Source organism: Mesorhizobium sp. M0292, from assembly GCF_040321695.1.
GTDB lineage: Bacteria > Pseudomonadota > Alphaproteobacteria > Rhizobiales > Rhizobiaceae > Mesorhizobium.
In genome coordinates this window covers 115344-158229 of record NZ_JAMYSB010000014.1, presented here as the reverse complement: position 1 = coordinate 158229, position 42886 = coordinate 115344, and the positions used below count along the sequence as shown (strand labels likewise).

The window sequence follows — 42886 nt, the reverse complement described above, 5'->3', positions numbered from 1 at the left end:
AGCACTTCGTGCAATCCATCCGGGTTCGAAAGCAAAATGTCTTTGACGGCAGCGCTGGCGGTCTTAACTTCAGTCTTGGTCATGGCGGCGTTCCTTCGCGGGAATCAGGTGACGTGAATAATCACCAGCCTGCCATGACCGCCCCCTCTCAGCGCAGAACTCTCAGCACACTACCGGGGCAATGTGCATCGGTGCCTAATTTGCATAACACCAAGCAAACACAAGGGATTGAGGCTGACTTACCTTCTCCGTTGCTTGCAGGAATACTCCTTCATTGCAATGGATTTGCACCATCTGCTCCTGCCGGTCTCCCGCCGCACCTGGTGTTCCGGCCCTTTCAGGGGCTCGGCTCGATCGGCGTGACCACCCTGATCAAGCATCGACATAGCCGTCGAATACCGCTTTACTCTCGGCTGTCCGTTCGGGGCATGGCGGGGTGCCTCCCCGATCACGAAGCAGCACCCGAACAACCCCGTGACCAGCGCGTCCCCGCTTCCGAGACTTTCTCACTCAGTAAGGCTATGCGCCCGCCGCCACCTGCGGGCTACGCCAGCATCAACCGGCGGGCAGATGGGCCGAGGGCAATAAGCGGGCCTGGCGCAACGCCGCCAGATCAGCCGAGCCGGTGCAGAAGCAGGCGACGGCCAACTGGCGGATGACGATCTCGAAATGCGCGACAACGGCCTCGGTGGATACCGTAGCCGCGCGCAGCACGCCGGCTGCCTGCCCGGCGATGTCCGCGCCGAGGCGGATAGCCTTGGCCACGTCGACGCCGTCGCTGACCCCGCCCGACGCGATCAGCTTCACCGCTGGCAGCGCCCGACGTACCGCCTGCACGCTGGCCGGGGTCGGGATCCCCCAATCGGCGAACGCCATCGCAACTGTACGGTCGGCGGCATCGGGGGCCCGCTCGCCCTCCACTGCGGCCCAACTGGTGCCGCCGGCGCCGGCGACATCGATCACCGCCACGCCCGCCTGAACGAGCGCACAAGCCACCGAGGCAGAGAGGCCCGACCCCACTTCCTTGGCCACGATCGGCACGCCGACGCTACGTGCGGCGCGAGCGATCTGGGCCAGGACGCCGCGCCAGTCGCGGTCGCCCTCCGGCTGTACCGCTTCCTGCAGCGGATTGAGATGGACAATGAGTCCATCGGCCTCTAGTGCATCCACCGCCCGGCGCGCGAGGTCCAGGCCGTCGGCCTCGCGCAGTTGCGCGGCGCCGATATTGGCCAGCAAGGGAACGTCCGGGGCCAGGCGGCGCAGCGCGCGCGTCAGCCCCTGGGAGTTGCGGGATTGCAGGCTCACGCGCTGCGAACCGACGCACATGGCGATCCCCAAGGCTTGCGCTGCCTCGCTCAGATGGCGGTTAATGGCCTCGGCGCGTGGCATGCCGCCGGTCATGGAGCTGATCAGCAGAGGCGCGCGCATGGTCTTGCCCAGCAGCGAGGCGCTGAGGTCGATCTGGGTCAGGTCCAACTCGGGCAATGCGCAGTGTTCGAAACGAATGTACTCCCAGCCAGCGGCCTTGGCCCGTGCCGTTGGCCGATCCAGCACTATGTCCAGATGGTCGTCCTTGCGCCGGCTCAACTTGGTGTCGCTGATGCTCGCTCCATCCGCGTCATCGGGCGACGGCGTTGCGTCGGGTCGGACCGACGGCAGCGCGCGCACGCCGCCGTTTTCCGCTCGTTCAGGCCGGCGCACGCTGGGCTGCCCCCGCAAGGTCGCTGCGGTAGCGACTGTTTGAGGTCTGGTAGTACTGCACGCCGATGGCCGCCATGGCTTCGATCAGCGGTCCCCACGGCCGGGGAAAGCGTTCTTGCGCCATCACCCGGTGCAGCATGCGTGTGTGGCCGGCCAGCTCGTCCTTGAGGAACTCCACGACAGGCATGGCCGGATAGCGCTGCAGCAGCAGGATCGCCGCGTTGTTGGCCTCGCCGGCCGACCTATCCTTTTCTTGTCCATGCAGATCGTTCTGCAAGCGCCCTATCGCGGAGATGAGCCGCAGGACCTGGCGAAACGCCGGATGCGCGCGCAAGGTCGCCATGTCCAGCCCCCACAGCAACGACAGGCAACAGAACACGTTCGTGTAGGCGATCGAATCCACGCCGTTCTGCAAGTACTCGGCGTAGGACCAGCGCTCTGCCCCTGCCGCCTGCGCGTGTCCGGCGCGCAGCGCCGCGCAGTAGCACCGGGTATCCTCGAGAAGCTGTGCATAGTCGCGACGATCGTAGGCGAGCCCGGCGAGCGAAGCGCGCAGCACAGCACAGCCCTCGAATCCTGGTAGCGCGCACGGCACGCCCTGCCCCAGCGCCTGCTCCACCGCGGCGAGCTGCTCCTGCGCGATCAGGTCAAGGTCGTTGCAATCGTCCAGCCAGAACAGCAGCGCCAGTTCGCGATAGAAGGCCACGATCAGCGTTTCGTCCAGCGGATCGCGGCCGGTGCGGGCGCTGGTGTCGCGCAGGCTCGGATGGATGCGCTGTAGGATATACTGGCCGCCCCTGACTGCTTCCAGGCCATGCTCGTCGGCGAACCCGGTCAGGGAACGCCCCCATTCCAGCACCTGCTGCAGCGCGCGATCGGTCGGGATCATGGCCCGGCTCCTGTTCCCTCGGCCAAAACATGCCGCCCCCAACGAAGCGCCAGCCACAACCCGGCGAGTTCGGCCACGCGCACCACCCGGGTCGGGCAATACAGTTCCTTGCCGATCCACAGCGGCGTCTGGGGCAGTGAATGCGCCACGTGGCAGGCGAGCATCCACTTCAGCGCCCGCGCCACCGCCTGCGCGATGCCCCGGCGCCGGGTCGGCTCTTCGCTCCCGTCCATCACGTGCAACGCGAACAGCGCATAGGCGGTTTCCTCGAATGTGGACGCGCGACCAGCGCCCCAGCCGCCGTCGTCGCGCTGCGCCTTCAGCAGCCCCGCCAGCGCGCGCTCGTCGCGCCACTGGGGGTTGCCTTGCGCCAGCGCAGCGACCGCATGCGCGGTTGGATACAGCCACGAAACGTGCCATTTTTCGTTGTCCCATAGACCGTGCGGGTTGCGATTGGCCTCGACGTAGGCGCTGGTGCCGGCGGCGGGTTTTCCCAACATTCGCAACGCATGCAGGGCATGGATGTTGGTCGACACCGAGGCATTGCGCTCGCCGGGGAAGGTGACGAACAGCTCGCCGGTTTCGAAATGGCGCAACGCGTCGACCGCCGGGTCGCGGCCTGCAAGGCGAAGGACGCACAACGCAACGGCGGTGTCGTCCGCATCGGCCGCGAAGTGCAAGGCCGGGCCCAGACCGCGCGCTCCGAGGCGGGCGTCGAGTTGCGCGATGATCACTTGCACCGCCTCGGCGAGCGCGGGATGCGCGAACAGACCGGCCAGATGCAGGGTGTACAGCGACCAGCATGGCTCGAACACATTGATTGGCCAGACGTTGGGAACGACACCTTCGATGCCGGTGCGCGTCGCCCGCGATGCCGCCTGCAGATACCCGTCGGTGCGCCCGACCTGCGGCGTTCTTCCCTGTGTCACGGCGTGCGCACGCCACGCGGCGGTGGCCGCCGGACTGATGCCGATGCTGCCGTCGTCGTCCGGGCATGCGGTGGCCGGCGACGCCCCCCAGGCTTCCCAGGAGTGCAGCAACGGATGGCCGCTCGGCAAGGTCGCCACAGCCCCCAGCTTGACCAGGCGTGCTTGCCGCAACGGCAACAGCGCCGGGTGGCGCGGAAACGCCAAGGCGCCCAGCAAGGATGCGGCCTCGTCGCACAACTGCGGCAGGATCAGCTCCGCGCCGATGGGCGCGTCTTCCGGCACCGCATGCGCGTAGGGATCGGGCTGGCGCTCGAGGAACCGGATTGCAGCCTGGACTGCGTCGGCGGCGCCGGGAAGAGGATCGGCACGCTGCAATGCCAGCAGCGCCGCCCAGGTGGGCGCATGGCGAAACAGCGGGAAGTCCGCACCTCCCCATCCGCCATCGGCCTGTTGCTGCGCGATGAGCCACGCATATGCCTCGTGCCGACCGGTGACTTTGCCGTCGAACTGCAGAGCTCGCGCCGTGTCGTATACGGACGGACCGACGCTGCCGCCGTCGCTCATCTCGCTCAGCAGGTGGCGCAATTCGGAAAGGATCTGTTCGGACAGCGCGTTCACGCGGGATTTTCCTTCTGCAGAGGGCTATGAGAACAGAAACGGGCAGACGCCGCGCACGTCGCCGCCGACACGGATACAGTGCAGCATGCAGCGCCCGCCGGCCGATCGCAGCAGCACAGCGGCAAGTCCTTATGGATGGGCGCGCTCATGCGTATGGCGCGGACAGATAGACGTTGGCCCGCTGCAGCATCTGCGCCAACCCTTCCGCACGGGCCCCCAGAGGGGCGATGGCCTCCCCGGCGTCGTGCAACAAAAACAGCGCGAACTGGCGCGCTGCCTGCAACCCCATGATCGACGCGCAGGTCGGCTTCTGCGCGGCCGCGTCCTTGCCGGGGGTCTTGCCAAGAGTCGCGGTATTCGCCGTCGCGTCGAGAATGTCGTCGGCCACCTGCAACGCCAGGCCATAACAGGCGGTGTAGCGATCGAGTGCACTGTACAGCGTAGTGTGCGCGGCATCCTCCGCGATGGAGTATAGCGCGCCCATGCGAACCGACGCGCGCACTAGCGCTCCGGTTTTCATCCGGTGCATCGCCAGGATCCTGTCCAGCCCGGCGTGCTTTCCGACCAGCGACAAATCCATGGCCTGCCCGCCTGCGGCACCCTCGGCGGACACCGCCTGCGCCAGTTCACGCACGAGCGCGATACGATTGTCGCCCGGCGCATCCAGGCTCGCCAGGGTCAGGAAGGCGTGGGCCTGCAGCGCATCGCCGACCAGGATCGCAGTGGCTTCGCCGAACTTTACGTGCACGGTCGGAAGGCCGCGGCGAAGCACGTCGTCGTCCATCGCGGGCAGGTCGTCGTGGACCAGGGTACAGGCGTGCATCATCTCGATGGCGGCAACGACGTCGTCGAGCATGTGCGCCGGCGTGCCCGCCAGTGCGCCGGCAGCCAGACAGAGCAAGGCTCTGGTGCGCTTCCCGCCATGCAAGGTGGCGTAGCGCATGGCTGCCATCAGCTCTGTCTTACCGTCGTCTTCGGCGCAGAGCAGACGCGCCAGCGCCTGTTCGACCCGCTTTGCGCCGTCCTGCATCCAGATCTCCGGGAGCAGCCCGCCAGATGCGCCGCGCGCCTGCGCGCCCAACCCGCCGAGTGCGGAAACGCCAGTTCGGTCGTCGTGTATTGTGGAACCGGTTTGCATGTTGTTCATGTCCTTGTAGCTGAGACGGCCACGGCGAGCGCAAGTCGTCACACGAGTGCGTGCGCTGAGTGCAGCAATGCCGCGCCCCGCCGGCGCCGCTGCCTTGCCACACAGGGCGTGCGACGCCAGCTCATGAGAAGCCTATGCGGATTGCCATGGACGGATGTGCGGTCGGGTAATAGCGCCGGCCTTTTTCGACGTCGCTCAGCAACTGCGGCCGCACCCCGGCCTTGTGCATGGTCAGCGCCAAGGCGATGCAGAACTGCACCATTTCCAGCCATACCAGGTGGTAGCCGATGCAGACGTGTGGGCCGGTACCGAACTGCAGCATGTCCACGGGCCGGACCGGTTCTGTGCGTAGCAGCCACCGCGCCAGGCGGAACTGATCAGGCGCCTCGTGCAGCAGCGCCGAGGTCGAGAAATGCAGCAGCGGGATGCATAGGTGGGTGCCCGCGGGAATACGCCGTTGGCCGAGTTGCAATTCCTGCAGCGCGCGACGCGGCAGGAGCGTGGTCGCCGGATGCAGGCGCAGTGTCTCGCGGAACAGGGCCTCGGCGACCGGACACTGCGCCAGGTCCGCGTGCCGGGTCGGCACCGCGCCCACGCGTTGCGCCTCCTCGACCAGGGCGTCCCACAGCACAGGCTGCCTCGCCAGCTCGATCACGATCCAGGCCATCGTCGAGGCAGTGGTGTCGTGACCGGCAAGCAGCAGCAAGCGAATGTTCGCGACCAGGACGTCATCGGAGAGCGGACCGTCGCTGCTGTCAAAAGCGCTCACCATGTCGTTGATGAACCCGGTGCGCGCGGCATGCGCGCGCGCATCGCGGACGAACCGGCGCAACTGCGCGTCCATCCAGTCGCGGGCGGAGCGGCCGCGCCGCAAAGGCAATCCGGGCAGGTCGACCGGTGGCGCGATGATCAACTGCAGCAATTGCCGGTACTTGCGATGCCATCCCGGCAGGTCCTGCGCGGGGATTCCCATGAGGCTGAAGATGAGCTTCAGCATCAGGTCGCCGGTCTCGCGCAGGATAGTTACCTCGCCGCGGGCGCGCCACGCCTGCACCCGCGCCTGGATGACCGGCGCGAACAGGTCGCCGATCCCGGCCTGGGTCAGCCCCTTGGGCAAGAACGCTGCCTTGATGGCATCGCGCGCCTGCCGGTGCGCGCCGCCGTCCAGGGCAACCAACGTTCCGCCAAGCAATTCGGGCGCGATCTCTTCGATCAGCGCCGAGGACACGTCCTTGTGCTTGAGCAGAGAGAATGCGTCCGGATCCACACAGGTCATCAGATGTCCGGCAGGGCCGAAATCCAGCCAGAAGTGGCTGCCCAGCGTCCGTTCTGCGCGTTGCAGCAGGCGCGGCAGGTCGCAGACAATGGCGGGAAGATGCCCGACCAGGGGGAAAGCGCCGGGCATGACCGGGATGTCGGATCGCAGCCGGTGCCGACGGTTGAGTGGGTTGAGCAGTATGTCCATCAGCAGCGCGCCGCCGTCGCCGATTCGGTGTCGCCGGCAGGGCGCGCGGCGCAGCTGTTGCCACCGTCGGCGTATGTCGGCACATGCGCCAGCATGCCGCCATCGATGCACACGACCTGGCCGGTGATGAACGCAGCATCGGCGGAGAGCAGGAACGCCACGAGCGCGGCCACGTCCTCGGGGCGGCCGACGCGCTGCAGGAGCTGGTGCCGGCGCAGATGCCGTTGCATGCACTCGTCCAGCTTGGCGAGGAGACGCTCGGTCATGATAAGACCCGGCGCAACCGCGTTGCAGCGAATCTGCGCATGACCGTACTGGGTGGCGAGCGAAGCCGAGAGCATGTTCATCGCCGCCTTCGACGCGCCGTAGGACGTCTGCCCCTTGTCACCGCTGAGCCCTTGGCACGACGACATGTTGACGATCGCGCCACCGCCGCGGTCGATCATCCGTGGGATGGCCTGCCGGCAGCAGAGCAGCGTGCCGCGCAGATTGGTCGCCATGGTCTGGTCCCAGACTGCCAGGTCCAGGTCGAGGATCGCGCAGTCGCGCGGGGTCAGATGCATGGCGCTCGCATTGTTCACCAGCAGGTCGACCCCCCCGAAGTGCCGCTCCGCCGTCTCGAACAGCGCTGCCACCGCCTGCTCATCGGCGATATCCATGGCTATGGGCAGCGCGTGGCCTGCTTCGGCCGCGATCTGCGCGGTGCAGGCGATGGCCGCCGAGCCATCAATGTCGGCCACCACCACTCTGCCGCCCCCGCGCGCGATGGCGAGAGCGCATGCCTTGCCGATGCCGGCGCCGGCGCCGGTCACCACGGCCACCTTGCCTTCAAACCTTGCCATCGTGTCTCCTGAATTGCATTGGTCTTTCGCAGCATGCCGCTCGGCCTGCGCCGGAGAAGGCGCAGGGTCCGCGCTGGCGCGCTCGTCATGGCCAGCATCGCTTTCGATGACCCGAATGGCGGCGACCGGGCACTGGTTGGCCGCAAGCCGCACGGCGGCGTGCAGCGCCTGCGGGACCGTCGCCACGCACACTTCGGCCACCCCGTCCGGTTCGCGCTGGCGAAAGGCGCCCGGCAGCGTCAGCACGCACTGCCCGGTAGTTCCGCACAGATCCTGATCGACCACGACGCGCATCTCAGCCCTCCTGCCGATGCAGCCGCACCGGCAGCGCGCGGAACGTCCTAAGGAACGCGGAGGGCTCCCGGGTCGGCTGCTCGGCCAATGCCAGCGTGGGGAAGCGCGCCTGGATCCGCGGCAGGCTCTCGGCCAACTGCACCCGGGCCAGTTGCGCACCAAGGCAGAAGTGGATGCCGTGGCCGAAGGCCAGCATGATCTTCCCGTCGATCGATATGCCAGGACTGGTGCCGTAGAACCGCACGGGATCGAAGCGGTCCGGATCGGCGAAGGCGTCCGGGTCACGATTGCCGGCCGCGATCAGAACGCGCACGTCCGCGTTCTTCGGGATCACCACGCCGCCCAGTTCGATGTCGCGCTGGGCGATACGCGGAATGGAGCTGAACATGGCGGGCGCGTCGTAGCGCAGGGCTTCTTCGACGAATGCCTTTACCCCCATGGCATCTCCTTTCAGCCAGTGCCGCTGTTCGGGATACGCCAGCATCGCCAGGACAGCATGGCCGATGGCCGCGGCAGTGGTGGCGAAGCCGCCCAGCAACATGCCCCAGAGCATGCTGATCAATTCCGTATCCGACAGCATCTCGGCATCGCCGTCGTGTGCGCCGACCAGCATTGACACGATGTCGTGGCTGGAATCGGAGCGCTTGCGCTGTATGAGGTCGCCGAAGTAGGCCTGAACCTTGGCGCTGGCCGAGTCCGCCGCGGCGAGCTGGGGATCGCTGGCGTGCGGGCTCAGGCCTTCCAGAATGGCGCTGATGCCGGTGACGAGCCCGAGAATGTCGTCCGGGGGCATGCCGAACAGTTCGCCGAAAACCAGCATGGGCAAGGCCAGCGCGAATTCCTGATGCAGGTCCACTGCCTCCCCGCGCTCCAGTGCGGGCGCCATGCCGTCCAGGCGCGCTGCGACAATGCGAGCGATGGCCGGCCTCAGCTTGTCGATCTGGCCGATGGTGAAATCGCGCGAGATCAGCCGGCGCAGACGCGTATGCGTTGGAGGTTCCTTCATCGCCAAAGTGGACGCCAGCAGACTTAGCGACAGGCTGGTCGCCGCACGCGGGAAATAGCGCGCCAGTTCGCCTGGTGCCGGCCCCCGAAAAGCATCGCCAGTGGCTTTAAGCGCCCAGTAGATGTCGGCGTGGCGGCTCAACAGAAAGAGGCCCGACGCCGCGCGATGTACCGGATCGTGCTCGCGCAACCACCGCATGAATGGGTACGGGTCCTGAATGCACGCTGGCGACGCGAGTTCGGCGAAGGCGTCCCGGCATGCTGCCGTGGTTTCTTGCACGTCCATCTTGGTCACCTGTTGGTTGGCTGATCTGATCGGCGCGCGGCAGGGGCGCCAGCAATTCGAGGACATCGCGATTCCTCGTGGCGTCCGCGCATCACCAGAGCACCGGGAACTCCACGAACCCGCCAGTGATGATCTCCTTGCGCAACTCCAGTTCTTCGGGCGCCACCGCCAGGCGCAGCGCGGGAAAGCACTGGAAGATCGAACCGAACACCGCTTTTAGTTCCAGCCTGGCCAGCGCCAAGCCGATGCAGCTGTGCGGCCCGTAGGAGAACGCCAGGTGCGGGTTTTCGTCACGTCCGACATCGAAGATTTCCGGGTCGTCGAAATGGCGCGGATCGAAGGACGTCGCCGGCAAGCCGACCAGCACCTTGCTCTCCGCGGAAACATGCACGCCCGCGATGGTCACGTCGGTCCTGGGATAGCGCATGATGCCGTCCCAGCCCGCGCCCGGCGGGTACATGCGCAGGATTTCCTCCACCGCCTTGTCCACCAGGGATGGATCGCCCACCAGGCGTGCGCGCTGTTGCGGATGGCGGAACATGGCCAGCAGGCCGAATTCGATCTGTGCCACGGTGCTCTCGTGCCCCGCCACCAGCATGCCCGCCGCCAGGCCGATCGCCTCTTCCTCGGTCGCCTTGCCCTGGTCGACCGCCGCGAGCAGATCCGTCAGCACGTTGTCGCCCGGATCCTGGCGCTTGTCCCGCATCTTGCCGCGAATGTAGGTGCGGAGTTCTTCCCAGGCCAAGCGCGACGCGCTTCGCGGGCCGCTTTCATGCTGGTGCGTCATCACCTCGTCGGACAGCCCGGCGAAAAAGGCGTGATCCTCGTAGAGCACGCCCATCAGCGCGCCAATGACCATGGCAGGAAGCGGAAAGGAGAGGTGGCGCCGCAGATCGGCGGGCTGGGGCTGGGCCGCCAGCGTCTCGAACAACTGCGCGACGATCGCCTCCACTTGCTGAGCGAGCTGCTTCACCCTGCCGTTGCTGAAGGACGGCGCCACGATCGTGCGTAACCGCGTATGCTCGCCCCCCTCGTGCGAGACCAGCCATCCTGGCGAACCGAGAATCACCGAATCCGGGGTGAATGCCGCCGGCGGCATTCCCGCGGGCCGGAACGCCGCGTCGGTCAACACCGCCTTGGCCTCGTCATAGCCTGTCACCCACCAGCCTTCGTGCCCGGACGGGAAGCGCACGCGGTGGATCGGACCGTTGGCGCGTAGCGCCAACATCTCGGGGGATGGCTCAATGTGATCGACGCGCCACATCGGCAGCGTCGGCAAGGGTTGTTCGGACATGGTGGCACTTCACTCTATAGCGAGGGCGGAAGGTGACCGGCGGGCGCTGCGGCAGCGAAGACCTAGGGCATATAGATGACGTCGTCCGAAGGCAGACCGATTATCAAGAACGGCTGGCGCGTAACTGTCTAGGCACATCGCGCGGCGATATGCAGAACGTTATCCTGCACCTTCGAGGTCAGGATAAGGTCGGTGTGGTGGCCCTTTGAGCCGCCGCCAGCCAAGATTTCCTGCGCAAGGGTCGACAAGAGCGGCGAGCTGTTGGGTAAGGGCGGTTTCGCCGAGGACCCCATGCCCATAGACGCTATCCGACGCGGATTTGACATTTTGCTTTTCTTTCTTCGTTCCATTCGTGCCATCCACGAAATGAAAGTCGGTCGGCGGCTCCCGGCCCGCAACGAAGCGGCTTCAAAACTCGTGCCAATTTGGCCAACCGAAGAAAAAAATCTGTGATGCTTTTAGGGGCTTAGCCTGAGGCCAGAGAAGAGCTAGGCGAAATAGGCCGGTGTCGCGGGCCAACAAAGGCGACGGAACAGTGTCGGACAGAACGCCTCGGCGACCTTTAGGTCGGGCTTGCGACATTCTGGTCCAGTTTCGAACATAAGAGGCGGCGAACAGACACGATTGGGGAATTCGATCCTCACGGGGCCAAGGCGCTTGCCCAAGAGCCCCCGCTCATGGTCGCTGCGGCAGGCGCATGTTCGCGATAGCCGTGCCGGCGCACCAATGAACGCTAGCGCCACACGTTACGCAATGACTGGAGTGCCCTCCAGGCTCAGGTAATGCATCGGCTCGGCTTCCAGTTCGTCTTTGCCCAGCCGGGGCGAAGCGCCGAATATCCGCACCATACAGCATCGTTGTTGCCTGTGTGACGAGGCGGTTATAGCGCGCGCCCGATCTTCTAAGACACGGCCTCCGAGAAGGAGGGGCGGTCCAACAGCCCCTCTATTCCAAATGGCACGCCGCTTGCTGCTCCTGGTTAGAGCACCATCAAATCACGATGAAAGCGACTTGCACCATGCCCGACACGCGAAGCTCCAGACCGTGGCCTGAGGAGACGGTGCCCCTTGCAGCTGAACATCGGGGCATCGTCTCCTCCGGAAGTCCGATCTGGATGGCCGCTTTGCGCATGGCTGGTCCGATGCCGGCACGCCAACACGGGCAGCGCGCGCAAATGCGGTTTGCCGGTTCTGTTCAGCATGTGAGTGCCGAAAAGCCTTGTCAAAGGGTCACCCAAGCCAAGGCCGGCGGGTCACTGCCACATATCCACAACACGCTGAACCAGTCCAGTGACTCGGAGTCCTGTGACGCGGGTGTGTTGCATGAAGACATTTCAGGCCCCCATATGCTTGCGATATTGGCTCCTTCCGGCCGCTATCCTTTTTCGAAACGCAAGATCGCTAGTGACCGATCCCGCTTCCGGCGCCATAGCCGTGGAAAGCAACCGGCTCGACGGTGTCCAGATCGCACAGATCGATTGCGTTCGGGTGGCCAAGACACCGCCAAGACGTTCCCATTGTCGGGAGGGAAAAAGGAGGTTGCGAGCCGCGAGGCCCTCATTCCGTGCCGGGCATACGAGCCTTTGCCCGGTATTGCGCCAGCCTCTGCCAGAATTCAGCGCAGTCTTCTTTAGGAGCAACTTGATGACAGTTCAAAAGAAAGTTCCCTTCGTCACCTTTCTCACGCGTGTTCACGATAAGTCGGTCGAGGGACCAAATCCATATCGCTGGGAAGAAAAGACATCTGACGACTACTTTGCCGGCAAGCGCGTCATCCTGTTCTCGCTGCCTGGCGCCTTCACGCCGACCTGCTCGACCTACCAATTGCCCAAGTTCGAAGAGCTCTATGATGAGTTTGAGAAGGAGGGAATTGACGCGATTTACTGCCTCTCAGTCAACGACGCCTTCGTCATGAATGCGTGGGGGAAGTCCTTGGGCCTGAAGCAGGTCGAGCTCATCCCCGATGGCTCAGGCGAGTTCACACGCAAGATGGGCATGCTGGTTGCCAAGGACAATCTCGGATTCGGGATGCGCTCATGGCGTTACGCCGCCCTGATCAACAATGGCGTGGTGGAGCACTGGTTCGAGGAGGAAGGTTTCTCCGACAACTGCGAGGCCGACCCGTATGGCGTCTCATCCCCGCAAAACGTTCTCGAAACGCTGAAAGCCGCCGCATGACCTAGAAAACGTCTCACTGGGGCCATTGCAGGCCCCAAGAGGCTCCTCGACAGGATTATCGCACTCACCATGCAATCTTCAGCAAGCCTGTTTCAGCGCCAGAAGCAATCCATCGTCGCATCGCCTCAACTCATTGAGTCGATTCGCTTGCTGCAACTGGCGCATACCGAACTGCATCAGTTCGTGGAGCGGGAAATCGAGAAGAACCCGCTCTTGGAATCTGCGTCAAACGATGGCGGGCCTTTTGACGATGCTTCGATTTCGGGAGCGGATCAGCCCCTCGGCCCTGGTGCAAACGCCGTTGAAGGGCTGACCGGGGCAGGGTCGCCTGAACGGCTCGGGCAATGGAAATCACTTCGCAACACGACCAACAACCCGCCGGGCAATGGCCCTTCCCTCGACGAGTTTGCCACCCTCGCCGAAACATTGCACGACCATGTCGCTCGTCAGATCGCCCTCACTGCGTTCACACCACAGGAGCGGCTGATCGCTGGCCAGCTTGCCGCCGATCTGGAAGACACTGGCTATCTTCGGGCAAACCTTTTGGAGCTGGCCGAGAGCCTAAATGTCCATGAGGCTGTTGTGGAACGGGTTCTCGGAACCTTGCAGCAATTTGATCCACCGGGAGTTTTTGCGCGAAGTCTCAGAGAATGCCTCGAGATTCAGTTGCGCCAGCGAAACCGGCTCGACCCGGCAATGGCAGCTTTGGTTGCCCATCTTGAAATGCTTGCGCGACGCGATTTTGAGGCGCTGAAGCAGCATTGCGGCGTCGATGAAGAAGACCTTCTCGACATGATGCATGAGGTTCGTGCGCTCGATCCAAAGCCTGGGAACAGATTCGAATCCGGTGCGTCTGAATCAATCATACCCGACGTCTGGGTCACGCCCTCGCCGCAAGGCGGGTGGCAGATCGAACTTGATCCCGCCACGCTGCCGAAGCTGCTGATCAACCAAACCTACTATGCCGAAGTCACGCGTCAAACTGCCCAAAATTCCAAAGATAAAGCATTTCTCGACGAATGCTTGCAAAACGCGAACTGGCTAATCCGCAGCCTCGATCAGCGCGCCAAGACGATTGTTAAGGTTGCGGCTGAAATCGTGCGTCAGCAGGATGCCTTTTTGGAACATGGCGTCGCCCACCTGCGGCCTCTCAATCTCAGAACCGTCGCTGACGCGATCGGCGTGCACGAGTCGACGGTAAGCCGGGTGACCTCGAACAAGTACATGCTTACCCCGCGCGGCGTCTTTGAACTGAAGTATTTTTTCACCGTCGCGATCGCGTCCTGCCAAGGCGGCGATGCGCACTCCGCCGAAGCTGTCCGGCATCGGATCAAAGCGATCATTGCCGCAGAATCTCCCGGCGACGTGCTTTCCGACGAGGACATCGCTGTCCGGCTGAAGGAAACCGGCATTGATGTTGCGCGCCGCACCGTCACAAAGTATCGCGAAGCAATGAACATCCCCTCCTCCGTACAACGCCGCCGGGAAATGCGCTTGTGTTTTTAGATTTGAGTCAAGGCAGCCAACATCACGTTGCATTGCATCAAAGTGGAGACTTCGTTCATGACCCGATCCGCAGCAGGCGTTATGAACGCTGTTCTGCACGACCCAGAAAAGCCAGTCCCACCGTCTGGCCCGGCATGGGGTGCCATCATTTCGCTTTCCTTGGGCACCTTCGGGCTGGTCACGGCAGAGTTTCTGCCTGTCAGCCTGCTCACGCCCCTCGCGCATGATCTCGGTATCAGCGAGGGAGCGGCTGGACAGGCGATGACGGCGACAGCTATCGTCGGGGCGATCTCGGCGCCGACGGTGGCCATCATCACAAAGCGCCTGGACCGCAGGACCGTCATGTGGACCATGACGCTGCTGCTGATCCTGTCGGACGTTCTGGCGGCCGGCGCGTGGTCGCTGGCGGTTCTCCTGACTGCACGCGTCGTGCTCGGCATAGCGCTCGGAGGATTCTGGTCGATGTCGGCAGCACTGGCGATGCGGCTCGTTCCAAGCCACCTCCTGCCTCGCGCTATGTCGATCATCCTCACCGGCGTTTCCGTAGCTACCGTCTGCGCAGCTCCAATCGGCGCTTATGTCGGCGATATCTGGGGATGGCGAAGCGCCTTCACGCTCGCCGCAGCCGGCGGCGTCGCTACACTGCTCGTGCAGCTCATAACCATTCCGAGACTGCCTCCGATTGGAGTGACTAGCGTCCGCAGCCTGCTGGATGTGGCAAAGATTCCGATGGTCAAGGTTGCGCTTTTTGTCATCCTGCTGGTCGCTTCCGGCCACTTCGCCGGAATCACCTATATCCGCGCCTTCCTCGAAAAGATTCCCGCGCTTGACGTCGACACGATCTCGCTTGTGTTGCTTGCTTTTGGCATCGGCGGATTCTTCGGCAATTTGGCCGGCGGGCTTCTGGCCGAGTACAGTCTCAAGGCAGTCGCGGCACTTGCACCGCTGCTCATAGGGATAGCGGCTGTTTCGCTACTGACGGCGGGAGCATCGGCCTTCGCCTCGGGGATTGCGGTTGGCGCGTGGGGCTTTGCCTTCGGCGCGGTGCCAGTGGGATTGCAGACGTGGATGGTGCGGCGGGCCGTTCCCGAGCAGGCCGAAAGCGCCGGTGTGCTGATGGTCGTAGCATTCCAAGTGGCAATCGCAGCCGGCGCGATTTTCGGCGGGCTGTTGGTGGAGAATGCGGGGATCGCCAGCGCCATTGCCTACAGTGCTGTTGCCACGTTCATCGCTGCCCTCATAGTGTTCCTGCTCGGCCCGAAGCGCTAAACCTGGACCGCCTGACAGGAGAGATCTCAGCAGCGCAGCGGGACGAGAGATGCGATGCACGGCGCGGCGCGATCCTCCGCTTGCACGGACCAGCGGAAGCGCCTCGCCGGCTTCACCTCCGGGCCATGGCGACCTTCCCCGCCAGACACGTGGACCTCGCCGGCACCGGTTTCCATTTGGCGACGGTGAGCGCTGCCGGCGCGATGGAACGCTTGCTGGCGGTCATATCCGCATCCTGGGCAAGCGACAGCTACGCGCCGGCCATGCCGGTTCGTACGCTCGCCAGAATTGAAAGCTCTCAAACGCTCCCCAGGACGGCAACACTTCAGGCCATATCTTCTGCGTTGGAAGCGGCGGGGATCGAATTCATTTCACAGAATGGAGCGGGACCCGGCGCCCGCCTTGCCCGTCGACTGGACGACAACTGACACAAACAACAGCCGTTCTGCGATGGAGTTTTTCCGAAGCGACCGCTGTCGGGATGGGAACAGCCTGACTTCAGTCTGCTAAGGTCCGGTTTCCGGCCGGTCTGGCTATGGGGAACGTCCGGCGGAAAGTTGCCATTCGGAGTTGGCACTCTCAGGCGAGGTTTGCGTAGTCCACATACGACCCGATATCGGCCGCGCGGATGGCCATCGGCGCCCACGAAAGCAGCCGTCCTCAGCTGAATAGCAACTTCGGCTCGGGTTGGAGAACGGCTGTCGGTTGAGATGCAAGAAGCACACATCATGCAGCGCTGTCAGCAATAGCTGAGCATTCTCGCAGCATGAATGCGGACGACACAGTCGAGCGGTTGCGGCAATGCTTGACCGAGACCGAGCGGGACGTCGCCCGTGCTACATGCACACGCGAAGAAGTGCCGAAACGACGGTCGACAGATCGAATAGGGGCTGCGTTACCCCATTCAAGGCTCGTTTTCTGGCGGAGGCCCTTCAGCCGGAGCACCGTCGGATGTGGCGCCTTTGGAACCCGACCCTGCGGGTTCGTCATTCAGTGGGGGCGTGCGATTCAGCTGTCTAGATAAGCCGTTGGTGAAGTCGTCCTTGCCGATCTTGCCTTGCCGGAAGTCCTGAACCCGCTGCACGTAGGTCCTTGCGCCATCGGGATCGAACAAGGCTTCCATCCCGGGCAGCCCGCTGCGTGGGCGCCAAGGGTTCTCATAGATCGGGCCTAAATCATTCAGATCCATGGTGTTGAGAAGCGGATTAAATAACCGGATAGCGTCGGACTTCGCCATCGACGATAGATCGAGATGGGAGAGCAGGCCGCCGAGGAAGAAAGCTGTTTTGGTGTCGCCGGGCCAGTTGCTTACCACTCCGGAGAGAACGGGTTGCGGGAATAGGGATTCGTCTTCTGGGATTTTGTAGGTTTCCCGCACGAACAGCTTTCGCGGAACACACACCATGTTGACACCCGCATACATGTACCAGTGCTCGCGCTCCCGGATCTTGTCTGGGTCTGTGCTGCGGTAGAAGTGCCGCATCCGGTCTGCCACAGCCGCATCGCTTGCGTAGTCTGCCTCGTAGGCGAAAATGCCTTTGAACACCGGAACGGCGGTCTGGCTTGTCCTGAAAGTGTCCCAAAGGATCTCCATCGCCTCGTCCAGGGCATTCGTGTTCAGGGTGGTCTTGACCTCAATGACACCGCGCACGGCGGCTCGAGGAACAACGACAACATCACCCTCCCTGAACAACGGGACAAATTCGGCCGCATCCCAAACGAGGATGTCAAGCTGCCTTGGGCAGTACTCAATGAAGCCGGTGCTTACCTCATAGCGACGGGGGACAATCTGGCGCAAAAGCGCGCGCAACATCTCCTCGCGATAGCTTCCCACTGTGCCAGTATGCTGGATGAGAAGGTCAACGCGGCGACTTTTGATAAGCAATTCCTCGGCGAAGGTTGCGAGATAGTCGATCCGCGAGAAATGCTCGGAGACCATTGACGAGAGGCTATACAGGACAACCCCGCCCTTGTTGATCGTTGCGCCTCCGGAGCCTTCCGCGATCATCATGCGCAACGCGTCCTCGATGAGGTCGTGCGCTAAACCTGAGTTCTCCTTTAGCCTGCTGGTCAGTTCGTCCAGAGGCAGACGGCGACCGTCCGCATCGCGCAGAACATCAAGGGTTGCCGACTTGATGGCGAAGTACGGCCTCCGATCAAAAGGCAGCCGGCGTCCGCCCAAATTGCCTATCAGCGCATTGATTTTGATCTGCCCGGAATATTCGGAGACGGGTACGTCTAAGCCGGGTCCAAGGAGTTCTTCTGCAGTCCGCCCGGGCAGCCAGATGCGCAATACTCCCTGGCGATCACTTATTATCCCGCCTCGGACGTGATCCCACGGATGATCACAGTCGAACACGCAATCGCCATGTGCGAGTTCAGGCAAGACCTGCTGTCCTTGTGGCGGAGCTTCAACATCGGCCATGCGATCCCACAACCCCTTTTGATTTCAGCCGGATCGATCGCCCGACACTCTTGGCCTTATGCCACGGCCACCACGGGCGAAGAAGGCTGGCACGCCACAGCAAATAGCAAGGTCTAATCGTGTTGAAGAACGCGATCGTCCTGCACGCGCGATTGATCAGCAGCGCCTGCTGCCTTCCGACGGTATGACAGGGGCGCAAAACGGCAACTATTGGCAGCGCAGTCCATGCGGCCCACCTGGCTTTATGGCACGGTCGGCGGTGGTGCCACACGCCCTGTAAGCTTCTGCCAAGGCTTGTTGTCGATGAGTGTCGACCGATAAATCCGCAATCCGCTGCATCCCGAAATTGACTTCAATGTCTTTTTGACCGGTTCGGCCAATGCCGGCGCCAGCCAAGGGCTGAGGTTGATGCGTTTTATCGCCGAGAGTGCGATTGGGACGGGAAATGCCGGCATTTCCACGTCGGCGTCTACATATACCGCCCGGTACTCCTTCTCATCGCCATAGGGCCATCGCTTGGTGAACGGCAGGATTTCTAGATCAACCTCTTGCATCGAGTTGGCGTTCGCCACCAGCTCGTAGTTCACGTACCTATGAGTGACACCTCCGGCATTATCGAACGCTGCCAGGAGCTCATCGCGGTCGAACTCGATACAGACTCCATCCGCCCCGCGGGAGAAGACCTGCCAGTGGTGGTAGGTCTCCTCTCTGTCCGCAATGCAGATCGCGAGTACCGTTTTGACGTCCTTGATACGCTTGTACTCGGACATGAAGTAAGAGTCGTTTCGATCATCCCAGGTGTCAGGGCTGAGGAGAGTCAGACAGCGGTTGTGGAGGATGTGAAGGGCCGACGCCAGGTTCGTATAACGTCTCAAATTGCGTTCGGTCATCAGGACATCCCCCTATTTTCGTTCCAAATTTTGGCGCGCGGATTTCAGATGACCTAAACAACCGGTTTGCAGCGGAGCTGCTCGGAACAACTTTGCCACATAACATCACTTGAGATCGTGCGGCGTCTTCCGGAGCGCTTGAACTCGGGCGACGACGATCAGGTACTCGGTACTAGATCCAGCGGGCGTTTTTCGCTCCACGGTTATTCGCTCTGAAATATGCTGCTGGTGCCCTTTCCTGTCCGTGAGATCGAGGACCAGAAGAAATCCAAAGCGGACACCGGTCGTGAGATAGCCAGTCGCCTGTGCGGCGTAACGCTTGGACAAGGCTGCGTTGTCTGAAACGTTGTCGTCCTTCTTGACCTCGACAATCGTCTTCACGCCGCGGAATTGAACGTCGATGTCCGCGCGACCACCGCCGCGGTCACGTGCCTCGGCCTGAAAGGTAGGCGCTCCCCCGGTCTGCAGGAACTTCAGAAAATCCAGCTGAAGGTCATGCTCCACCGGGAGCTTGCCGCTTCTCACGAATAAATGGGAGGCAGCAGGGTCGGTGCTGACACCGATGTTCGACCGGGCATCCAGAAATTTCAGCAATAGGCCGACCAGCGATTCCACGAGCATCCGTGCGTCGAGGAAGTTCGAATAGTCGGGTTGTGCTGAAAACTGATTGACTACCTGTTGCCAAAGGTCGGCGACCAGAACGTTGGCGTCCGCATGCATGCGCAGTTCCGAAACACCCATCTGGGCCACGGCTTCGCTGAAGCCGGCATCTTCTAGTACCTCGACCAGCCGGCTAGTGGTCGTGGCGTCGAAAGGGCGGCGATAAAGCGTGCCCTCCATCGTCCCCTTGAGGGTCTCTCGCAACTCCGAGACAGCCCCGGCTTTCCCGTGGTCGGTGTTAACCTGCAACCACTCGTCCAGCGCCTGTAGGTAGTACCTGCGTTCGCGCAGCCCGCGAATGGTAGCGTCTTGCATTGACGCATCAAGGCCGGGTGTGGAGGGCAGACCAAAAACCTCGCTGCCAGGATAGAAAATCGACAGCAGCTCGTCCTCGATCACGAGTGCAACGTCTAACCAGACCTCTTTGGTCAAGGAGTTAGCCAAAGCCGCCAATTTCGTCGCCATGGACAGCCAATGAAACCGTTCCTTCGAGGACACTGCCAGCCAGGAATGGGACGCGTGGCGCGCCTGTGCGAACGCCGTATACTCGATGGCCGCAGTTTCCAGGTTGGGCAGACGCTCCTTCATTTCGGCCCGGAGCCCGTCATCCTGCACTGTTAGTAGGAAGGTCGTGCAAAGCTTGTAGAGCTTTGCATCCGGACGGTGCTCGCTATTGTCGAGGGATCTTTCGAACCAGCTTCGGGCAGACTCAAGGGCCGACCAGAGTGCGTCCCCGGTGGGCGCGGCCAGCCCTTCGCGCAGCTCAGCCAACCCGATTTCAATCGACGCCTCGTCCGCGGCCGCATCCAGCGTCGCCAATTGCTCGAGAAGCGACCTGAAATCCGCATCATGATAACGACGTAGAATTGCGCCAACCACCTTGGCGACGTGACGTAGGAATTGCGGATCGTCGTCCATAGACACGTCGAGGATGCTGGCCTGTAGCCTGCGCACAAGCACCGCGTTCTCCTGCGCGAGCAGCATCGCCCCCCTCAGAGCGTGGGAACGCCCCCATGGATGTTTGCTACGATCCTCGTAGTGGGAACGGAGACCGTCCCAAGCCCGCCTGGCGAACCCGACCGGGATCTCGATCACTTCCAGACAATCGACCATCTCGGCCAATGCAGGCGCATCGTCCGTCCACGCCAGCATCTCTACAAGTATGGACTGGACGGAGGTTTCGGATATCCATCGGCACAACCAGCAGAAGCCATCGGCCCGGTCGACACCGGGCGCCAACTCCCGGACCGCAGTGAGCAGTCGGTCCGCCGACATGGAGACCGGATCACTGGATCCGCCAGCATCCGCCTGCAACAACTCGATAAGACGTTCCATGCACCACCGGCTAGAAAACGTAGTCGTCGCCCTTAGCGTGTAGTCTATGCTCGATCGGCACAACAGCTTCCACGGAAGGACGCGCTGTCGTGCCGATGATTATCTGCACATCGCCCATCTCCGAGGCCGCCGTTGACACGCTATCGAGCATCGCCTCGAAGTCCTTGTCCACGACCTCCTCGGACGCGGGCGAGTCAATCACCATCAAACCGGGATGGCGGCCATGGCCCCGTTCCCTTGCAACCTGGACCGCCGCGAGCGCCATGGCGATCTTGATGCGCAGCCGCTCACCCATGGTCAGGTTACTGAACCATTCGGTAGCTCCACCCTGCCTGACCTTGAGGCGGCCTCCGTTGTCCAACTGCATCTCAGTTACGTTGGGCATGCCGAACTTCTGGGCCAAGACCATCACCGATTGCGAGATCTGCTTTAGGACTTCAGACTGCTTATCGGTCATCAGTTCCTTGGTGACCTCCGTGGCGGCACGAAGAATTTTGACCGTATCGTCGGTATTGCCGTCCGTGCTTGCAGCCTCGATTCCATTCACCATGAGGTCGCGAAGTTGAGCTGCCTGCGCTTCGAGTTGGACGATCTCCAGCTCCGAATCAGGGACCTTGACGGCAACGTCCAGCTGCAGCGCGGAAAACCGTTCCTTCGCCTTCCGCAGCTCAACTACGGCGTCTTTGGCGGATTTCTCTGCCGCCTTTTGTTTGGCCCTAGCCACTTTCAGTGACGTGTCGAGGGCGTCAACCTCGTCTTTCACCAGCTGGATGCGATCGTCCTCGAAATCGTCCGTGTCCTGAGGGATATCGTTCTTGCAAAGCAGACAAGTGCTGCCGTCCCCGCCTGGCTCAACGCCGGCCACGACGTCCTTGTACGACGCCTCGCAGGCCGGGCAGCACGACGGGCTGAGCTTGCGGAACGAATAGCCGGCTGACTGCTCGTCCTCTAATTGCTTCACCCTCCGCCGGGCATCATCGAAGCTGTCCGAAACCTTCTTCATCGACAGGTCGGCTGCTTCGAAAGCCAGGCGTGCGGATTCCGCCACCTCACGCAGCGTGACCACCCGGTCATCCAATTCGTCAAGTTCGACCCGCTTCCGAGCGCGATCGTCTACCTTCGTCGCGCTAGCCTTCGCGGTTTCGAGCTTGCCTCCGACCACCTCCAACCTCTTCGCAAGCTCCTTGTCCAAGGTAGACCTGTCCGGACGAGCTGAACGGGATTCCTCGACCTCCTTCTGCGCTGTGAGCGCCGCGCTATAGGTCGAGACCCATGGCAACCTGATGAACAATTGCAGTAGGCGCAGCGGGATGCCGTCTATCATGACGTCACCAAAAAGGCGCCTTGGCGTTGGTGGAACTCGACAGAAACAATGCGGACGAGATCAGCGGCCAGCCATGGGCATGACCACCCGTGTTGGAATTGTGTGCATAGATTGGCGGGAAGGTTAGTTCAGACATCATCAGTTGCTCGGTTTGGGACTTCAGCCCCTCGCCGCCGTCACCGTCGTAGAGCGCCACCCAGTTCCCGTCGCCGCCCGAACGGCTGAGGCGGGCAGTCGCTTTTACCGGGTCCTCCTCTCCTACATCCTTCCGCAATTCTGTACGGTGAAGAACGTTGTCGATCTCATATGTAACGTCGATGATTTCCAGCCATTTCCACACGTCTGCTTTGACCCTTTCCCGGAAGTCCCCCCTGATGGCGGCGTAGAGCAGGTTCAAGATCGAGGACTTGCCACGGAGATTTCGGTCGGACATCACCGCGAACAAGCCGGTGCCGAGATTATCCCAAGTCTCGTCAAACTGCCCGTCACGGTCGGATTCGGCACGCGTACCTGCCACACGGATGCTTTTGAACCGCAATGACTTGGCTCGGGGCGGCGTAGCCTGGGGCTGGATGTTGTATTTTTGGAGGACGGACTTGGCGACGCTTTCCTCGACGGCGGAACGTTCCGCGATGGCGCGGAGCCAGCTACTCTCGGTGGATTGGATGGGAGCGGACTTGCTCATTTCAGCTTCTCCGAAATCTCACGCAAGCGGTTCTCGACTTCCCCACGAATGCTCGGGATGAGATCGCCGTAAAGTGTTTGGCCGTAGGTGGGATGCTCATATTGCCAGTCCTTGAGCTCCGAACCGCTCTTGCCGGATGCCACTCGCATCACCAACGCCACCCGGTCCCGGTACCACGCCAAGGTCGGATGGTCGGTCACACAATTGTCTAGGAACGAGACGGCCTTCGACGAGATCAGGTATTCATAGCGACGTACCTTGCCGTCCTCGCCTTTGAGCTGCATCGCCTGGACGAGTCCGTAATAGCTCAGCAGGGAAAGGGCATCCTCGATGTTCTCGTAGGCACCCCGTTTCCACCGGACCATGCGTACGAGCCTGACGGACGGTTCATCAGCTTCGAAAAAGCCTTCGACCTTATCAAGAAGGTCCACATCCGCCTTGGCTTCGACCATGTCCAGCAACGCGTCAGCCAGATAGTCCGGATAGCGTACAAGGAAATCCATTGCCATTAGCCGCTTTTCGGCTCTGAAGACTTTCACGGTTTCTCCTGTAGGCTCGTCGGCATCGTCCGCGCCAGCCACCAGTATGAAGAGCAGCCGCAGGGCGTCACGGTATCTGGCACCGGCGGAAGTAGCTGCGGCGGTGGTATTCACCGACCCCGCGTGGCCTGCACTATCTTCAAGCAAGTCAATGTCCGCCAACTACGCCCCCACATAGACCGAGTGTATGTTAGTCTGGATAAATTCGCGAATATTCGCTGAGAGAACAACACTTATGGTCTTGTCACAACCACTCGCAACCGGGGTGGCCGGTTCCAGACCGTCGGCTTCTCGGCGTTGACCGTGAATAGCTGCCTACGCGGAACAACCCCAATTGGAAACAGAGTTCGTGATCTTGGCCGTTTCGGCGCTATCATGCGCGCGCCAATTATTCAGTGGTGCAATTTCTTGGCCGCGTTTCGGTCATGGTCGCGCCGAGCAACGGAAGGGGCACGGCATGGGGCGCGTCAACTGGGCAAAGATCATTCCGACCTGCGTGTTCTTCTTCGTACTGTGGCTGCTTCAGGGGGCAGCTCTCCACGCTCTACGAGACCGTCGAAGCGACCTGCGGAGACTCCGGATGCGGTGAGAAGATCGCCGTCGCCTACAAGCTGCTATCGCTGTCTACCCTGGTGTCGGCGGGAGGCATCGCATGGGCGTCGTGGCGGTTCAACACGGCCTTCCACAAGGACGGCAAGGCGTAATGAAGTTTCTACTCGAACACACGCTTCGCGACTATGTCGCGCTTGGCAACGATACCACGCGCAAGCTGCTGGGGGCGGAGACGCCGCTCGTCGCTGCCATAGAGGAGTACTACCGCTTTTTTCAGAGTGAACTCTGGACGGCGGACGACATGAAGATGTCACCCCACCAGGCCTTCCTATCGATGCATTCATTCATGACTTGGACTGCGGCCGTGAGGATCGCGCTGTCGGGCCATGCGGCAGCCACGTTTCCCTTGTTCCGAACGGCGTTGGAGGCAGCGTGCTACGCATACCTGATGAAAGATAACGATGACTTGGAGAAGACTTGGTCAGATCGCCATGCCAGCGCGGAAGCGCTGAAGAAAAGTCGCAGGGCCTTCACGTCTGCTGTAAAGGAAGCTGCCGTCCGGATCGATGCCGGGGCCCCCTCGCCTAGATACGAGAAGTGGATCATGGACGCTTACGATGGGGCCATCGACCATGGCGCCCACCCTAACCCGAAATCGATCTACCGTCATATCAACCCACCGAAGGACGCGGGTGACCGCGTGATTGTCCACCTGACGGGTATCTACGATGCCGAGGAGACCGAGACGCTGCGGACGCTGGTCGCTTGTCTCGACTTCGGACTTGTGATCGCGTGCGTGCTCGCGCACGGCCTAAAGGAGGTGCCCGATGACCTCAACGCAAACCTGGAAAGACTGAACCAGCTGAAGGAGAAGCTCTCCGGCGAGTTGCTTCAAATACCCCCGCCAGAAGACTAGGGCGGCTCACTATCGAAACGGTGACGAAACACGATTAGACCTTAACACACCGGTTTGCGCATTCGTGTCAGAATGGAAGGGCTCAATGTCGGCCGATAGCAACTGCAGCTGGGCGGTACTCAGCGCCCGCATCTCGAACAGGATGCCGCGGCTCCTGTCACGGCCGGGGCGCTTCCATTGAGGCCGTGAAGCCTATGCATCCGCGGTGCGCTGAGAGTGCCGGGGGACAAGCCAGCCTCGGCCGCCATCTTACTGCCGAGGCTGGCTTGTCGGCTCCCGAGGCTGTGGCGGAGACCGCTGCGGCAGCGGCACCGGCCGCCCATACCGAGCCACAACAGGGCAGGTCAACGAGATTGGGCGCTGAGTCCTCCAACTCGGCATCTGCCGGAGACAGGAACCTCAACGGTCGCACCTGTCCATCTCCTCGCCCCGGCCCACGCTGTGTAAACTGCTCGCCGAGCGGTCGCACATTGCATTAAGCCTCGGAAATCGCTGACAAATCACGATTCTCGCAATGTGTCATAAACATGCGCACATTGCGAAATCACCTCATAACCCATTGAAAAACAAAGACCCGACCGCGGCGCAATGTGCCCCCTTTTATCCTGCCATCCTAATCGGTTGTGCGTAACCGTCCGGTCCCTGCACATATTTGAAGTAGTGCAATCTCGCGTCATGTCGGGTTCCTTCGGTTTGTGGAGGATATTCGGATGGCGCCTCGCCGCTCCTGGGCCAAGGCCAACAGTCCCTACTGGTCGTCGCAGGTCGCGAGCTGGCTCAGCAGCGATCTCAGTGCGCAGGAATTCTGCCGCCAGCGTGATCATTCGACCAGGATATTCGAGCTGTGGACGCGCCATCTGGTGAGCGCCGAAGACCTGCGCAAGCGTGCGGAAAAGCTGCAGAATTTGCGTCGCAAGAAGGCCAGACGGCAGGGAAAGAGCCCGCAGCCGAAGCGTCCTCAGAGGCGGCCGCGCTATCGTTACGGCAAGCGCACGGACAGCGGCCCGATTGCTCTGCGGGCGTTCTGGAGCATGCATGTCGAGGCGCTGAACTGGAACGGCATGGCCATGCCGAGTACGCCGCGGCGCTCGGACTTTCGCGACATGCGTTGCGGATCTGGCGCGATCGCCTGGAAGAATCCGGGGACGAAAATGGACTGGCGATCGCTTCTTCATCCGAGTGCCCGGGCCCAATTAAGCAGCGCTGCTAATTGCGCGCGGCGCCAATACCGCTTGACACCGGAAGCGGTGGACGGTCGATCGCACCGGCGCAGCTTCACCGAAGAGCAGAAGCGGGCGATCGTTGCGGAGACCGAGAGGCCCGGCGTTGTCGTGGCGCAGGTCTGCCGCCGCCATGGCATTGCCACCAGCATGGCCTTCCGCTGGCGGGAGGGGTTCGGCCTGACCGCCCGCAAGGCGCCGGAACTGGCGCTGGTTGAGATCGCCGATGGAGCAGAAAGCGAGCCGCCGGCGCTCGTCGCGTTGTGCGATCTCGTGCGACCGCCGGACGGCATGGGCGATCGAACTGGATGATGGCCGGCGGGTGTTCGCACCGGCTGGCACCACCTCGGCTGCGGTCAAGCGGCATCTGGCCGGCAAGGAGAAGGCATCATGATCGTCGTTCCGGCGGGCGTGAAAGTGCATCTGGCGTTGGGTCACACCGACATGCGCAAAGGTCTTGATGGACTGGCCACGCTGATCCAAGAGCATCTGAAGAAGGATCCGTTCTCGGGCCATCTGTTCGTCTTTCGCGGCAAGAACGCCTCGCTCCTGAAGATCCTTTTTTGGGACGGAACGGGACTGTGTCTGTTCACCAAGCGCATGGACCACGGACAGTTCATGTGGCCGCGCCTGGCGGAGCCTGGTGGCTCGGTGGCGCTGTCGCCGGCACAACTCGCGATGCTCATCGAGGGCATCGACTGGCGCGCGCCGGAACGCTTCTGGCGACCGATGCTGGCCGGCTGAAAGCGGCACTTCTATTGTCGCGAAGAAGCCCGGAATCCTTGGGTCCCGGTGCTGTTTGTGATAGAATCGATCATGTTGGTCGATCTCGAAAACCTGCCATCCGATCCAGCTCTTCTTCAACGTCTCGTGCGCGACATGGCGGCTGCGGTCGAGAGCCGCGACGGCGAGATCGAGTGGCTTCAGTCGATCATCAAAAAGCTCCAGCGGGCGCAGTTCGGCCGCAGCTCCGAGCGCCTCGATCCCGATCAGCTTGCACTCGCGTTGGAAGAACTCGACGCTGACATCGCACGCATCCAGGAGAGCCATCAGTTCGTCGGCAAGCCGTCGACTGAGCGGCCGTCGCGTCGCAAGCCGCTGCCCGATCATCTGCCGCGCGAGGACGTTCTGGTCGATGTCGACAACATGATCTGCGCGTGCTGCGGTGGTGCGCTGCATGCCATCGGCGAGAGCGTCAGCGAGATGCTGGATTGGGTTCCAGCGCAGCTCCGCGTGATCAGGACGACGCGGCCAAAATATGCATGCCGGGTCTGCGAGACGGTGATGCAGGCGCCCGCGCCGGAGCGGCCGATCGCCGGCGGTCTGGCGACGCCGGCGTTGCTTGCTCAGGTGCTGGTCAGCAAATATTGCGATCACACGCCGCTCTATCGGCAGTCGCAGATCTTCGCCCGCAATGGCGTCGAGCTTCCGCGTTCGACACTCGCGGGCTGGGTCGGCGGCGCCTGCTGGTGGCTGGAAGCCCTGCACGAGCGGCTCGCCAAAAGCGTCTTCGCCTCGAACCATCTTTTTGCCGATGACACACCGGTCCCGGTGCTCGATCCTGGCCGCGGCCGCACCAAGACAGGAAGGCTGTGGGTATACGCCCGCGAGCAGAGGCCATGGGGCGGACCAGAGCCACCGGCCGCGGTCTATCTGTTTGCGCCGGATCGCAAAGCCGAGCGTCCCGTCTCGCATCTCGAGCACTTCAAGGGCGTTCTGCATGTCGATGGCTATGCCGGGTTCGAGCGCCTTACCGGTAAGGGAGATATCGTTCTGGCTGCCTGCTGGAGCCATACACGGCGCAAGTTCTACGACGTTGCGCAGGCCACCAGCGCGCCGATCGCGGTGGAGGCCTTGCGACGGATCGGCGAACTCTATGCCGTCGAAGCCGACGTTCGGGGTCAATCGCCGGGCCATCGGCTTGCATCCAGGCACAGCCGCTCCAAACCAATCGTCGACGCCATGCGGGTCTGGCTCGAAACGCAGCTGCCGCTGTTGCCAGCTCGCAGCACGCTTGCCGAAGCCGCCCGCTATGCGCTCTCGCGCTGGGACGGCCTGACCCGCTTCCTGCACGACGGCCGCATCGAACTCGACACCAACCCGGTCGAGCGCGCGATCAGACCTGTCGCGCTTGGCCGCAAGAACCATCTCTTCGCGGGAAGCGACGGCGGCGGCCATCGATGGGCGGTGCTGTGCTCGTTGATCGAAACCTGCAAGCTCAACGACGTCGAGCCGTATGCCTGGCTGCGCGATGTTCTCATTCGCATGGTCGACGGTCACCCGGTAAACTGGCTCGATGAACTCCTGCCCTGGGCTTGGAAAGTCGGAAACTCTGTCAAGAGTTGAGCGACGTGCAACGACCGGACGCTTACGGTTGTGTTTGGCGATGCTTTGCAACTACCGTCGTTCCTCCTTCAGGATGCGATAACATACGACTCTATTCTCTGCGCTACGATACCGCTTTCGGGCGTCGAGTTCCGATGCGCCGTGCAATCTTCCGCGCTCTGCGACGGGCTGTTTTGGCTGGCACGAGTGCAGCGCTCGAACCATCGTGGCGTACTTTTCCATCGGACTGACGGAGCATCGTCACAGGCAATCGAGCGCGGTCCTGCCGTCTGTCGATCGGCGCGACCGCAGGCAGGATAACGTGCGTTCCGTCGTTCCTGGTCTGCATCGGTCCTGATCCGCCGGGGCGGATCTCCTTGTTCAGATGGCGTCCGTCATCGTGCCGCCGCCATGCGTTTCATTTGACGTCGAACCGCTCATCGATGCGCTCCCAGCAGCTTGCGGTCCTTGACACGGGCGCGCCGCTCGGCGGCGCCCTCACCCGCAGCCGCATCGCCGACGTAGAATGTGCCGCCGCTCCAGATAATGGTATGGACCGGACGCGCTCTGTCGACGCGACGGCAACGCTGTAGAAGTGCAATCGTGAAGGAGCACGCCATGACTGACATCACTCGGCATGACGAAAGTGCCGCTACGATCGGTATGTATGGATCTCGGCAAATACAGCTTCTCCCTCATCGGAGTGGATGCGCATGGGAAAGTGATCATGCGAGAGAACTGACGCGTGAACGACTGGATCGGTATATGACCAACCCTCGCGCCGTGCCTGGTGGGCGTCGAAGCCTGTGCCGGCGCACACCACATTGGCCGTCGACTGGGAGCCTTCGGACATGACGTTCGGCTGATCCCGGGACAGTACGCCAAACCCTTCCGGAAAAGGCAGAAGAATGACTCCCGCGACGCCGAGGCCATTGCCGAGGCTGTGCAGCGGCCCACCATGCGCTTCGTACCAAAGGCCTCGTTGAATTCGGGGGGGTGCGCAGCGACCCCCTTGCCAAGGAGGTGCGGAAAAGGCGTATTACGCGCGCACACATCTTGCGAAACGCGCGAACGGAGTTCGTTTGGTTCATCTGAACCGCGTTCGGATGCTTCAATTCAGCTTCGTATTGCGAGGCCAGAGGCCGTCGACAAGCTTTTGGTCGAGGAATTTCTCCCCCATATCCTTTTCGCGTTTCTCTATCGCTCGCTTAAGTTCAGAGCGCTGTCGCTCGAACATGATCTGAGAATGATCGCTCAGCTTACATCCATCAAGCATCCGCCAGACGCGGCGGTCAGCACTGCTCTTGAGGAGTTCAAAATCCGCTGACGCGGCTATGCCATTGTCGGCCGAACTGAACTGCTCCAGCCAATAAATAATTGAGCGGCGGCGCTCCCTCCATCCTTCGGCATAGCGCCAGATATTTCCGAGCCAAGACGCCTGTACGTCCAGGCGCTCTAGGTCTTCGACGCGCGGCGACGAAAGGCCCAGATAGCCCCGAACAATCATAGCCCGCCCCCGTCTCCAGATGGAGGGTGATTGGGCTTCAGAAATAGTCCAACCGATCAATCGCTGCTGGAGGTCTGGAGCCTCTGCGTGCAGGCTGCAATCGAGTAACTCGCGGTCGTTTTCACAGAAGTCGAACGCTTCAATCTGAAGTGTCCACCCCTCGGGGCTCGTGCACGCGAAAGGCATGGTGAGAAGCCAGTCAGAGCCGAGGCTCGTTCGATAAACAGTATGATGTCTCGTAGACAGGAGGTTACGCCATATCGAGGCAAAACGAATTGGATCGCATTTGAGTCCAACGGAGACCATGGGGTATAGGAGACCAGGCTCATGGACAGCGAGTTGATTGAGATTGTCAGCAGACTGAACCGAGAGGAAATCCGCAATACCCTCAAAGGCGGTCGGCTCTGCGGTCCAGAGTGTTTCAACGCCAGCGCTCGGAATGGTCCAGTCGGGACGCCGCCTGCCGCTTGCAAGGGTCGATTGATCCGAACGCTGAACAGCCTCAATTGCTTGGTCAATGATTTCTTGGCGAGCATCGGCATCGAAGCCCAATCGAAATCGCTCGGCCGGCGTGAGAGCCGATTTCTCGAGACCGTGCTGAAGCGTGACACTTCGAGTTTCCAGTTGAGTGTCGTCGGTTGCTAAATTGGAAATGGAAGTCGCCGGCAATGGTCGCTTCTCTGCGTCCAAGACTGACCGCAGTTTGGCAATCAAAATGGCACTGATCACCGCTGGCCCATCCTTTGTATTCTCGGCGGCGCGCACAAGATGGCGAGGATGAAGACGCCGAACCACCTCATTGAGGGAAAGCGACGCCTTTGCGAGAACCAAACTTCCCCAGAAGGCTTCATCATCGTCTCGGGCATTCCCCACAGTCCAGTCCAAGGCGATCAACTCGGCTGCTGCCGCAGGCGCATCGGATTTAGCCAAAATCTCCAATTCGGGCGCTCGGCAATGCGGAGATGGTTGTCTCAGGCGCTCCAGCAATTCAGTGCGCAGGGCACTGGTCAAATCCACACCCGTGGCAGCCACCAAAAAGAGCGCACTTCGCAACCGATTTCGTTCGAGGCCGCCATGAATAGCTTTCGCCAATCCATCGAGCCCGGTGGGACTCGGAATGCTGAACGTCAGCGCCAAATCACGATAGATAACTTGCGACGGTTCCAGGTTCAGGAGCAGGCTAATCTGCTCGTCGCCGTCCTTTGCCAACAAAAATTGGGCCGCCATTCGCAGGTTCGCGCTATCCAGATCGTCCCCAGGTATCGACACAAGCGGCACAAGGTCGGCTGCATCGAGTACTGACATTTCCCTGATGATAACAAACAGGGCTCTTTCAGCCGACACTTGGCCGGCCGCGACGTGACCCGAAAGTCGGCGCGTAATGCCTGCTCTATCATCGCACGCTGCTCGGGCCAAAACGGGCATCCAATGCTCCAATGCAAGGGATTCGGAAGTGTGGCCCCTTGATTGATAGATTGCCTTAAGGTCGAGATTTCTTGCAAAATCCGTGGCCTCGCGAACAAGGCTTTCCGGTAGTCTCATCTCAGGATGGAGTAGCCAGTCCCGCGCATATGACAAGCGAACATGAGGTTTTTCGGTTTCGTCGGTGACCTTCTGAATGGCTTCCTCGACGGTTGCAGGTCTTTCCCATACTGAAATCGTTTTGATTAACTCTTGTCGTTCTTCTCTAAGCCCAGATTTGTCAAAGGCGTCTGCAACGACGGTCATGGCCTGAGGCGTCCCAATTGCCCATCCAAGTGAACCTGCGGCATACGCCATCAGAATGTCATTGCCCAAGGTGAAAGATTGCGCTTGTGACAACGCTTGATCGACTAGGGCGATCTCGGAGGGTTCGGCACCGCGCAGCAGCGCTGCGATATATTTATCGTCATGGTCTCCGTACCGAACAGACCCGGCTATGGACCAAGCCCTTATCAAAGGCATCAGGTCATCACGTCTATGAAAAGCAAGAACGCTGACGGCGTAGCCAAAGGCGTGCGATCCATCAGGCTCTTCGCCATCTGCTATGGTAAGAGTTTCATCGGCCTCTTTGAACGGTTCATCCAAAACCAAGCGATCGCCGAGGCGTTTGCGCAATCGCTCAAGTCGCTTTTCACGCAAAGCAGACCGGTCGTCTGTTTGCCCCAAGAATGGCCACTCCATTAGACCGACCAAGCCAGCCCAATGACGAGCACGCTCAATCAGTGCTACCCTCAATTCGCTCGTACCAGTGAGGGGTCTAATAATATAAGCAAGGCGTTCGGACGCCTCTGCGTCACCTGCGAACCAGACGTATTCAGCGACATCCACAAGAGCTGTGTTTATGCGCCGCGAAATCGCAAGCATGTCGTCTTCGTGTTCCTCGGAAAGGTTTGGCCTATCGAGCCAAAGGGCGAATATCGCCGCTTGGGCTGCTCTCCTACCGACCGCCAATGCGGCGGCCCAACTGGCAACTCGAAGCACTTCACAATCGAATGAGGCCCCGCCCCACGGCTCTATCCAGCTTCGAACTTCACTGACAATCTGTCCAATCGTCCAATCCGCAGGAAGTTCTAGCGCTCGGCGCCAGAGATCCCAGCCAAGTGCAAATGCCGCGAATGACAATGTCAGACGGGTATCTTCCCCGGACCGTTCGGCAAGCCCGCCGTCAACCAGTTCCGTAAGGGTTTGCAAGACGCGCTCTGGATTGTCCGCAAATGGGTTTGCGTTCCGGACCGCGTGATGTAGGTCAGCCGTCGCTATTCGCGAAGGATTCGGCGATGCCTTATCGATTGCCTTTGCAACTTGCCGAAGTGCTTCCTTGAAATCGGGTTCCGCAAGGATGTCACGGTTTCGTGCCAGGCGGTCTTTCCAGTCCTCCCAATAAAGGCGAGCTGGCGTGAACTCGCCCAGTTTTTCAAGCTCTTCACGATATCGGAGTGCTAGATCGAAAAGTCTTGGACGGCGTAGCAATTCCGTCATTTCATCGGATAAAGAGGACCGGCGAATTTTGTGGTTCTTAAGACCTCGGTCGAGTTCCGGGTCTGTGAAGAGGCCTATACGGACAACTTGCGGTTTTTGGCTTAGTCCAACAAACTCATTGAAATCGTGCTCGAACGCATAGGGACGACATGTAGCAAGAACACGAACGCGCTGGCGATAGGGTTCGTCTTGCAGTCGAGTCAATAACTCCGTCCAATCGCTCTTTCGTCGTTCGTTGAGACCGTCCAGGAAAAGTGTCACGATAGGGTCTTGGATATCGTCATACCTGAGCAACATCTCGGCTTTCTTGACCCATTCCGCAGGGGAGCGACCCAACATCATGCTGAGCGCGCAACTCATGAGTGTTATGGGGTCTTTCGAAACGGAAACCGCTTTGGTAACCGGAAGCAAGAGGGTCTCAGAGGCATTCTCCAAAAGCCAATGAAGGGCGGAGAGAGTCTTACCAACTCCTTCGTCGCCGACAAAAAAGCAGGGATTTCCCTTTGTCGCCGCGGCCTTAATGCTTGCGCTGTTAGCATCGACGACATCACGGCGAACGAACTCGGCCCACGGGTCACCTAACCGTCCAGGGGCGGGTCTAGCCCTCAGGCGAAGGACCAGTTTCTGAGGTTCCGACATCGTCTCGCGCCACCAGGCTTCGACTGCCGCACGCAACGTCGCAAGCGTGAAATCGGGTCCCGAGAGTTTTTGGCGAAGCTCAAGAGCCCTCCCAGAAAAATTTGCCTCCTGTCTAAGGCGGTCGATCGCCGCCTGGGCTTCTGCCTGAAGCCGCAGGGCAGCCGCCTTTGGCGCCATAGCAATCAGTTGGACAAGGTCTGATCCGCCCAAGGGCGGAGCGTCGAGCGTGAGAAGGCCGATTGCTTTTTCTTCCGCCTCGCGGCGGAGTGCTCGTTCAAGTTGCTCTGGAACAGGGCGGCTGGCGGCGAGCACCCAGAGATCGGGTTTCGGCTCACGATGGGTCGCTTCAACGAAGCCACCGAGGACATTGCGCTGATTTAAAGAGGTAGTGTCTCGATAAAGCTTAGCCTCGAAAACCGTTTCAAATGGACCTCGTGCACTTCCGTCACCACCGTACTGGCTTCCGCTTCGCGAACAAAAGAAGCGTCTCCCACAGATTTCTGACAGCGCTTCGCCTACAAGATTCTCGAATTCACCGTCTCCTATGCTTTGCAGATGCCGAAGCAGAATTTCTTCATCTGGCGGCCTTTTCGTTGCCCCGCGCTTCTTTCGGCTAACCATTTTCTTCATCTTTCACGCCAATATTTCGGAATAGATATCTGCATTGATTCTTACAATGCAAGGCATCCTATCCATCCGAGAAGGTGCTCCCCATCGGGGCTTTTCATCCCGGATCAGACTCCAGCAACACTTTTCCACAGATGGTGTGTAGAATTTGTGCTTTCGTAGCGCTTCCGTACGATTGCGTCTCAAAATGCGGCCGGCTAACGCCCTGTTATTCATGGCTAAAATGGCGCACCCGACAGGGCTTGAACCGGTGTCCTCTGCCCTTCGGAGGCATCGACCAACCTCTTCCTCAAAATAGAAAATTTCGACTACGCCGCGTGCCGTCTTTCAGGATGGTCAATATCATGTCGCGTTGCGTTGCAATCAGCTTCCGTTGATTTCCAACGATTTCCTGCCACTATTGGCAAGTCCATGCGATATGCGGCGCAACATGAAAGGTCAGGGAATGCGCTACGTCATACTTATCGACAGCCACCCGGATCCAGCAACCAAATACTTCCTCGACCTGTTGGAGGCCAAACGCCATGCGGAACGAACCGCGGCGAAGCACACTCATGCTGAGATCTGCATTGAAGGCTATCCCGCAAGTGGAGGCCCCATGGCAACTTGGCGGTACGACCGTGATGTCGCGTCGTGGGTTTCAACAAGTTAGCACGCCGCTTGAGGGATGGCGGGCCCGCCCCGCCGCCGTGAGACAACGGGTGAGCGTTAATCAAGCTTGCGAACCACTCGACTCACACAGCCTCCGGTGCTTTGATCCCCGTTCCTTGGGGGGAGCTCTCATGTTTCGGGTTATCGCCGCGTTAGCGGTCGCCGGCATTCTCATGCCGGCCGATCCGGCGTCCATCGTTCGGCGCCCGGAGGCACCGCTACCGTGGTCAACCATCCCGGTTGAGGGATGCTGCAAGACCTGTTCGGCCGGCAAGGCTTGCGGCGATAGCTGCATCTCGAGGGAGAAACGGTGCCATAAGGCCCCAGGGTGCGCCTGTGATGGATAGGCAATGAGGGCCGTTGCAGGTCACCCAATTGCAGTGTGCTTTCTGACGTTCATCGTCTCGAGGATTGGCCTATCGCCGTTCGTCGGTGTCGACGTCTGCAAGGACGGATGGCATTCGATGTCGATCGGCCGCCGCGGCGCCTGCTCCTGGCATGGCGGCGTTGGTGGCCTCGACCATGGCAATTGGGTCCTGCCTGCGACAATCGCGCTTGGCGTTGCTGCCGGCTTCGCTTGGAGCGCCCTTAGAGCGAAATGGAGCGAGACGGCGACTCCTGTCGAAGAGTGGGGGCCCGTCTATGTACCCCAACCGGAGGAGCCGCCATCTCGTCCAAAAATCTCAAGTGAGGTTTCGGGGCAAGAAGGAATGCAGTCCGTGCTCAAGCAGAGCGGCTGGCTGGCATGCCCAGTTTGCGCTGCCGAAATGAAGCTGCGAATGGCCCATCGAGGCAGGTATGGCGGCCGGGACTTCTGGGGCTGCAGCCGCTATCCGTCCTGCAATGAGATTATGAATATCAAACCTGCCGTTGCGAAGACAGGGCCGCTGCCAACTGCAGGATTCGGCTCGGCGACCGCCGCCCTTGAGCCAGAAGAATTGGCACGATTGCGAGAACAAACGCGACAAGCGACCAAGGAGTCAGCCGCCTACATAGCGGCCGAGCTGGCGAAGGCGAAGTTGCGTAGCGAGCGCCGCGGGAACTCGAGCCATCTCGGCAAGAGTCGATCGTATCGAAAGCGCAACAGATGACGGTATCGGCCGATCGTCGTGACAAGGTGTCGTGCATTCGTGTTGGCATTGCCACGGGCCCACTGTGGATTGCGGGGACGCCGGCCATATCCAGTAGCGAGCCGGGCAACGGAAGCGCAGGCTACAGTGCAGGCAGCGATTCGGCGGAATGGAGCAACAATGACTGAGGGTGATTTTGCGGTCGGCGACGAGGTAGCGCACCGGACTGGCGGAACGAAGATGATTTTCACCGGTAAGAGCATGACCGGAGAGGCGATTTGCGAGTGGTTTGACGGAGCGCGACGGCATCAAGAATCATTCGCATTTGTCGCGTTGGAAAAATACGAAGAGCCCACGTCGTCGAGTTTATCCGGCCGCGCTATGCGCGGGTGACCTTGGTAGTGTTCCGATGGAAATAGACAAAATCGACAAAGGCGACCTGGAGCCTGACGGCAAGAAGAAGGCAGCGCGAGCGGCGATCAATGCACTTGCCGGTTCCATCCCCTTCGTCGGTGGATTGATTTCGGCTGGCGTTGGCTACTGGTCGGAAAAGGAGCAGGAGGATGTCACCAATATCCTGAGGCAATGGCTCCAGATGCTGGAGGACGAGCTCCGAGAAAAGGGAAAGACGATCGCAGAGATCGTCGCCCGGCTCGATATGAAAGACGAGACAATCAGAGAGCGGGTGGAGTCTCCCGAATACCAGGCCCTCATGAAGAAGGCGTTCCGCAATTGGTCGTCGATTGACACCGAATACAAGCGACAGCGGATCCGGAATATCCTCGCAAACGCTGCAGCCGCCAAAACTACGTCCGACGATGTCGTCCGTCTGTTTATCGACTGGATCAATCTGTATTCCGATTTTCACTTCGAAGTTATCGGGGAAATTTATCGCAATTCGGGCATCACTCGAGGCGGAATTTGGGACAATCTGTCGAAACCCGACGTCAGAGAAGATTCAGCGGAAGCGGATTTGTTCAAGATGCTTGTTCGTGACCTGAGCACCGGCGGGGTGATCCGGCAGGTGAGACAGACCGACTACGCGGGAAATTTTCTGAGAAAGCCGCCCGTCAAAAAATCACGGCCCGGACATGCCCCCCGCACCGCAAAGTCGGCTTTTGATGAGGTTGAGCCTTACGAACTGACAGATCTTGGCCAGCAATTCGTGCACTACGCCATGACGGAAATCGTTGCAAAGATCGAATTCCAGGAGTCTGCTGATCCCGCAGAACCGACGAAAGTTGGGGACAGCTGAACTGGGCCGTTGATCTTACGTCGCACGGTGCGCGTACTGTATGGTGTTCCAACGGGAGGGGTGAATACATGGCGAAGGAAGCAAACGAGACTACCAGCAAAAAGGTCGCTTCCGCGGCATCAAAGTTGCTCCGTTCCAAGAGCTCGTCGAAGGCGGTCAAATCAGTTGCAGCATCGGCACTTACTCAGCGGGTGAAGAAGAAAAAGTAGAGATCGTAATAGTCCGCAGGAAGCGAGGTCGCCCGAGCCAAACGGGCGGCCTTTTTCAATTTGGTGGCAGCTTGTGGATTCCAACCGTACCGGGCCGCCTCGATCGCAACGGGTGCAGAATAGCGCCCTCTCGACCGAGCTGACAGCGCGCCCTTGCCATACCGCCGGATCAGCCCGGCAGGTTTCACCTCGGCTTGATGCGAACATTTGGTGCACAGGCTCGAAGCGTGTGCCATTCTCGGAGGTCGCCGAGCGCGACGTCCAGGCCGGCATGCACACTGCCATTGATCATTGTCTGCGGCGGGATTTTCACCTTGCCTGGTGTAATGATCTTTCCATGACATGGCGGCTGTTGTAGTGGATCAGCAGCATGCCGGGCCGGCGCCGAATGGCAGCGTGCCAAGCAGCCATGCTGACGGCGTTGGGCCGACAACAGACTCTCCGCTGCTAGGTTACCCAGCACGCAACCGGACACGTGAGACTTCGGCGCGAAGGTCCGGGACCAGGCCCTAACCCAACCGGACATCGGCGGGGCCGAGGTAAGCTCCGCTGCAGGCTTTGCCGGCTCGATCGCTAACCACCTGCGATAAGCCGCGAACGCCGGCTTCGAACCATCCACGCGGCTGGCCGTTGGGCGTACAGGCGGTGTAAGGAGGCTTCTTGCCTTTGAAGTTGGGCTCAGCGCTTGGGCGACGGTTCGCAGGCTATTCTGCTTCCGTCACGGTTCAAGCCGTAGCTATCTTCAGCGTGGCATTCGAAGGGGCACGAGACGTAAGCCGGGCCCCTGCCGCTAACGCCCTCACAATCCGCAGGCGATCCACTCGACATGGTTGCCCTGGTGGAACGGCATCTTGCTCCGTTTGATGACCACATCGCTCTCGCCAACAACACCGAAGACGTGCCTTGTAGTCCCTTCGCCAATCGTTCGTCCCACTTGATTTTAGGCTCTCGAATTCACGGTCGGGTCAAATTCCCACAAGAATCATGGTCTTCCCCCGGCTTGCTACACATTTTGAAGCAAGCCCACCGGACCTGTCACTTGTTCGGTTAGCGCCGAGCCATAAGGTTTACCAGGGATAATAGGGAACATCGGGAAAGCCGACGCCGGTTTATCAGCAAATTAGCAGGCTCCTTCGGGGGCCTGTTTTCGTTTATGGATAATCCGGCTCGCGTGGAGTTTCTTTTCCCTCACACTATACAGCAATTGACAAGCCCGAGCATTTGTCCCCTCCTGACTAGCCTCCAAGAATATGCTTTGCGGGAACATCGTATGGCGAAAGGTCCAACTTCCACCTCATCCAAGGTCTTCAAGTTGGTTAGCCTAACAATCGGTGCCGTTGGCGCGTTGACGCTATTCCTAGGAAATATCGAAAAGATAGTGGACTTTTCCAATTCTGTTTTTGGTATTGGACCGCTTGATTTGGCAATTTCCGATCCTGTTGCGCGGGAAGTTCTTGGCGACAACAGCGCTAGTTTCTTCACCGTTACGTTTACCGTTCAAAAAAAATGGGGCATTCTCGCGTCAAAATGTGAACTGGTCTTTGTCCTGCCCCCCGTAGTCTATTCGGCCGGAATACCCATTGATCTGGCAAGATACATCCAGCACAGTCGTAACGAGCTTACGTACCGCGTATTCACTGACCATCAAGGCAACGCTACAGACCTTGACGAAATTGACATCGACCCTGACGAATTTGCGAGAATCGACGGAGGGCTAAAACTAAAGAACGCAGCATACTTGAAATGTGGCAGTGAGGTTTCAAATACCGTTGATATACATGTCCCTTAGAGCCATCCCCACCTCTACCATTGCGCGTCTTCAGGCGTGGTACAAATGGAATTACGCCACCGGCGATGTGCGGCCTGCAGGAATGCCGGCTGATTGAGTAGTTGCTGCTCGCTGCACGAATGAGCCGATAAAGGCTCCCAGTGTCAGCTTTGTAAGGTCCATAAATCCGCTGCCTGGTTTGTACAGTTCGAGGCCTGAAAATATCAGCGTTAGAGCAACAGTCAGCAGCGGCAATCCAGTCAGTCCGAGTTTTGTGGCAAGACCTGTGCCGCCAGTTAGACTGCTCAGTCGCACATATTGATCTATTGCCTTTTCGTTCCCTTCAGAGATTAGAGGTACCAGTAAGTCTCGATCTGCTGGAGGGATAACATCTTTTCTTACTGCAACAGACCCCGCCATCATGCGAGCTCCGTAAAATATCGTCAACGCACATACAAATAATACACCGGCATTTACAGCAAACATTCTATCATCTGAAACGGAAGGACCGGACCGAATGAAAAACCAAGCCGAGATGCCTCCTGCACATGTGAGGATTGCGCCTAGATATGCTCCAAGAATTGTTTGAACTTTCATCGAGATCTGCTTCGGAATATCTTTTTTTTCAGTGTCATCGGCAAAGATCATGGTTTCCCCCTTCATATCAACAAGCACATGATTATTCCTTTCCGTGCGTGCTACAATAGGGGGAGTAATCGACTTTCCTTCCGTCTGAGCCGGTGTGAGGCGTTTATAGCGGCATCTGAGTTAGCGATGCGATTTTGCGGGGTACAATGGCGTTACCCAGCGCGTCTGTTGCCAAAACCGTTTTGTGTAACCGGAACGGGAAGCAGACAAGGGTCGGATAGCCGTTACAGGCAAAAACCGACCACAACCCCACCATCATGTCGCATCGGGAGCGGTACAAAGGCCGATTGGGACCGAGGACAAAGCCGCTCAATCCCCCTGTGCCACTCAGTCTCGCATTGGCCCAGACGGCCGGAACTTATCAAATAAAATCCATTTCCATGCTCAAAGCAGCAAGCTTCGCGATCGCCGACGCCAGCGGCATCAATGACCTCCTAGGGAACAGATCGCATCATGAGACGGCGAACTATATATTATGCGGCGCGCAGCGCAGTTAAGAACGAAGAGCTCGACATAATTTCGCGTGAGCGAACGTTTGTCGACCTTAAAAGGATCGACAGGAGCATCGGCGAGCTGATTGAATTTAAGGTCTCCCGCATTCCCACGGAAGAACCGCTTGAGATCGATCTCAGCGCAATGGTACGGCATAAGGCAAGATCTGCCTACAGGACATCCTAGCCCCCTGTATCATCGAACATGCCGGCCTTATCCTCGAAAAAAACCAGCATGAAGGCTTCCTTGGCGGACTGACGCAGCCGATGTGGGACGCTCTCGAGCCGGACGGCTTTCTCGCACGAACCGGGTGTGAGGGCGAGCGCGCCATTGCGCGTGCCGTTGTTGGTTATTGCGACGGGAAATAGACTCATACATTCGTAGGTGAAACGACTGGGATTATCGCACGCGCGCCGCGAGGATCTAGGGAGTTCTACTGGGATGTCGTTTTCTGCCCCGACGACGGTGGCGGGATGACATACGCCGAGATGAGCGATCAGCCTGGCGGCCTCCAAAAGCAACTCGCCATGTCGCAGTCTACGAAGGCCATCAGCGCTTTCGCAAGCTTTCTGGCGACACAGAACTGTAACGGCTTATTTGATTGAGTAGTCGCGGAATGCGGCTTCTCGGCCTCGAAATCGAGTGACGACATCTCATCGTTCGCTCGGCCATATGAAAGCTTGCAGCTTCCCGCTAGCCAAGCACTTTTGCGAAACCTTGGAGCGAATTCGACCGGCGTGTCCGCTTACCGAATACTACAACCGAAACCGGACAGACTGGAAGCGGCCCCTTCCCAGTCATTGAACTTGACTCAGAGAGGAGTGTTCAACGTCGACAGCAACGTACCATTCCGCCGCGTCTACTCGCTGTTTTTTCGTGATGCGCCGGTGTGCCATGAGACTGGATCAGCTACCCATCGATTAACATCGGATTCCCGCCAACCGGCCCCGTTGACACTGATCTTGATTTGAGCCGGGAACGTGCCTTCGGCGATCTTGCGATAGATGGTTGAACGGGACAGGCCGGTCCGGGCAAGGACGGTTTTGAGGCGTACAATACGATCCGACTCGGGCATAGCTTGCCTGCTTCTCAGTGGTTGTTGCTGGCATCTGCTGAGACAGACAGGACGGACCGAATGCTGGAAGCAATCAGTTTGTCGCTTCAGCCGTCTGCGGCGTGAAAACGGCGGCAAATCGGAGGGGTGTCAGATCCCGATGCCCCGCCCCTTACCGATGCCATGGCTGAAGGCGAGTTCCGCGCCGAGGCGCCGGCCGGAATCGACGTGAATACCGAGTTCGCGCTTGCGGTTTGCCAGCAGCGATTCAAGTTGCGGATCGCGTTCGAGGCTCTTGGCCATATCGGACATGGCCGAACGCGTGGACTTGTAGCCGGACACGTCGCCGGCCCGATATTGCTCCCGTCCCGTACGGTGGAGCTTTTGCCAACGTTCCACGAACCGGTCGGCGCGGCGGCCGGGATCGTTTTCCATCCCGGTGCGAATTTCCGTTTCAAGCTGGAGAGCAAGCACGATACGGCTGACGCGGCCGGCCCCCGCCTCGCGGACAAGTTCGGGATTTTTCACATACGCCGCTTCGGCATCGCGCCAGCCATGCGGCCGCACCTTCTCGAAAGCGCCACGGGCATCCCTCAATTCGCGCATCTGCTCGGGACTACCGTGCCCGTCGGCATTTCCGTTGCGCAGGATCGTGTCGAGCGCTCGCGCGTGACGCACAAGCGCCTGGGTGCGGGCGCGGCGCATCTCTGCTTCTGGGTTCCCCGGCAGACTCGTGTCGCGCGGCGCGTCCCCCGCAAAAGCTTCTCTTCCAGGCGTGGCGCCAACATCTCCGACCTGCGCCCCAACACTCTCCCTTCCCGGCCCAGGTCCACGTTCCTGCATGGGCTCGCCATCTGCGGGCGGGCGCAACCGGTCCAGCAATCCGCCGATCCTGTCGCGCAGCTTCTCCGGAACGATCCGGCGCACGATCTCGACCACACGCTCTCGAAAGGTGATGCCGCGCCGCTCTGCATAGCTCTGCGCCGGGTCGATCTGCTCGTAGTCCGACGCCATGTCCTTGGCGCGGTCACGTGACAGCGTACGGACAAGCCCGTCCCGTGTCGCGAAGTCGTCGCCGCCGTAGTGCAGGTCCATCCCGTCTCGATGCCGCGACAGGCCAACGTAGCTTCCATGGGCATCCATACCCGGCGTCGCCAGGACGTGGGTTCGGTCAACCGTCATGCCCTGAGCCTTGTGGATGGTCGCGGCATAGCCGTGATCGACGTGGGCGTAGTCTTTCAGGTCAAACCGCACGTCCTTGCCGTCGTCGGTGCGCACCGCCATGGTCTGTCTGCTGACGTCTTCGATCACACCGAGCGTGCCGTTCTTCACGCCAAGCCCGCGCTCGTTGCGCAGGAACATGACGCGGTCGCCGCTTGCGAAAGTTCTTGCGCCGCGTTCGACATGGACCTGAACATCGTCGCCGAGATCGCCGGCAGCGCGCATGCGCTCGCGTGCTGCCTGGTTCAGCGCGCGCACCTCGTCGTTTGTGTGGGTTAGGATGATCCGGCTCGCCTCTGGATGCGCCTGCCTGTCGCGATCCCAGCGCTCGACGAGTTCAGCTCGCGCTTCCTCGCGCGTTGCAGCCTGATGCACCATGCCTTGTATGTCATAGGCGTTGATCGCAGCGCCGATCCTGCCGGTTGCCAGATCGCGCGTGGCATCGCGCTGCCAGTCCTCGCCCTGCCGGCGCACCTGGCCAATTTCGACGC

Annotated in this window: 33 protein-coding genes and 2 pseudogenes (1 of these 35 running past the window's edge); 15 read left to right on the top strand and 20 right to left on the bottom strand. The window is 60.5% G+C overall.

Annotated elements, in window-relative coordinates; translation table 11 throughout:
- Positions 1-555 precede the first annotated feature (555 nt).
- From fni to NKI96_RS21545, 9 genes and pseudogenes are all read right to left on the bottom strand, one after another.
- Positions 556-1659 carry a type 2 isopentenyl-diphosphate Delta-isomerase gene (fni, locus tag NKI96_RS21585; RefSeq protein WP_502900286.1) on the bottom strand — a complete coding sequence of 368 codons (1104 nt, stop codon included), beginning with the start codon at positions 1657-1659 and terminating at the stop codon, positions 556-558.
- 28 nt (positions 1660-1687) lie between these two features.
- Positions 1688-2590 carry a terpene synthase family protein gene (locus tag NKI96_RS21580; RefSeq protein WP_023687318.1) on the bottom strand — a complete coding sequence of 301 codons (903 nt, stop codon included), beginning with the start codon at positions 2588-2590 and terminating at the stop codon, positions 1688-1690.
- The gene (locus tag NKI96_RS21575) at positions 2587-4137 is read right to left on the bottom strand and encodes a hypothetical protein (protein WP_352806063.1); all 1551 of its coding nucleotides are present in this window, start codon (positions 4135-4137) and stop codon (positions 2587-2589) included. Before NKI96_RS21575 ends, NKI96_RS21580 begins: the two co-directional genes overlap by 4 nt.
- A 145-nt stretch (positions 4138-4282) precedes the next feature.
- The gene (locus NKI96_RS21570) at positions 4283-5284 is read right to left on the bottom strand and encodes a polyprenyl synthetase family protein (protein ID WP_352806060.1); all 1002 of its coding nucleotides are present in this window, start codon (positions 5282-5284) and stop codon (positions 4283-4285) included.
- 121 nt (positions 5285-5405) lie between these two features.
- Complete coding sequence (locus tag NKI96_RS21565; protein WP_352806059.1) at positions 5406-6749, bottom strand: cytochrome P450; 1344 nt, start codon at positions 6747-6749, stop codon at positions 5406-5408.
- On the bottom strand, positions 6749-7591 hold the full coding sequence (locus tag NKI96_RS21560) for an SDR family oxidoreductase (protein ID WP_023687322.1): 843 nt from the start codon (positions 7589-7591) through the stop codon (positions 6749-6751). Before NKI96_RS21560 ends, NKI96_RS21565 begins: the two co-directional genes overlap by 1 nt.
- Positions 7592-7759: 168 nt before the next feature.
- Positions 7760-7885 (bottom strand): annotated as a pseudogene (locus tag NKI96_RS21555) (ferredoxin); the annotation flags it as partial.
- A gap of 1 nt (position 7886) precedes the next feature.
- Positions 7887-9176: a cytochrome P450 gene (locus NKI96_RS21550; RefSeq protein ID WP_352806056.1), complete on the bottom strand. Its 1290-nt coding sequence runs from the start codon at positions 9174-9176 to the stop codon at positions 7887-7889.
- A 91-nt stretch (positions 9177-9267) separates the two neighbouring features.
- Complete coding sequence (locus NKI96_RS21545) at positions 9268-10470, bottom strand: cytochrome P450 (protein WP_352806053.1); 1203 nt, start codon at positions 10468-10470, stop codon at positions 9268-9270.
- Between the two features lie 192 nt (positions 10471-10662).
- On the opposite strand from NKI96_RS21545, the gene NKI96_RS21540 reads away from it, so the two are divergent.
- The 5 genes from NKI96_RS21540 to NKI96_RS32545 all read left to right on the top strand — a co-directional run bounded on the left by NKI96_RS21540 (position 10663) and on the right by NKI96_RS32545 (position 15850).
- Positions 10663-10923 (top strand): hypothetical protein, encoded by a 261-nt coding sequence (locus NKI96_RS21540; protein ID WP_352806050.1) that lies wholly within the window; start codon positions 10663-10665, stop codon positions 10921-10923.
- A gap of 1190 nt (positions 10924-12113) precedes the next feature.
- Complete coding sequence (locus NKI96_RS21535) at positions 12114-12647, top strand: peroxiredoxin (protein WP_023698264.1); 534 nt, start codon at positions 12114-12116, stop codon at positions 12645-12647.
- A gap of 69 nt (positions 12648-12716) precedes the next feature.
- Positions 12717-14153 carry an RNA polymerase factor sigma-54 gene (gene rpoN / locus NKI96_RS21530; protein ID WP_023822632.1) on the top strand — a complete coding sequence of 479 codons (1437 nt, stop codon included), beginning with the start codon at positions 12717-12719 and terminating at the stop codon, positions 14151-14153.
- 57 nt (positions 14154-14210) lie between these two features.
- Positions 14211-15422 carry an MFS transporter gene (locus tag NKI96_RS21525; protein WP_352806047.1) on the top strand — a complete coding sequence of 404 codons (1212 nt, stop codon included), beginning with the start codon at positions 14211-14213 and terminating at the stop codon, positions 15420-15422.
- A gap of 125 nt (positions 15423-15547) precedes the next feature.
- Positions 15548-15850, top strand: coding sequence for a transcriptional regulator (locus tag NKI96_RS32545; RefSeq protein WP_502900284.1), 303 nt, complete (start codon positions 15548-15550; stop codon positions 15848-15850).
- A gap of 476 nt (positions 15851-16326) precedes the next feature.
- Here NKI96_RS32545 and NKI96_RS21515 read toward each other — a convergent pair whose 3' ends face one another.
- The 6 genes from NKI96_RS21515 to NKI96_RS21490 form a co-directional block, all read right to left on the bottom strand.
- Positions 16327-17847, bottom strand: coding sequence for a DUF6602 domain-containing protein (locus tag NKI96_RS21515; protein ID WP_352806044.1), 1521 nt, complete (start codon positions 17845-17847; stop codon positions 16327-16329).
- 242 nt (positions 17848-18089) lie between these two features.
- Positions 18090-18737, bottom strand: coding sequence for a DUF2971 domain-containing protein (locus NKI96_RS21510; RefSeq protein WP_352806042.1), 648 nt, complete (start codon positions 18735-18737; stop codon positions 18090-18092).
- Positions 18738-18842: 105 nt separating this feature from the next.
- Positions 18843-20732 carry a hypothetical protein gene (locus NKI96_RS21505; RefSeq protein WP_352806039.1) on the bottom strand — a complete coding sequence of 630 codons (1890 nt, stop codon included), beginning with the start codon at positions 20730-20732 and terminating at the stop codon, positions 18843-18845.
- Positions 20733-20742: 10 nt separating this feature from the next.
- A complete protein-coding gene (locus NKI96_RS21500) occupies positions 20743-22056 on the bottom strand; it encodes a hypothetical protein (RefSeq protein WP_352806036.1) in 1314 nt (437 codons plus the stop codon).
- A gap of 4 nt (positions 22057-22060) precedes the next feature.
- Complete coding sequence (locus NKI96_RS21495; protein ID WP_352806033.1) at positions 22061-22741, bottom strand: hypothetical protein; 681 nt, start codon at positions 22739-22741, stop codon at positions 22061-22063.
- Positions 22738-23442, bottom strand: a complete 705-nt coding sequence (locus NKI96_RS21490; RefSeq protein WP_352806031.1) for a hypothetical protein — start codon at positions 23440-23442, stop codon at positions 22738-22740. Before NKI96_RS21490 ends, NKI96_RS21495 begins: the two co-directional genes overlap by 4 nt.
- Positions 23443-23932: 490 nt before the next feature.
- Between NKI96_RS21490 and NKI96_RS21485 the strand changes: the two genes are divergently transcribed.
- The 5 genes and pseudogenes from NKI96_RS21485 to NKI96_RS32540 form a co-directional block, all read left to right on the top strand.
- The gene (locus NKI96_RS21485; RefSeq protein WP_352798141.1) at positions 23933-24748 is read left to right on the top strand and encodes a hypothetical protein; all 816 of its coding nucleotides are present in this window, start codon (positions 23933-23935) and stop codon (positions 24746-24748) included.
- 710 nt (positions 24749-25458) lie between these two features.
- Entirely contained in the window at positions 25459-26280 is an 822-nt protein-coding gene (tnpA, locus tag NKI96_RS21480; protein ID WP_352806028.1) for an IS66 family insertion sequence element accessory protein TnpA, read from the top strand.
- Between the two features lie 78 nt (positions 26281-26358).
- Positions 26359-26712 carry an IS66 family insertion sequence element accessory protein TnpB gene (gene tnpB / locus NKI96_RS21475; RefSeq protein WP_023767057.1) on the top strand — a complete coding sequence of 118 codons (354 nt, stop codon included), beginning with the start codon at positions 26359-26361 and terminating at the stop codon, positions 26710-26712.
- Between the two features lie 72 nt (positions 26713-26784).
- Positions 26785-28314, top strand: coding sequence for an IS66 family transposase (gene tnpC, locus NKI96_RS21470; protein ID WP_352806025.1), 1530 nt, complete (start codon positions 26785-26787; stop codon positions 28312-28314).
- A 754-nt stretch (positions 28315-29068) separates the two neighbouring features.
- Positions 29069-29290: pseudogene (locus tag NKI96_RS32540) on the top strand (IS110 family transposase); the annotation flags it as partial.
- A gap of 114 nt (positions 29291-29404) precedes the next feature.
- On the opposite strand, the gene NKI96_RS21465 reads toward NKI96_RS32540, so the two are convergent.
- Positions 29405-34030 carry an NACHT domain-containing protein gene (locus NKI96_RS21465; protein ID WP_352806022.1) on the bottom strand — a complete coding sequence of 1542 codons (4626 nt, stop codon included), beginning with the start codon at positions 34028-34030 and terminating at the stop codon, positions 29405-29407.
- A 998-nt stretch (positions 34031-35028) separates the two neighbouring features.
- Between NKI96_RS21465 and NKI96_RS21460 the strand changes: the two genes are divergently transcribed.
- The 3 genes from NKI96_RS21460 (at position 35029) to NKI96_RS21450 (ending at position 37003) form a co-directional block, all read left to right on the top strand.
- Positions 35029-35769 carry a DUF3761 domain-containing protein gene (locus NKI96_RS21460; protein ID WP_352806020.1) on the top strand — a complete coding sequence of 247 codons (741 nt, stop codon included), beginning with the start codon at positions 35029-35031 and terminating at the stop codon, positions 35767-35769.
- A 159-nt stretch (positions 35770-35928) separates the two neighbouring features.
- Positions 35929-36141, top strand: a complete 213-nt coding sequence (locus tag NKI96_RS21455; protein ID WP_352806018.1) for a YodC family protein — start codon at positions 35929-35931, stop codon at positions 36139-36141.
- A gap of 16 nt (positions 36142-36157) precedes the next feature.
- Entirely contained in the window at positions 36158-37003 is an 846-nt protein-coding gene (locus NKI96_RS21450) for a hypothetical protein (protein WP_352806016.1), read from the top strand.
- A gap of 184 nt (positions 37004-37187) precedes the next feature.
- Here NKI96_RS21450 and NKI96_RS21445 read toward each other — a convergent pair whose 3' ends face one another.
- Complete coding sequence (locus NKI96_RS21445; protein ID WP_352806014.1) at positions 37188-37448, bottom strand: hypothetical protein; 261 nt, start codon at positions 37446-37448, stop codon at positions 37188-37190.
- A 1034-nt stretch (positions 37449-38482) separates the two neighbouring features.
- On the opposite strand from NKI96_RS21445, the gene NKI96_RS21440 reads away from it, so the two are divergent.
- Complete coding sequence (locus NKI96_RS21440; RefSeq protein ID WP_352806012.1) at positions 38483-39001, top strand: hypothetical protein; 519 nt, start codon at positions 38483-38485, stop codon at positions 38999-39001.
- Between the two features lie 51 nt (positions 39002-39052).
- Here the strand turns inward: NKI96_RS21440 and NKI96_RS21435 are convergent, their stop codons facing one another.
- Positions 39053-39628 (bottom strand): hypothetical protein, encoded by a 576-nt coding sequence (locus NKI96_RS21435; protein ID WP_352806010.1) that lies wholly within the window; start codon positions 39626-39628, stop codon positions 39053-39055.
- 890 nt (positions 39629-40518) lie between these two features.
- On the opposite strand from NKI96_RS21435, the gene NKI96_RS21430 reads away from it, so the two are divergent.
- Positions 40519-40725, top strand: a complete 207-nt coding sequence (locus NKI96_RS21430) for a non-canonical purine NTP pyrophosphatase (RefSeq protein ID WP_352806073.1) — start codon at positions 40519-40521, stop codon at positions 40723-40725.
- Positions 40726-40979: 254 nt separating this feature from the next.
- Here NKI96_RS21430 and NKI96_RS21425 read toward each other — a convergent pair whose 3' ends face one another.
- The gene (locus NKI96_RS21425; RefSeq protein WP_352806008.1) at positions 40980-41195 is read right to left on the bottom strand and encodes a helix-turn-helix transcriptional regulator; all 216 of its coding nucleotides are present in this window, start codon (positions 41193-41195) and stop codon (positions 40980-40982) included.
- Positions 41196-41324: 129 nt separating this feature from the next.
- Positions 41325-42886, bottom strand: partial view of a Ti-type conjugative transfer relaxase TraA gene (gene traA / locus NKI96_RS21420; protein WP_352806006.1) — the 3' portion only. Its footprint extends 1486 nt past the window's final position; only the last 1562 of its 3048 coding nucleotides appear in the window; its start codon lies off the right edge, out of view; the stop codon is at positions 41325-41327.

Coding starts and splice junctions, on each gene's coding strand:
- NKI96_RS21580 (WP_023687318.1), bottom strand. CDS start 2,590: ATGATCCCGACCGATCGCGCGCTGCAGCAGGTGCTGGAATGGGGGCGT.
- NKI96_RS21570 (WP_352806060.1), bottom strand. CDS start 5,284: ATGAACAACATGCAAACCGGTTCCACAATACACGACGACCGAACTGGC.
- NKI96_RS21565 (WP_352806059.1), bottom strand. CDS start 6,749: ATGGACATACTGCTCAACCCACTCAACCGTCGGCACCGGCTGCGATCC.
- NKI96_RS21560 (WP_023687322.1), bottom strand. CDS start 7,591: ATGGCAAGGTTTGAAGGCAAGGTGGCCGTGGTGACCGGCGCCGGCGCC.
- NKI96_RS21550 (WP_352806056.1), bottom strand. CDS start 9,176: ATGGACGTGCAAGAAACCACGGCAGCATGCCGGGACGCCTTCGCCGAA.
- NKI96_RS21545 (WP_352806053.1), bottom strand. CDS start 10,470: ATGTCCGAACAACCCTTGCCGACGCTGCCGATGTGGCGCGTCGATCAC.
- NKI96_RS21535 (WP_023698264.1), top strand. CDS start 12,114: ATGACAGTTCAAAAGAAAGTTCCCTTCGTCACCTTTCTCACGCGTGTT.
- rpoN (WP_023822632.1), top strand. CDS start 12,717: ATGCAATCTTCAGCAAGCCTGTTTCAGCGCCAGAAGCAATCCATCGTC.
- NKI96_RS21525 (WP_352806047.1), top strand. CDS start 14,211: ATGACCCGATCCGCAGCAGGCGTTATGAACGCTGTTCTGCACGACCCA.
- NKI96_RS32545 (WP_502900284.1), top strand. CDS start 15,548: ATGGCGACCTTCCCCGCCAGACACGTGGACCTCGCCGGCACCGGTTTC.
- NKI96_RS21515 (WP_352806044.1), bottom strand. CDS start 17,847: ATGGCCGATGTTGAAGCTCCGCCACAAGGACAGCAGGTCTTGCCTGAA.
- NKI96_RS21510 (WP_352806042.1), bottom strand. CDS start 18,737: ATGACCGAACGCAATTTGAGACGTTATACGAACCTGGCGTCGGCCCTT.
- NKI96_RS21505 (WP_352806039.1), bottom strand. CDS start 20,732: ATGGAACGTCTTATCGAGTTGTTGCAGGCGGATGCTGGCGGATCCAGT.
- NKI96_RS21500 (WP_352806036.1), bottom strand. CDS start 22,056: ATGATAGACGGCATCCCGCTGCGCCTACTGCAATTGTTCATCAGGTTG.
- NKI96_RS21495 (WP_352806033.1), bottom strand. CDS start 22,741: ATGAGCAAGTCCGCTCCCATCCAATCCACCGAGAGTAGCTGGCTCCGC.
- NKI96_RS21485 (WP_352798141.1), top strand. CDS start 23,933: ATGGGCGTCGTGGCGGTTCAACACGGCCTTCCACAAGGACGGCAAGGC.
- tnpA (WP_352806028.1), top strand. CDS start 25,459: ATGGCGCCTCGCCGCTCCTGGGCCAAGGCCAACAGTCCCTACTGGTCG.
- tnpB (WP_023767057.1), top strand. CDS start 26,359: ATGATCGTCGTTCCGGCGGGCGTGAAAGTGCATCTGGCGTTGGGTCAC.
- tnpC (WP_352806025.1), top strand. CDS start 26,785: ATGTTGGTCGATCTCGAAAACCTGCCATCCGATCCAGCTCTTCTTCAA.
- NKI96_RS21465 (WP_352806022.1), bottom strand. CDS start 34,030: ATGAAGAAAATGGTTAGCCGAAAGAAGCGCGGGGCAACGAAAAGGCCG.
- NKI96_RS21460 (WP_352806020.1), top strand. CDS start 35,029: ATGAGGGCCGTTGCAGGTCACCCAATTGCAGTGTGCTTTCTGACGTTC.
- NKI96_RS21455 (WP_352806018.1), top strand. CDS start 35,929: ATGACTGAGGGTGATTTTGCGGTCGGCGACGAGGTAGCGCACCGGACT.
- NKI96_RS21450 (WP_352806016.1), top strand. CDS start 36,158: ATGGAAATAGACAAAATCGACAAAGGCGACCTGGAGCCTGACGGCAAG.
- NKI96_RS21445 (WP_352806014.1), bottom strand. CDS start 37,448: ATGGCACACGCTTCGAGCCTGTGCACCAAATGTTCGCATCAAGCCGAG.
- NKI96_RS21440 (WP_352806012.1), top strand. CDS start 38,483: ATGGCGAAAGGTCCAACTTCCACCTCATCCAAGGTCTTCAAGTTGGTT.
- NKI96_RS21435 (WP_352806010.1), bottom strand. CDS start 39,628: ATGATCTTTGCCGATGACACTGAAAAAAAAGATATTCCGAAGCAGATC.
- NKI96_RS21425 (WP_352806008.1), bottom strand. CDS start 41,195: ATGCCCGAGTCGGATCGTATTGTACGCCTCAAAACCGTCCTTGCCCGG.